At 71.2% G+C, this 51,736-nt stretch carries 79 protein-coding genes and 1 pseudogene (1 of these 80 cut by a window edge); 61 read left to right on the top strand and 19 right to left on the bottom strand.

The window, feature by feature from the left end:
* Window positions 1-2: 2 nt before the first annotated feature.
* The 7 genes from BUE41_RS28030 to BUE41_RS32315 form a co-directional block, all read right to left on the bottom strand.
* Window positions 3-632 carry an SDR family NAD(P)-dependent oxidoreductase gene (locus BUE41_RS28030; RefSeq protein ID WP_084756005.1) on the bottom strand — a complete coding sequence of 210 codons (630 nt, stop codon included), beginning with the start codon at window positions 630-632 and terminating at the stop codon, window positions 3-5.
* Window positions 629-1,327 carry an EthD domain-containing protein gene (locus tag BUE41_RS28035; protein ID WP_073460363.1) on the bottom strand — a complete coding sequence of 233 codons (699 nt, stop codon included), beginning with the start codon at window positions 1,325-1,327 and terminating at the stop codon, window positions 629-631. Before BUE41_RS28035 ends, BUE41_RS28030 begins: the two co-directional genes overlap by 4 nt.
* A gap of 52 nt (window positions 1,328-1,379) precedes the next feature.
* Window positions 1,380-2,027 (bottom strand): nitroreductase family protein, encoded by a 648-nt coding sequence (locus tag BUE41_RS28040; RefSeq protein WP_073460364.1) that lies wholly within the window; start codon window positions 2,025-2,027, stop codon window positions 1,380-1,382.
* Complete coding sequence (locus BUE41_RS28045; protein ID WP_073460365.1) at window positions 2,024-2,767, bottom strand: SDR family NAD(P)-dependent oxidoreductase; 744 nt, start codon at window positions 2,765-2,767, stop codon at window positions 2,024-2,026. Before BUE41_RS28045 ends, BUE41_RS28040 begins: the two co-directional genes overlap by 4 nt.
* Window positions 2,764-3,960 (bottom strand): amidohydrolase family protein, encoded by a 1,197-nt coding sequence (locus BUE41_RS28050; protein ID WP_200804145.1) that lies wholly within the window; start codon window positions 3,958-3,960, stop codon window positions 2,764-2,766. The genes BUE41_RS28045 and BUE41_RS28050 overlap by 4 nt, the downstream gene beginning before the upstream one ends.
* Before the next feature lie 213 nt (window positions 3,961-4,173).
* Window positions 4,174-4,578 carry a MaoC family dehydratase gene (locus BUE41_RS32310; RefSeq protein ID WP_073460366.1) on the bottom strand — a complete coding sequence of 135 codons (405 nt, stop codon included), beginning with the start codon at window positions 4,576-4,578 and terminating at the stop codon, window positions 4,174-4,176.
* Window positions 4,575-5,027 carry an FAS1-like dehydratase domain-containing protein gene (locus BUE41_RS32315; RefSeq protein ID WP_073460367.1) on the bottom strand — a complete coding sequence of 151 codons (453 nt, stop codon included), beginning with the start codon at window positions 5,025-5,027 and terminating at the stop codon, window positions 4,575-4,577. Before BUE41_RS32315 ends, BUE41_RS32310 begins: the two co-directional genes overlap by 4 nt.
* Before the next feature lie 163 nt (window positions 5,028-5,190).
* On the opposite strand from BUE41_RS32315, the gene BUE41_RS28065 reads away from it, so the two are divergent.
* From BUE41_RS28065 to BUE41_RS28100, 8 genes are all read left to right on the top strand, one after another.
* Window positions 5,191-6,378, top strand: coding sequence for a CaiB/BaiF CoA transferase family protein (locus BUE41_RS28065; protein WP_073460431.1), 1,188 nt, complete (start codon window positions 5,191-5,193; stop codon window positions 6,376-6,378).
* Complete coding sequence (locus tag BUE41_RS28070) at window positions 6,375-7,172, top strand: enoyl-CoA hydratase/isomerase family protein (RefSeq protein ID WP_234997634.1); 798 nt, start codon at window positions 6,375-6,377, stop codon at window positions 7,170-7,172. The genes BUE41_RS28065 and BUE41_RS28070 overlap by 4 nt, the downstream gene beginning before the upstream one ends.
* 224 nt (window positions 7,173-7,396) lie before the next feature.
* Window positions 7,397-8,248 (top strand): IclR family transcriptional regulator, encoded by an 852-nt coding sequence (locus BUE41_RS28075; RefSeq protein WP_159444980.1) that lies wholly within the window; start codon window positions 7,397-7,399, stop codon window positions 8,246-8,248.
* A 318-nt stretch (window positions 8,249-8,566) separates the two neighbouring features.
* Complete coding sequence (locus BUE41_RS28080) at window positions 8,567-9,742, top strand: cytochrome P450 family protein (protein ID WP_073460368.1); 1,176 nt, start codon at window positions 8,567-8,569, stop codon at window positions 9,740-9,742.
* 168 nt (window positions 9,743-9,910) lie between these two features.
* Window positions 9,911-11,107 (top strand): cytochrome P450, encoded by a 1,197-nt coding sequence (locus tag BUE41_RS28085; protein ID WP_073460369.1) that lies wholly within the window; start codon window positions 9,911-9,913, stop codon window positions 11,105-11,107.
* Window positions 11,104-11,898, top strand: coding sequence for an SDR family NAD(P)-dependent oxidoreductase (locus BUE41_RS28090; RefSeq protein WP_073460370.1), 795 nt, complete (start codon window positions 11,104-11,106; stop codon window positions 11,896-11,898). Before BUE41_RS28085 ends, BUE41_RS28090 begins: the two co-directional genes overlap by 4 nt.
* Window positions 11,899-12,187: 289 nt before the next feature.
* Window positions 12,188-12,607, top strand: a complete 420-nt coding sequence (locus BUE41_RS31555; protein ID WP_073460371.1) for a bifunctional 3,4-dihydroxy-2-butanone-4-phosphate synthase/GTP cyclohydrolase II — start codon at window positions 12,188-12,190, stop codon at window positions 12,605-12,607.
* 344 nt (window positions 12,608-12,951) lie between these two features.
* Window positions 12,952-14,361 (top strand): DUF4389 domain-containing protein, encoded by a 1,410-nt coding sequence (locus BUE41_RS28100; protein ID WP_073460372.1) that lies wholly within the window; start codon window positions 12,952-12,954, stop codon window positions 14,359-14,361.
* On the opposite strand, the gene BUE41_RS33045 is transcribed toward BUE41_RS28100, so the two are convergent.
* Window positions 14,298-14,792, bottom strand: coding sequence for a histidine kinase (locus BUE41_RS33045; RefSeq protein ID WP_073460373.1), 495 nt, complete (start codon window positions 14,790-14,792; stop codon window positions 14,298-14,300). The genes BUE41_RS28100 and BUE41_RS33045 overlap by 64 nt on opposite strands.
* A gap of 1,215 nt (window positions 14,793-16,007) precedes the next feature.
* Here BUE41_RS33045 and BUE41_RS28110 point away from each other — a divergent pair.
* Genes BUE41_RS28110 through BUE41_RS28120 form a run of 3 tightly spaced genes read left to right on the top strand, consistent with a single transcriptional unit; the run spans window position 16,008 to window position 19,046 of the window.
* Window positions 16,008-16,322, top strand: coding sequence for a hypothetical protein (locus tag BUE41_RS28110; RefSeq protein WP_143172419.1), 315 nt, complete (start codon window positions 16,008-16,010; stop codon window positions 16,320-16,322).
* A gap of 1 nt (window position 16,323) precedes the next feature.
* Complete coding sequence (locus BUE41_RS28115; protein ID WP_073460375.1) at window positions 16,324-18,477, top strand: bifunctional polysaccharide deacetylase/glycosyltransferase family 2 protein; 2,154 nt, start codon at window positions 16,324-16,326, stop codon at window positions 18,475-18,477.
* Window positions 18,474-19,046, top strand: coding sequence for a hypothetical protein (locus BUE41_RS28120; RefSeq protein WP_073460376.1), 573 nt, complete (start codon window positions 18,474-18,476; stop codon window positions 19,044-19,046). The genes BUE41_RS28115 and BUE41_RS28120 overlap by 4 nt, the downstream gene beginning before the upstream one ends.
* A 3-nt stretch (window positions 19,047-19,049) precedes the next feature.
* On the opposite strand, the pseudogene BUE41_RS28125 reads toward BUE41_RS28120, so the two are convergent.
* Both BUE41_RS28125 and BUE41_RS28130 read right to left on the bottom strand, forming a co-directional pair.
* Window positions 19,050-19,529: pseudogene (locus BUE41_RS28125) on the bottom strand (antibiotic biosynthesis monooxygenase); the annotation flags it as partial.
* A gap of 48 nt (window positions 19,530-19,577) precedes the next feature.
* The gene (locus BUE41_RS28130) at window positions 19,578-20,873 is read right to left on the bottom strand and encodes a tyrosine-type recombinase/integrase (protein WP_073460377.1); all 1,296 of its coding nucleotides are present in this window, start codon (window positions 20,871-20,873) and stop codon (window positions 19,578-19,580) included.
* A 152-nt stretch (window positions 20,874-21,025) separates the two neighbouring features.
* Between BUE41_RS28130 and BUE41_RS28135 the strand changes: the two genes are divergently transcribed.
* Window positions 21,026-21,274, top strand: coding sequence for a helix-turn-helix domain-containing protein (locus tag BUE41_RS28135; protein WP_073460378.1), 249 nt, complete (start codon window positions 21,026-21,028; stop codon window positions 21,272-21,274).
* An 8-nt stretch (window positions 21,275-21,282) separates the two neighbouring features.
* Here BUE41_RS28135 and BUE41_RS28140 read toward each other — a convergent pair whose 3' ends face one another.
* From BUE41_RS28140 to BUE41_RS28150, 3 genes are all read right to left on the bottom strand, one after another.
* Window positions 21,283-21,678, bottom strand: a complete 396-nt coding sequence (locus BUE41_RS28140) for an ImmA/IrrE family metallo-endopeptidase (RefSeq protein WP_073460379.1) — start codon at window positions 21,676-21,678, stop codon at window positions 21,283-21,285.
* A gap of 110 nt (window positions 21,679-21,788) precedes the next feature.
* Window positions 21,789-22,211 (bottom strand): helix-turn-helix domain-containing protein, encoded by a 423-nt coding sequence (locus BUE41_RS28145; RefSeq protein WP_073460380.1) that lies wholly within the window; start codon window positions 22,209-22,211, stop codon window positions 21,789-21,791.
* Window positions 22,208-22,654 carry a helix-turn-helix domain-containing protein gene (locus BUE41_RS28150; RefSeq protein ID WP_159444982.1) on the bottom strand — a complete coding sequence of 149 codons (447 nt, stop codon included), beginning with the start codon at window positions 22,652-22,654 and terminating at the stop codon, window positions 22,208-22,210. Before BUE41_RS28150 ends, BUE41_RS28145 begins: the two co-directional genes overlap by 4 nt.
* A gap of 157 nt (window positions 22,655-22,811) precedes the next feature.
* Here BUE41_RS28150 and BUE41_RS28155 point away from each other — a divergent pair, with 157 nt between their 5' ends.
* The 48 genes from BUE41_RS28155 to BUE41_RS28365 all read left to right on the top strand — a co-directional run bounded on the left by BUE41_RS28155 (window position 22,812) and on the right by BUE41_RS28365 (window position 48,403).
* On the top strand, window positions 22,812-23,234 hold the full coding sequence (locus BUE41_RS28155) for a helix-turn-helix domain-containing protein (RefSeq protein WP_073460382.1): 423 nt from the start codon (window positions 22,812-22,814) through the stop codon (window positions 23,232-23,234).
* Between the two features lie 104 nt (window positions 23,235-23,338).
* A complete protein-coding gene (locus BUE41_RS30960) occupies window positions 23,339-23,506 on the top strand; it encodes a hypothetical protein (RefSeq protein WP_159444983.1) in 168 nt (55 codons plus the stop codon).
* Window positions 23,503-23,742, top strand: a complete 240-nt coding sequence (locus tag BUE41_RS28160) for a hypothetical protein (RefSeq protein WP_073460383.1) — start codon at window positions 23,503-23,505, stop codon at window positions 23,740-23,742. Before BUE41_RS30960 ends, BUE41_RS28160 begins: the two co-directional genes overlap by 4 nt.
* Complete coding sequence (locus BUE41_RS28165; RefSeq protein ID WP_073460384.1) at window positions 23,739-23,996, top strand: zinc finger domain-containing protein; 258 nt, start codon at window positions 23,739-23,741, stop codon at window positions 23,994-23,996. Before BUE41_RS28160 ends, BUE41_RS28165 begins: the two co-directional genes overlap by 4 nt.
* Window positions 23,997-24,013: 17 nt before the next feature.
* Window positions 24,014-24,205, top strand: a complete 192-nt coding sequence (locus tag BUE41_RS28170; protein WP_073460385.1) for a hypothetical protein — start codon at window positions 24,014-24,016, stop codon at window positions 24,203-24,205.
* Entirely contained in the window at window positions 24,202-25,341 is a 1,140-nt protein-coding gene (gene dnaN, locus BUE41_RS28175; RefSeq protein ID WP_073460386.1) for a DNA polymerase III subunit beta, read from the top strand. The genes BUE41_RS28170 and dnaN overlap by 4 nt, the downstream gene beginning before the upstream one ends.
* Window positions 25,342-25,538: 197 nt before the next feature.
* A complete protein-coding gene (locus BUE41_RS28180; protein WP_073460387.1) occupies window positions 25,539-25,763 on the top strand; it encodes a hypothetical protein in 225 nt (74 codons plus the stop codon).
* A gap of 85 nt (window positions 25,764-25,848) precedes the next feature.
* Complete coding sequence (locus tag BUE41_RS28185) at window positions 25,849-26,169, top strand: hypothetical protein (protein WP_073460388.1); 321 nt, start codon at window positions 25,849-25,851, stop codon at window positions 26,167-26,169.
* Between the two features lie 37 nt (window positions 26,170-26,206).
* Window positions 26,207-26,521, top strand: a complete 315-nt coding sequence (locus tag BUE41_RS30545) for a hypothetical protein (RefSeq protein WP_143172421.1) — start codon at window positions 26,207-26,209, stop codon at window positions 26,519-26,521.
* On the top strand, window positions 26,521-26,781 hold the full coding sequence (locus BUE41_RS28190; protein ID WP_073460389.1) for a hypothetical protein: 261 nt from the start codon (window positions 26,521-26,523) through the stop codon (window positions 26,779-26,781). The genes BUE41_RS30545 and BUE41_RS28190 overlap by 1 nt, the downstream gene beginning before the upstream one ends.
* A 74-nt stretch (window positions 26,782-26,855) precedes the next feature.
* Window positions 26,856-27,164: a hypothetical protein gene (locus tag BUE41_RS28195; RefSeq protein WP_143172422.1), complete on the top strand. Its 309-nt coding sequence runs from the start codon at window positions 26,856-26,858 to the stop codon at window positions 27,162-27,164.
* Window positions 27,161-27,760, top strand: coding sequence for a hypothetical protein (locus BUE41_RS28200; RefSeq protein ID WP_073460391.1), 600 nt, complete (start codon window positions 27,161-27,163; stop codon window positions 27,758-27,760). The genes BUE41_RS28195 and BUE41_RS28200 overlap by 4 nt, the downstream gene beginning before the upstream one ends.
* On the top strand, window positions 27,757-27,891 hold the full coding sequence (locus BUE41_RS32570) for a hypothetical protein (protein ID WP_268794565.1): 135 nt from the start codon (window positions 27,757-27,759) through the stop codon (window positions 27,889-27,891). The genes BUE41_RS28200 and BUE41_RS32570 overlap by 4 nt, the downstream gene beginning before the upstream one ends.
* A gap of 57 nt (window positions 27,892-27,948) precedes the next feature.
* Window positions 27,949-28,140, top strand: coding sequence for a type I-E CRISPR-associated protein Cas6/Cse3/CasE (locus BUE41_RS28205; protein ID WP_073460392.1), 192 nt, complete (start codon window positions 27,949-27,951; stop codon window positions 28,138-28,140).
* Window positions 28,137-28,880 carry a hypothetical protein gene (locus BUE41_RS28210; protein ID WP_143172423.1) on the top strand — a complete coding sequence of 248 codons (744 nt, stop codon included), beginning with the start codon at window positions 28,137-28,139 and terminating at the stop codon, window positions 28,878-28,880. Before BUE41_RS28205 ends, BUE41_RS28210 begins: the two co-directional genes overlap by 4 nt.
* Window positions 28,861-29,208: a hypothetical protein gene (locus tag BUE41_RS28215; protein ID WP_073460394.1), complete on the top strand. Its 348-nt coding sequence runs from the start codon at window positions 28,861-28,863 to the stop codon at window positions 29,206-29,208. Before BUE41_RS28210 ends, BUE41_RS28215 begins: the two co-directional genes overlap by 20 nt.
* A complete protein-coding gene (locus BUE41_RS28220) occupies window positions 29,198-29,464 on the top strand; it encodes a hypothetical protein (RefSeq protein WP_143172424.1) in 267 nt (88 codons plus the stop codon). The genes BUE41_RS28215 and BUE41_RS28220 overlap by 11 nt, the downstream gene beginning before the upstream one ends.
* Window positions 29,461-30,108, top strand: a complete 648-nt coding sequence (locus tag BUE41_RS28225; RefSeq protein ID WP_073460396.1) for a DUF2493 domain-containing protein — start codon at window positions 29,461-29,463, stop codon at window positions 30,106-30,108. Before BUE41_RS28220 ends, BUE41_RS28225 begins: the two co-directional genes overlap by 4 nt.
* On the top strand, window positions 30,098-30,700 hold the full coding sequence (gene dcd, locus BUE41_RS28230; protein ID WP_073460397.1) for a dCTP deaminase: 603 nt from the start codon (window positions 30,098-30,100) through the stop codon (window positions 30,698-30,700). The genes BUE41_RS28225 and dcd overlap by 11 nt, the downstream gene beginning before the upstream one ends.
* Window positions 30,701-30,761: 61 nt before the next feature.
* Window positions 30,762-31,367 carry an HNH endonuclease family protein gene (locus BUE41_RS28235; protein WP_073460434.1) on the top strand — a complete coding sequence of 202 codons (606 nt, stop codon included), beginning with the start codon at window positions 30,762-30,764 and terminating at the stop codon, window positions 31,365-31,367.
* A 251-nt stretch (window positions 31,368-31,618) separates the two neighbouring features.
* Complete coding sequence (locus BUE41_RS28240; RefSeq protein WP_073460398.1) at window positions 31,619-31,996, top strand: hypothetical protein; 378 nt, start codon at window positions 31,619-31,621, stop codon at window positions 31,994-31,996.
* Window positions 31,993-32,253, top strand: a complete 261-nt coding sequence (locus tag BUE41_RS28245) for a hypothetical protein (protein WP_073460399.1) — start codon at window positions 31,993-31,995, stop codon at window positions 32,251-32,253. Before BUE41_RS28240 ends, BUE41_RS28245 begins: the two co-directional genes overlap by 4 nt.
* Window positions 32,254-32,260: 7 nt before the next feature.
* Complete coding sequence (locus tag BUE41_RS30965; protein ID WP_159444984.1) at window positions 32,261-32,428, top strand: hypothetical protein; 168 nt, start codon at window positions 32,261-32,263, stop codon at window positions 32,426-32,428.
* Window positions 32,425-32,772 (top strand): hypothetical protein, encoded by a 348-nt coding sequence (locus BUE41_RS28250; protein ID WP_073460400.1) that lies wholly within the window; start codon window positions 32,425-32,427, stop codon window positions 32,770-32,772. Before BUE41_RS30965 ends, BUE41_RS28250 begins: the two co-directional genes overlap by 4 nt.
* A complete protein-coding gene (locus BUE41_RS28255; RefSeq protein WP_073460401.1) occupies window positions 32,769-32,957 on the top strand; it encodes a hypothetical protein in 189 nt (62 codons plus the stop codon). The genes BUE41_RS28250 and BUE41_RS28255 overlap by 4 nt, the downstream gene beginning before the upstream one ends.
* Window positions 32,954-33,805, top strand: a complete 852-nt coding sequence (locus BUE41_RS28260; protein ID WP_234997636.1) for an exonuclease domain-containing protein — start codon at window positions 32,954-32,956, stop codon at window positions 33,803-33,805. The genes BUE41_RS28255 and BUE41_RS28260 overlap by 4 nt, the downstream gene beginning before the upstream one ends.
* Entirely contained in the window at window positions 33,802-34,737 is a 936-nt protein-coding gene (locus tag BUE41_RS28265) for a YqaJ viral recombinase family nuclease (RefSeq protein ID WP_073460402.1), read from the top strand. The genes BUE41_RS28260 and BUE41_RS28265 overlap by 4 nt, the downstream gene beginning before the upstream one ends.
* Window positions 34,734-35,630: a recombinase RecT gene (locus BUE41_RS28270; protein WP_073460403.1), complete on the top strand. Its 897-nt coding sequence runs from the start codon at window positions 34,734-34,736 to the stop codon at window positions 35,628-35,630. The genes BUE41_RS28265 and BUE41_RS28270 overlap by 4 nt, the downstream gene beginning before the upstream one ends.
* Entirely contained in the window at window positions 35,627-36,022 is a 396-nt protein-coding gene (locus BUE41_RS28275) for a helix-turn-helix domain-containing protein (protein WP_073460404.1), read from the top strand. The genes BUE41_RS28270 and BUE41_RS28275 overlap by 4 nt, the downstream gene beginning before the upstream one ends.
* Window positions 36,019-36,270, top strand: a complete 252-nt coding sequence (locus BUE41_RS28280; protein WP_073460405.1) for a hypothetical protein — start codon at window positions 36,019-36,021, stop codon at window positions 36,268-36,270. Before BUE41_RS28275 ends, BUE41_RS28280 begins: the two co-directional genes overlap by 4 nt.
* Window positions 36,271-36,403: 133 nt before the next feature.
* The gene (locus BUE41_RS28285; protein ID WP_073460406.1) at window positions 36,404-37,222 is read left to right on the top strand and encodes a helix-turn-helix domain-containing protein; all 819 of its coding nucleotides are present in this window, start codon (window positions 36,404-36,406) and stop codon (window positions 37,220-37,222) included.
* Window positions 37,222-37,443 (top strand): hypothetical protein, encoded by a 222-nt coding sequence (locus tag BUE41_RS28290; RefSeq protein WP_073460407.1) that lies wholly within the window; start codon window positions 37,222-37,224, stop codon window positions 37,441-37,443. The genes BUE41_RS28285 and BUE41_RS28290 overlap by 1 nt, the downstream gene beginning before the upstream one ends.
* Window positions 37,440-37,649, top strand: coding sequence for a hypothetical protein (locus BUE41_RS30550; RefSeq protein ID WP_143172426.1), 210 nt, complete (start codon window positions 37,440-37,442; stop codon window positions 37,647-37,649). Before BUE41_RS28290 ends, BUE41_RS30550 begins: the two co-directional genes overlap by 4 nt.
* Complete coding sequence (locus tag BUE41_RS28295; protein WP_073460408.1) at window positions 37,646-37,864, top strand: helix-turn-helix domain-containing protein; 219 nt, start codon at window positions 37,646-37,648, stop codon at window positions 37,862-37,864. The genes BUE41_RS30550 and BUE41_RS28295 overlap by 4 nt, the downstream gene beginning before the upstream one ends.
* A complete protein-coding gene (locus BUE41_RS28300) occupies window positions 37,864-38,325 on the top strand; it encodes a single-stranded DNA-binding protein (protein ID WP_073460436.1) in 462 nt (153 codons plus the stop codon). The genes BUE41_RS28295 and BUE41_RS28300 overlap by 1 nt, the downstream gene beginning before the upstream one ends.
* Window positions 38,326-39,430: 1,105 nt before the next feature.
* Window positions 39,431-39,838, top strand: coding sequence for a hypothetical protein (locus BUE41_RS30555; protein ID WP_143172427.1), 408 nt, complete (start codon window positions 39,431-39,433; stop codon window positions 39,836-39,838).
* A gap of 214 nt (window positions 39,839-40,052) precedes the next feature.
* Window positions 40,053-41,450, top strand: a complete 1,398-nt coding sequence (locus BUE41_RS28310; protein ID WP_073460410.1) for a replicative DNA helicase — start codon at window positions 40,053-40,055, stop codon at window positions 41,448-41,450.
* 317 nt (window positions 41,451-41,767) lie between these two features.
* Window positions 41,768-43,015 (top strand): DNA methyltransferase, encoded by a 1,248-nt coding sequence (locus BUE41_RS28315; protein WP_073460411.1) that lies wholly within the window; start codon window positions 41,768-41,770, stop codon window positions 43,013-43,015.
* Entirely contained in the window at window positions 43,012-43,503 is a 492-nt protein-coding gene (locus BUE41_RS28320) for a hypothetical protein (RefSeq protein WP_073460412.1), read from the top strand. Before BUE41_RS28315 ends, BUE41_RS28320 begins: the two co-directional genes overlap by 4 nt.
* Window positions 43,504-43,506: 3 nt before the next feature.
* The gene (locus BUE41_RS28325) at window positions 43,507-45,213 is read left to right on the top strand and encodes a terminase large subunit domain-containing protein (protein ID WP_073460413.1); all 1,707 of its coding nucleotides are present in this window, start codon (window positions 43,507-43,509) and stop codon (window positions 45,211-45,213) included.
* A complete protein-coding gene (locus BUE41_RS30970) occupies window positions 45,210-45,800 on the top strand; it encodes a hypothetical protein (protein WP_073460414.1) in 591 nt (196 codons plus the stop codon). Before BUE41_RS28325 ends, BUE41_RS30970 begins: the two co-directional genes overlap by 4 nt.
* Window positions 45,797-46,741 (top strand): ParB N-terminal domain-containing protein, encoded by a 945-nt coding sequence (locus tag BUE41_RS28335; RefSeq protein WP_073460415.1) that lies wholly within the window; start codon window positions 45,797-45,799, stop codon window positions 46,739-46,741. Before BUE41_RS30970 ends, BUE41_RS28335 begins: the two co-directional genes overlap by 4 nt.
* Complete coding sequence (locus BUE41_RS28340; protein WP_073460416.1) at window positions 46,738-46,926, top strand: hypothetical protein; 189 nt, start codon at window positions 46,738-46,740, stop codon at window positions 46,924-46,926. The genes BUE41_RS28335 and BUE41_RS28340 overlap by 4 nt, the downstream gene beginning before the upstream one ends.
* A complete protein-coding gene (locus BUE41_RS28345; protein ID WP_073460417.1) occupies window positions 46,926-47,252 on the top strand; it encodes a hypothetical protein in 327 nt (108 codons plus the stop codon). The genes BUE41_RS28340 and BUE41_RS28345 overlap by 1 nt, the downstream gene beginning before the upstream one ends.
* 77 nt (window positions 47,253-47,329) lie before the next feature.
* On the top strand, window positions 47,330-47,680 hold the full coding sequence (locus tag BUE41_RS28350) for an HIT family protein (RefSeq protein WP_073460418.1): 351 nt from the start codon (window positions 47,330-47,332) through the stop codon (window positions 47,678-47,680).
* A complete protein-coding gene (locus BUE41_RS28355) occupies window positions 47,677-47,862 on the top strand; it encodes a hypothetical protein (RefSeq protein ID WP_073460419.1) in 186 nt (61 codons plus the stop codon). Before BUE41_RS28350 ends, BUE41_RS28355 begins: the two co-directional genes overlap by 4 nt.
* Window positions 47,859-48,125 (top strand): hypothetical protein, encoded by a 267-nt coding sequence (locus tag BUE41_RS28360; protein ID WP_073460420.1) that lies wholly within the window; start codon window positions 47,859-47,861, stop codon window positions 48,123-48,125. Before BUE41_RS28355 ends, BUE41_RS28360 begins: the two co-directional genes overlap by 4 nt.
* The gene (locus BUE41_RS28365; RefSeq protein ID WP_073460421.1) at window positions 48,122-48,403 is read left to right on the top strand and encodes a DUF1360 domain-containing protein; all 282 of its coding nucleotides are present in this window, start codon (window positions 48,122-48,124) and stop codon (window positions 48,401-48,403) included. The genes BUE41_RS28360 and BUE41_RS28365 overlap by 4 nt, the downstream gene beginning before the upstream one ends.
* A 156-nt stretch (window positions 48,404-48,559) precedes the next feature.
* On the opposite strand, the gene BUE41_RS28370 is transcribed toward BUE41_RS28365, so the two are convergent.
* From BUE41_RS28370 to BUE41_RS28390, 6 genes are all read right to left on the bottom strand, one after another.
* Window positions 48,560-48,931, bottom strand: coding sequence for a hypothetical protein (locus BUE41_RS28370; RefSeq protein WP_073460422.1), 372 nt, complete (start codon window positions 48,929-48,931; stop codon window positions 48,560-48,562).
* 180 nt (window positions 48,932-49,111) lie between these two features.
* Entirely contained in the window at window positions 49,112-49,732 is a 621-nt protein-coding gene (locus BUE41_RS28375) for a hypothetical protein (RefSeq protein ID WP_073460423.1), read from the bottom strand.
* A gap of 47 nt (window positions 49,733-49,779) precedes the next feature.
* Window positions 49,780-49,980 carry a hypothetical protein gene (locus BUE41_RS28380; protein WP_143172428.1) on the bottom strand — a complete coding sequence of 67 codons (201 nt, stop codon included), beginning with the start codon at window positions 49,978-49,980 and terminating at the stop codon, window positions 49,780-49,782.
* A gap of 87 nt (window positions 49,981-50,067) precedes the next feature.
* Window positions 50,068-50,202 (bottom strand): hypothetical protein, encoded by a 135-nt coding sequence (locus tag BUE41_RS32575; protein WP_268794567.1) that lies wholly within the window; start codon window positions 50,200-50,202, stop codon window positions 50,068-50,070.
* 85 nt (window positions 50,203-50,287) lie between these two features.
* Window positions 50,288-50,473 carry a hypothetical protein gene (locus BUE41_RS28385; protein ID WP_073460425.1) on the bottom strand — a complete coding sequence of 62 codons (186 nt, stop codon included), beginning with the start codon at window positions 50,471-50,473 and terminating at the stop codon, window positions 50,288-50,290.
* Window positions 50,474-50,525: 52 nt separating this feature from the next.
* Window positions 50,526-50,789 carry a hypothetical protein gene (locus tag BUE41_RS28390; RefSeq protein ID WP_073460426.1) on the bottom strand — a complete coding sequence of 88 codons (264 nt, stop codon included), beginning with the start codon at window positions 50,787-50,789 and terminating at the stop codon, window positions 50,526-50,528.
* Between the two features lie 156 nt (window positions 50,790-50,945).
* Here BUE41_RS28390 and BUE41_RS28395 point away from each other — a divergent pair, with 156 nt between their 5' ends.
* Window positions 50,946-51,736: the 5' end (the start) of a hypothetical protein gene (locus BUE41_RS28395; RefSeq protein WP_143172429.1), read on the top strand. 2,050 nt of this gene lie beyond the right edge of the window; the window shows 791 of its 2,841 coding nt (coding positions 1-791); it begins with the start codon at window positions 50,946-50,948; its stop codon lies off the right edge, out of view.

Here is a 51,736-nt window from a genome sequence, read left to right on the forward strand (position 1 = left end):
CCTCAGACACACCCACCTCGCCCGGAGGCCCTCCCCTCGTTCAAGCCGACACGCCGTCGAGCACTGACAACAACGTCCTGAGTCACTACACCTAGGACGTTCGCCATGAGGACGGTCAGGTGGTTCAGCCCGGACTTCGACAGGTGGTAGGGGATCGCCGTGTTGTTCTCGGTGGCGCGGATCCCCGCGGCGCTCGTGATGTTGACGACGGCCCCGCCGCCGTGGGCGCGCAGGTGCGGTTCCGCTGCGCGGATGAGGCGCCACGGACCGATCAGGTTGACCCCGAGCACGAGTTCCCACAGGTCGTCGGTGAGCTCGCTCAGGTGCGGATGGGGCAGGCGCGGGCTGATTCCGGCGTTGTTCACCACGACGTCGAGGCGTCCCCAGCGGTCGAGCGCGGCCGACACGAGTGCGTCCGCGGCACCGGCGTCGGCGAGATCGGCCTGGACGTACACGGCGTCCGACAGCTCGCCCGCGACCCGCTCGCCGGCGCGCGCCGAACGGGCCGAGTTCACGACGACACCGGCGCCCTCGGCCGCGAACCTGCGGGCGATGGCCTCGCCCATCCCGCTGGAGGAGCCGGTGACGATCGCGACCTTGCCCGTGAGCCGGCCGGTACCCACCGCGCTCATCCGTCGAGCCTCCGCAGCAGGCCGATCGCGGAACTGCGGTGGTCGATGAAGGTCCGCTCGTCCGCCAGGGCGGTCTCGGCCACCGCCGGGTGGCTGAAGATCTTCCGCATGCGCTCGGCGTCCACGTGGTCGGACGACACGAGCCCGTCGTAGGCGACGCGGCAGAGCCCGGCGGTCTGCGCGATCGTGCGGCTCGCGTCCAGGTCGGCGTGCAGCTGGCGGTAGCCCGTGCGCGTCTTCCGCCGGGGTGCCTCCTTGGCCATCCGTCCGTGCGTGTTCAGCCAGTAGTCGCTGAACTGCTCGTGGCTCATCGTCGGCCTCCGGCGCAGCGCGAAGCTGATCTGCAGCGGGCCGTCGCCGTCGATGACGGTGTGCTCAACGCCGTGCACGGCCGCGCAGCGGCCCGGATCGATCTGATCGCCGAGTCGTGCCGCGACGTCGGCGACCACGCCGGCCAGCTCGGCGAGCGGGGGTGGGTCGGGCAGGTGCAGCGAGAGCAGCGCGTCGACCCGGGCCGGTACCGCCGCGCCGTGGGCGGTCCCGACGAAGGGGTCGGGCTCGACGGCGATCGCGGCGGTCGCGGTCCAGCCCGCCGCTCGCAGGGTCTCCGTCTCCGCTCGCAGCGCCGTCTCCAGCGCGGTCGCCGTGGTCTCCGGCTTCCTCGCCAGCACGATCGACAGCATGGGATCGCTCATCGGCGCTGTGCCTCCTGGGGTCTGGGGGTGGGATCCGGCCCGATGGGGCGATTCACCAGGCATTCCAGTGGACGACGTCCTCGAGCGGCCGGCGCCGGGCGGACGTGAAGTCGGTCCCGAGGGTGTGGGCGACCGGCAGCAGCGCGACCTGGGTGCAGCGCTCGTACGGGATGCCCAGGAGGCCGGCGACGCGTTCCTCCTCGGTCAAGTGCATGGTCGTGATGCACGATCCGAGCCCGCGACTGCGCAGTGCCAGCATGAAGCTCCACACGGCGGGGAGGATCGACGCCCACCACCCGGCCTGCCGGAACACGGTCGAGTCGTCGATCCGGGTCCACTGGCACGGGATGACCAGGACTGGAACCCGGGCCAGGTTGGTGGCGAGGTAGCGGGCAGAGCCGTGGATCCGCCGCTGCTCCGCGTCCATCGACGTGACCACCTCCGGTGGGTACACCGCGTCGAACGCCTCTTGGTAGACCTCGGCGAGGGCGTTCTTCTTCCCCTGGTCGGTGACGACCACCCAGTGCCAGCGCTGGTTGTTCATCCCGGACGGCGCCTGCAGCGCGAGGCGCAGGCACTCCTCGACCACCGTCCGCTCGACCGGGCGGTCCAGGTCCAGCCGGCGCCGTACGGCCCGAGTGGTGGTGAGCAGCTCGTCCGTCGCGCGTTCGGGACGCACCCGGCCGCCCGGCGCGGTCATCGCAGGCCCCGCACGGACATCCCTCCGTCCACGGTGATCGTCGTGCCGGTCACGTAGCTCGCGTCGTCGTCGAGCAGGAAGCTGATCGCGCCCGCGATCTCCTCGGGCCGACCGACCCGGCGCATCGGGAGATGGGTCTGCACGAGCGCCCGCAGATCGGGGTCGTCGGTGTAGCGGACGGTGCGGTTCGTCCGGATGATGCCGGGCGCGACCGCGTTGACCCGCAGCGATGGCGCGTACTGCGCGGCGAGCTCGCGGGTCAGGCCGAGCACGCCGGCCTTGCCCGCCGAGTACCAGTCCGAGCCGGAGGCGGCGAAGGCGGCCAGCGACGCGACGTTCACGATCGCTCCGGTCCGCTCGGCGAGCACCGGGGCGACGACACGGCACAGGGCGCCGGTGAGGACGAGGGTGCCGTGGATGCCCTCGGCGAAGGACTCCCGGCCGTCGGTGGGGCCGAGGCTCGCGTTGTTGACCCAGTAGCGGATGTCGGATCGCCCCTCCAGGAGCGCGTGAGCCGCCGCCGTGGCGGCATCGAGATCGCCGAGATCGACGACGCGGGTCTCGACCGGGTGGCCGTCGGCCCGCAGCGAGCCGGCGGCGCGCTCGACCACGTCCGCGTCCCGGTCGACCAGAACGACTGCCAGCCCTTCGGCGGCGAGCCGCCGTGCGGCTGCGAGACCGATGCCGCGTGCCGCGCCCGTGACGACGGCACCGCCGGACTTACCGCCCTCCGGCTTCACCGGGTGGTGGCCAGGCCGAGGAGCCCGGCGAGGTTGTCCCGCAGGATCAACCGGACGTCGGACTCGGGCAGGCCCTCGAGGAGGTCGAGGAAGTCCCGAGGTTCGGTGACGCCCTCGGGGTGCGGGTAGTCCGAGCCGAGTAGGACGTGGTCAGCGCCCATGATCTCGACGATCCGCTTGACGTCGTCCTCCGGGTACGGGGTGAGGTAGACGTGCTCGCGGAAGACCTCGCTCGGCTCGGCGTCCAGGCGCCCGAACGGCCAGACCCCGTTGCGGCCCATCATCGCCGACTTGTCCATGAGCTTGAGCAGTGGCGGCACCCAGGACGTGCCGTGTTCCACGCTGAGGACCTTGATCCCCGGGAACCGGCCGAACAAGTTGTGCAGCACGAGCGCGGCGAGGGTGTCGCTGATCGGCCGCTCGCCGTTGCAGAGCAGATGCTGCAGCGGCGAGAACCGGCTGTGGCTGCGGTCCGGGTCCTCGCCCCAGTGCGCCGCGTAGAGCTTCGCGAACACGTTGTCGCCGATGTGGAAGACCGGGTGGATGCCGATCTCCTGGACGCGGGCCCACAACGGGTCGAACGTCGGGTCGGCGGGGGAGAGGTCCCCGACCGGTCCGGTCTTGACGTAGAAGAACTTCGCGCCGAGGGATGCGACGCGCTCCAGCTCCTCGATCGCCCAGTCGAGGTCGAGCAGGGTCAGCAGCGGCACGCCGAAGATCCGGCCGTCCGCTCCGTACCCCCATTCCTCCTCGAGCCAGCGGTTGAAGGCTCGGTAGTTGGCGGTGACGACCCGCGGGGTCTCGGCGAAGTCGCCCTCGATCAGCACCGCCATGCTCGGGATGAAGAGGGCGGCCTCCATGTTCTGGCGATCCATCAGGGCCAGCCGTTCCGTGCGGTGCATGAAGGCGGGCTCGTTGAACGCCGAGATGGGCTCCACCCCGTTGCCGGAGTAGTCCGCCTTACCGGCGAACAACCCCGCGATGGCGCCCGGCGGGAGGATCCGATCGGCGGGGTTGTGCTCGATGAACCCGAGGTAGCGGCCGTTGAGGCCCCACCGGCGGACTCCCGTGCCGGGCACCTCCTCGAGCCGGAGCGCGAGATCGCGGTCCTGGGGATCGATGTGCCGGGTGAAGCAGTCGTCCTGCTCGTAGTAGTGGTTGTCCGCGTCGATCATGGGATAGTCGATCTTCACCGATCCTCCTCGGACGTCGCCGTCCCCCGGTCGCCGCGGAGCCGACCGGCGGTGCGGAGACGGGCGCGCAGGTCTGCTGCGCGGACGGGGTGCGGGGCAGCGGGGACGAGCGATCGGCGCTCGGCGCCGCACAGGTCGATGTTCCGATATTCGGAACATGTGTTCAGAATGTGGTCGATGGTAATCGGCCGTGGAGGGCTGTCAAGCGGCCCGTCAGATGCGGGCGGTCGCCGTTCCCGACAGGACCGTGGCGCCGTCCTGGTTCCTCGCCTCGACCGCGAGGTGGGCGACGCCGTCGGTGACGGACTCCACCGTCACCGTGGCGGTGAGGGTGTCGCCGGGCCACACCTGCGCGGTGAACCGCGCGCCGTAGGTGAGCAGCCGATCCTCGCCGACCCAGTCCGTCACCGCCCGTCCGACGAGGCCCATGGTCAACATGCCGTGGGCGAAGACGGTCGGGTACCCGGCCGCCTCGCGGGCGTAGACCTCGTCGGTGTGCAGGGGGTTGAAGTCACCCGACGCCCCGGCGTACTGGACGATCTGCGTCCGGGCCAGGTTCTCCACCACGACCGTCGTCCGGCTCTGGCCGATCTCGATCGGTGTCGACGTGGTCGTCATGCTCCGTGCTCCTTCGGCTCTCGGTGGACCGCGACCCCGCGCACCGTCACCACCAGCTCGCCGTGCTGGTCGCGGAACTCCGTGATGTGCTCGCTGAACGTCAAGGTCCCTGAGCGGCCCTGCTTCACCCATGTGTCGCCGTCCCGCTCGGTGGCGGACAGGACGTCTCCGACGCGCACCGGCCGGTGGTAGGTGAAGTGCTGCTCGGCGTGCAGCCCGCCGCTGCCGGCCGGTGGGGTGCCGGGTTCCTTCGCCGAGCCCCACCACGGGGTCCGCCTGTTCAGGCGCAGCTTCCAGTCGGGGTCGAAGTGGGCCGCCGCCTGGACGAAGGTCGGCGGGGCGTACTCGATCTCGGCGAGATCGAGACCGTCCTCGGGGTCGGGGTAGCCGACGGCGCGCCGGAACATCAGCACGTGGCCGGCCTCGATCGGGAACTTCTCGACGGGCATGAGCTCCTCCTGCCGCGCGTCTCCTCGGGGGGGGTCCGGTTCCGGCCCGGCTTGACGCCCACCGCAGCGCGGCGACATCATCGACGGAACATCTGTTCCGTAAGATTGAACGCAGTGCCGAGGTGCGTCAAGCTCGGCGGTGCGCGGGGAGGTGTACGTGCCGATGCCGGGAACCGGTGGGGGACCGCTCACAGGTGTCACGGTCGTCTCGCTCGAACAGGCCATCGCGGCGCCGCTGTGCACCCGCCACCTCGCCGACCTGGGGGCTCGGGTGATCAAGATCGAGAGCCCGGCTGGCGGCGACGCGACCCGCCACTACGACGACGTCGTGCACGGCATGGCCGCGCACTTCGTGTGGCTCAACCACGGCAAGGAGTCGGCGGCGCTGGACCTGACCGCCGAGGCAGACCGCGAGGTCTTCGGTCGGCTCATCGCCAATGCGGACGTCGTCGTGAGCAACCTGGCGCCCGGGGCGCTCGGCAGGCTCGGGTTCGCCCCCGACGACCTGGTGGCCCGGCATCCGCGGCTGATCGTCGTCGACATCTCCGGGTACGGCCGCGGCGGCCCGTACGACCACAAACGGGCCTACGACCTGCTCATCCAGGCGGAGAGCGGCTCCTGCTCGATCACCGGCACCCCGGACGCCCCGGCGAAGCCGGGGATCCCGATCGCGGACGTCGGGACTGCGCTCTACGCCTACTCATCGGTCCTCGCCGCGCTGTACGACCGGGAACGCACCGGCCGCGGCGCGGTGATCCCGATCGCCATGCTCGACGTCATGGGCGAGCTGATGGGCTTCGCGCTGAACACCGTGATCCACAGTGGTCGGGAACCGGTACCGGTCGGGCTCGGGTCGCCGATGGTAGCCCCCTACGGGGCCTACCCCACCCGGGACGGCCAGACCGTGGTCCTCGGCACCACGAGCGACCGGGAGTGGCGGCGGCTGGCCACCGACCTCATCGGGCGCCCGGACCTGGCCGCCGACGAGCGGTACGCACGCAACATCGACCGCTGCGCCCGGCGGGCCGAGCTGGACGCCGTCCTCGCTGATTGGTGCAAGCGCCACGACCTCGACGACATCCGCGCGCGGGCCGACGCGGCGGGGATCGGCAACGCCCGGCTCAACGGGGTGCGGGCGCTCGCGGAGCACCCGCAGCTGGCCGCTCGCGGCCGCTGGCGCGAGGTGGGCACCCCGGCGGGCCCGGTGCCCGCGCTGGTGCCGCCCGCCCTCGCCAGGGGGTGGCCGGTGGTCTCCGGTCGGGTCCCCGCGCTCGGTGCCGACACCGACGCGATCCGTGCGGAGGTCGGCTGCGCACCGGCCGCCACGGCCACGCCGGGACAGCCGGCGTGACGGGCGAAGCGATCCGGCAGGAGGCCCCGGCGATCCGGCGGGAGCACCACGGCGCGGTGCGCGTGCTGCTGCTCGACCGACCCGATCGGCGCAACGCCCTCGACATGCAGATGCGGCACGAGCTGGTCGATCGGCTGGCGGAGGCCGAGGCCGATCCCGAGGTGCGCGTCGTGGTGCTCGCCGGTGCTGGCGGCACGTTCTGCGCGGGCGGCGATCTGTCGACGATGCGTCGGCAGCCGGTCGCGGAGAGCCGCCCGCGGCTGGAGGCCGCCCAGCGGGTCGCGCGGGCCCTGTTCGATCTGCGTCTGCCCGTCGTCGCGGCCGTGGAGGGGCACGCGATCGGAGCGGGGCTGGGCATCGCGGCCGCGTGCGACCAGGTCGTCGCCGCTGCCGACGCCCGCTTCGCGGCGTCGTTCCTGGGTGTCGGCCTCGCCGCCGACCTGGGCATCAGCTGGACGCTGCCGCGCCGGATCGGGCTCGCCCGGGCCCGGACCATGCTGATGACCGGGCGGTCGCTGACGGGCGAGCAGGCGGCCGAATGGGGGCTCGCCGACCACCTGGTCGGCCCCGGGCGGGCGCTGGAGGAGGCGATCGCGCTCGCGGCGCGGCTGGCAGCGGGCCCGCCGCTCGCGATCGCCGCGGTGAAGCGGCTGCTCAACCACCCTGCCGACACAGCGGACACCGCGCTCGCCGCGGAGTTGGCGGAGCAGGGAGCGTTGTTCGACACCGCGGACTTCGCGGAGGGCCTCGCGGCTGTGCGGGAGAAGCGGAGGCCTTGCTTCACCGGGCGGTGACGCAGCGTCGCGGACACGCGCGGAGGGTGGTGACGTCGGGCCCGGACGGCCCGCGGTTAAGCTCAGGGCAGTTGACAACCACGCGATCTCCCCGGAACCGTGCAGCGGCTGTGCGGACGACGGGCCGGCGGCGTCCCGGCGCACGCGACGAGGTCACCGGTGGTGTGGTCAGCGGGATGGTTCTCGCCACGGGCTGCAAGTGGCGACGTCGGAAGGGCGCAAGGATGGCCGAGTCAACGAGGGGGAGCTCCGCGCCGCGCCGAACGACCAGGGCAGCGGGCGGCTCCGGCGAGGAAGCGCTCGACGGCGGCGGGGGCCCGATCGAGAAGGCGTTCCAGCTGCTCGATGTGCTCGTCGACGCCCCGAGCGGCGGCACCGGCGTCCGGGAGATCTCGCGCCGGCTGTCCCTGCCGGTGTCCTCGGTGCACCGGCTGCTCGGCACCCTGCTGAACGCGGATCTGGTGAGCCGTGACGAGGAGACCCGCCGCTACTCCGTCGGTCCCGAGGCCTACCGGCTCGCGGCCCGCATCACGCGGGGGATGCGCCTGTCGGAGTTCGCGCTGCCCGCGCTGCGCCGGCTCACGGCCGAGTTCAATGAGACCGCTCTGCTCGGCGTCTACCTTCCGCAGCAGGGCAAGATGATGTTCACCGACCGGGTGGACGGCACGCACTTCCTGCAGTACCGCATCGCGCTGCTCGAGCCGCTCTCCCTCGTCTGGGGTGCGTCCGGGAAGGCGATCCTGGCGTTCCTGCCGCCCGAGGTCGTCGACGAGATCCTCAAGAACGAGGGCCCCTCTCCGGCCACCGGCGCCCGGCCCCCGCGGCGCAGCGAACTGCTCGCCGAGCTGGATCAGATCCGCAGTCAGGGATACGTGATCTCGCACGGAGAGAAGATCCCCAACGCCCGCGGCGTCGCCGCGCCGGTGTTCGGTGCGTCGGGTGTCGTGGGCTGCCTGTGCGTGACCTCTCCGGTGGACCGGCTCCCCGACGACACGGTCCAGAAGCTCTCCGCGCGGGTCGCCGAGGAGGCGACCCAGGTGAGCGAGCTCTATGGCGGGCTGACCAGCCGATCCTGAGGGTGGCGGGCGCCTGCCCGGCCCGGATCCCCGTCTCGCGCCCGTGCTTGTCTGCGGCTCCTCGACTGCAGGTCGTCGCGGGTGCGATCCCGTTGTGCGCCCTGGTCTGCGGCCATTCGCGGCTATTCCGAACGACGCATCGACTCTTGACGAGACAGGGTGACTCTTCTACGTTCGCTGGCACCTGCGCTGCGCTGACCGTCCGATCCCGCGTCGATCGGCGTGGCGCCGGCCGCGGCCCCCGGCGGCCGCGGGTGCCGCCGGCCGTGCTCGCTCCGTCGGCGGTTCTCTCCGAACTCGGTTCGAGGTAGGTGGACGATGACGTCGACCCGGATCGCATCCCCCGTTCCCGACGCGTGCCTGGTCGACCGGCCTGCGGTCGAACCGGCGCGCAGCCTGGCCGGCTCGTGGACGCGCCTGCGGACCTGGTGCCCCGGCCGGCACGGCCTCGGCGAGGAGGACTTCCACGTCGTCACCGATCCCGCCGACGTCGAACGGGTCGTCCGCGACTGGGAGACGTTCCCGTCCGTGCCGCCGCTGCCGGTGGCGTCGGTGTGTCCAGTGCTGCCCGTGGTGAACGAGGTGGACCAGTGGTGCCGGGTGTTCGCCGGTCTCGTCGAGGATCAGCCGGTCGTGGACGTCGACGCGTGGGTGAGCCGAGCCCGGAGCGTGGCGAACCAGCTGATCGACGGACTCGTCGCCCGGCGCGAGTGCGACGTCAGCCGCGACTTCGTCCGGCCCTACCTCGGTGCCACCCTGTTCGGGCTGCTGCTCGACGCCGCGGACGACGAGGTCGAACCGCTCGCTACCGCGGCGTCCGCCGTGGCCGCGGGGTACCCGGATCGGGTGGCTGCCTGGGCCGAGCTGACGTCGTGGTTGCGCGCCGTCGTCGACGCACCGCCCGTCCGGTCGGTCCGCGGTGACGGTCTGCGGCTACGGGCCGCTCGGTTCGGCGGGCCGGGAGCGTGGGGCGGTATCGTCGACGCCCTGCAGCTGCTCGTGCTGGCGTGGATGGAGACGCTCGGCGACGCGCTGAGCCACATGCTCTACCAGCTGAGCCGGTGTGCGGACGTGCTGACGGAGCTGCGGCGGCGACCCGAGCTCGTCCCCGTCGTGGTCGACCGGCTGTTGGAGATCGACACGGCGACGGTGTCGGTGGCGCGCTTCGTCGCCCGGGAGGTGGAGCTCGGCGGACGGCGGCTCGCGCCGGGTGACCGCGTTCTGGCGCATCTGCGGGTCGCTGATCAGGATGTCGAACCGTTCCGCTTGGCGGATGCCGGTGCGTCCCGGGGTTCGGCCACCGCCGCTCTGGCCGTGCACCGGTGCATCCGGCCGGTCGTGGCCCGGCTGAATCTGCACATCGCTCTCAGCGTCGTTGTGAGCCGTGTTTCCGAGCTGCGTGTCGAGGTCGCCGATCCCGCGTTCTTCTACTCCTGCAGGCGTGCGGCCTTTCCGATGCCGGCCGTCGTCTCCGGAATTCCGGTCGACGCCTGACGGGCATTGACACGGCTCTTTCCGGGGTTAGGATCTCCGTATTCATTCGGAACGTGTGTTCTGCTAAACGGAACACATGGGTGTCCTTCCTGTTACCTGGACGGGCTGACGAGGTCAGTGGACGCTGCCCGCGCCGGGAGTCCTGATCAACGGAAAGCGAGTGGCCACATGGGTGTCGTCACCTCCGATGTCGACCTGAGTGCGGCGCGGTTCGCGCAAGGCATACCGTTCGAGACGTTCGCAGAACTGCGCCGGTCCGCTCCGGTGTACTGGTACGAACCGGATCGGTACTGGGTGGTGACCTCCTACGAGCTCGTCCGGTCGATCAACCGCGACGCGACGGTGTTCTCGAACACGCAGGGAACGACCGGTGCGGCACTGCGGCAGGAGGAGGGCGACGAGCCGCTCGGTGTCCGGACGATCCTGACGATGGACCCGCCCCAGCACACCGTGTACCGCAAGATGGCGGCGCGCTCGTTCAGCCGCTCCGCGGTGCGGTCGTGGGAACCGCTGATCAGGAGGACGGCGAAGGAGCTGCTCTCCGGGTTCGCCGAGCGCGGTGGTGGCGACTGGGGCACCGAGGTCGCCGCGCCGTTCCCGTTCCGGGTCATGGCCGAGCTGATGGGCATCCCGCGCGAGCACGAGGAGGAGGTGCTCAAGCGGGTCGAGACCCAGGTGATCGGCGATCCGGTGAAGGGCTGGTCCGCTGAGAAGGCGCAGCAAGCCGTCGCCGAGGCCGACGAGTACGCCGGCTGGCTCCTCGAGGAGCACCGCAAGCACCCGCGGGGCGGCGATCTCATCGACCATCTGATGGAGGCGCGGATCGACGGGAAGCCGCTGACCGAAGCCGAGCTGCGGGCCTGGGTGAACCTGTACATCGGGGCCGGCGGCGAGACGACGAAGTACCTCATCGCGCACGGGCTGCTCTGCCTGCTGGAGAACCCCGAGGCCCGGCGCGCCGTTCAGGAGGGGTGCAACCTCGATCCGGTCGTCGAGGAGATGCTCCGCTACACCACGCCGGTGATGCACCACTCGCGGTGGGCGATGGAGACGGTGGAGGTCAACGGGCAGGTCATCGAGGCGGGCCAGCGGGTCACCCTCTGGATGATCTCGGCCAACCGGGACGAGTCCGTCTTCGCGGACCCGGACAGGTTCGACATCACCCGAGCGCCGAACCACCACGACACCTTCGGCCCGACCGGCCCGCACTACTGCCTCGGTGCCGGCCTCGCGAGGCTGGAGGGCAAGGTGTTCTTCGAGGAGGCCAGGCCGTACCTCGACCGGATGGAGATCGCGGGGGACATCGTCCGCGGCACGAGCAACATCTTCAACGTGCTCGTGGCCAGCCCGGTCGCGGTGCGATGAGCGGCAGCACGGGCACCCTGCCGCGGCCGGGGGTGACGCTCGAGGGCAAGGTCGCGATCGTCACCGGTGGCGCGCGCGGGATGGGTGAGGCGCACGTGCGCACGTTCCTGCACCTCGGGGCGCGCGTGGCCATCGCGGACGTCTTGCAGGACGAAGGGAAGTCGCTCGCCGACGAGCTGGGGCCGGCCGCGGCGTTCTTCGAGCTCGACGTGTCGGATCCGGCGCAGTGGGCGGAGGTCACCCGGGCGGTGGCCGAGCGCTGGGGCCCGGCGACCGTCCTGGTCAACAACGCCGGCGTGCCGGGGCCGAAGTGCAGCATCGCCGAGCTGGCCCCGGAGGACTACCTCCGAGTCGTCGCCGTCGATCAGCACGGCACGTTCTTCGGCATGCGCGCGGTCATCCCCGGCATGGTCGAGGCGGGCGGCGGCTCGATCGTCAACATCTCGTCGGTGGCCGGCTTCGCGCACGTTCGCCACGTGCCGAACGCGGCCTACACCGCGGCGAAGGCGGCCGTGCGCGGGCTGACCCGCGCGGCTGCCATCGAGTACGGGCCCGCCGGGATCCGGGTCAACTGCGTGCTCCCGGGCCCGGTCGCCACACCGATGATGCTGCGCGGGACCCCCGAGGAGGCGCAGGAACGCGTCAGGCGGATCGGCGACTCGGTCCCGCTGCTGCGCTGCGCCGAGCCGTCGGAGGTCGCGCAGCTCGTCGCGTTCCTCGCCTCCGACGCCTCCGCTTACATCACCGGCGCCGACCACTTCATCGACGGGGGCCAGGCCGCCGGCTGGTGAACTCCTGCCGGCTCGTTCTGCTGGACGCCGGTCAATGAACATCGATCATTGACCGGCGTCCATCTGCGTCCTCGGCCCGGAATTCCCGGGAAGTGGCTCGCCGCCGATTCCGTCCCGGTGCTCTTGTTGCCCCGCCACAGTCCCTCCGCCGACCGTCGGGACTCGCCCACACGACGCGGAGGCCGCGGTGGGCCGACGCTGTTCCGGGAGATCCGGAAGGAGCGCGCGATGAGGCGAGTGGTGGCCGGAACCCGGGCTGGCCACGCGGGAGGCAGCCGGCCGCATCCCGGTGGAGCACGGCGAGTTCACCGCGGTCTCGTTCCGCTCCGCCACGGACGGGATCGAGCACGTCGCGCTCGTGCTCGACGACGTGGACCAGCGCGGTGGGGACGACGAGCCGGTCCTCGTCCGCGTGCACTCGGAGTGCCTGACCGGCGACGTCGTCAGCTCGCGGCGCTGCGACTGCGGGGAGCAGCTCGACGCCGCGATGGCCCGGATCGGGGCCGCCGACCGCGGAGTGCTCGTCCACCTGCGCGGGCACGAGGGCCGCGGCGTCGGCCTCTCGCGCGAGCTGCGCGCCTACACACTGCAGGACACCGGCCTGGACATCGTCGAGCCGAACGTCGCCCAGGGCCTGCCGGTCGACCGGCGCGACCACGGCATCGGCGCGCAGATCCTCACCGAGCTCGGGTGCGCACCATCAGGCTGATGACGAACAACCCGGCCAAGTACCGCGGCTTGGCCGGGCACGGGGTGCGCATCGCCGGGCGGGAGCCGATCGTCGTGCCGCCGAACCCGGACAACTGCACTACCTCCTGTCCACGTGCACGCGGACGGACCAGCGGCGGGGAGAGAGCGAGCTCGGCACCGTTGTGTCGTGATCTCCGCTGGTCCGAACGCCGCACCGCCGACAGGCCTTGGTCCCGCCCCGGCCGGTGCGCACGGCCCTGGGCCGTCATCGCCGCCTCCCCGAGGCTGCTCGGACGGTCGAGGAGGGGTCATGGACGCACATGTGGTGACGGGGTCCGGGCACGGGTTACCGGAGGCGGGGTCGTGACCGCGGCGACCGCCGGCAGTGTCCGGGTCAGCGCCCGGCTCGACACGGAGCTGTCCCGGTGGCTGTGGTTGGTGAAGTGGCTGCTGGTGATCCCGCACGCGGTGGTGCTGGCGTTCCTGTGGGCGGGGTTCGTGGTGCTCAGCGTGGTCGCGCTGGTGGCCATCCTGATCACCGGGCACTATCCGCGCACGATCTTCGCCTACACGCTGGGCGTGCTGCGCTGGTCGTGGCGGGTCGCGTTCTACACGACGGGCGGGTTCGGCACCGATCGGTACCCGCCGTTCTCGATGGGGGAGCGGCCCGACTACCCGGCCACGCTGGACATCGCCTACCCGGCGCAGCTCTCCCGCGGGCTGGTGCTGGTGAAGTGGTGGCTGCTGGCGCTGCCGCACTACATCGTGCTCGGGTTCCTGCTCGGTGGCGGCTACCTCGCCACCCGGGCGCCGCAGGTGTGGGTCGGGGGCGGGCTGATCGCGCTGCTGGCCCTGTTCGCGGTGGTCGCGCTGCTGTTCACCGGCCGCTACCCGCGCGGGCTGTTCGACCTGGTGCTCGGCTTCGATCGCTGGGTGCTTCGGGTTGCGGCGTACGTGGCGCTGATGACCGACGAGTACCCGCCGTTCCGACTCGACCTGGGTGGCGAGGAGCCGGAGACGCTCGACATCGGCACCCCGCACCCGGCCGACGCCGAGGTGGTGGGGAACCCGTGGACGGGCGGCCGCACCGCGACCGTGGTGCTCGGCAGCGTGCTGATCCTGGGCGGCATCGGAGCGCTCGGCGGTGGAGCGGCGCTGACCTCTGCGGACTTCGGCCGCGACGTGGCCGGCTACGTCACCACGCCCACGTTCCGCGTGACCGGCACCGGGCACGCGCTGGTCGCCGAGCCGCTGCGGCTCGGCCCCCAGTCGAGCCGGCCGTCAGCGATCCTGGGCGACGTGCGGGTGCGGGCCGCTGCGGCGAGCCCGTCCGGGGTGTTCGTCGGGATCGCCCCGGCAGTCGCGGTGGCCGGCGCGCTCAACGGCGTCGCGCACGACGAGCTGATCGTGCCCGGCGGTTCGGACCGGCCGGCACCGCGCCCGGTCTTGGGCGGCGCCCCCGCCGCCTCGCCGGCTGAGCTCGTGCCGTGGACCGCGCAGGTGACCGGCCCCGGGACGCAGGAGCTGCAGTGGACCCCGGTCCCGGGGGACTGGGCCGTCGTCGTGATGAACGCGGACGGATCGCGGCCGGTCGTGGCCGATCTGTCGGTGGGCCTCACCGCCCCGGGCCTGGCGATGATCCAGACCGCGCTGTTCGTGGCCGGCTGCATCGCGCTGGTCGTCGGGATCGCGCTGGTCGCTGCGGCCCTCTACGTGGCCGGACGCCAGCCCCGGCCGCTCTCGTCGAGCACGAGCGGACGGGAGCAGCCGTAGGTGGCGTGCGCCACCTCCCAGGCACGCGCGAGGTTCTCGTGCGCGTCGACGACCTGAGCCCCGCAGCGCGGGCACTCACCGATCCACTTCATCTCGACCAATCCGCTCCGGTGGCGGTGCGGGCTGGCTCTCATCGGAGCACCTCCGTGGGCTCGAACGGACGCCGATCCTCCTCCGGGAACCGGGTCCGCGACAGGGCCTTGTGGCCCCAGCGGGAGCCGAACGGGGGCAGGGTCCGGGCGGGTGCGGAGCGCGAAGATCGCGGTGTGGATCTCGTTGGCGGCGTCGTCGAGGGCGGCGATCGCGCGCCGCAGCTGGCGCGCGACGGCCGGGTCCTCCGTGCGGTGGGCCAGCCCGTGTAGGAACAGACCCGCGGCGAAGAGCCCCTCCATGACGTGTTCGTGCAGGTCACGGGCGATCACGGGGACCATCGCCCGGTCTCGCGCTTGCTCGCGATCCACCCCTGTCCGCCCTCTCCGGCGCCGAGGCCGTGCCGGACGGCCCTCCCATCGGTCCGACACGGCCTCGGCAATCCACTTCCGCCCGGCGGAGTGGCCTCAAGGTGGTGGGTGCGGCCTGCGTGGCTGCCGTGCGGCCGGGGGTGGTGCGGGGCCTCGGTTGCCGGTGCACATGAGCGTCGATCTCCCGTCCGAGCCGGCGCGAGCCGGCGTCGACTGAGCGAGTGCTGGCCGCCCGGGACTGGAGCGGGCCGCCATCTTCACCACGGGCTCGGGTACGGGGCAAGGACCGATCGTGTAGCGGCGGTGGGTTGCGCACGGGTTCGGCCGTTCGCTGCAGCCGCTGTCGGTCGTACGCCGGAACGGGCTGGTGGACTCGGCCTCCTCGATCCACGGCACGGGCGCCGTGGCGGCGACCCCTCGACACCCGGTCGGCGACGTCCGCGTGGTTGACCTGACGAGCGGCCGACAGGCCTGCGTGAACAACCGGCGGTCGACGCCGCCGGGATGATGCTCGCGAACCCGCGCAGTGAGCGCGCGCCCTATCCCGCTGCGGCTGCGAGCAGACGATCGTCTTGCTGAACCTGCTCCGCACCGCGCCCGGCCCTGCCGCCGTCCGCGTGCCGGACAGTCCTAGCCGCCGTCGCCACCGTCGCCGTGCTGGCCGCTGCACCGACCAGCGGCTCACCGCCGTCGCGCAACCGTTGCCGACCAGATCAACACCGACCAGATCAACACCGATCCGATCAACCGGCTCGATCATGCGCGGCGCCACGCAGCCGCGGCGCGGCGGGCAGAACGACCGCCGGGCCGGCACCAGCGGGCTGATGCACCCGGGGGTGTCCCCGTCACTCCGGATGCCGCGGTGGAGGATGCCGGAAGTCCCGGGTCCTCCGGGACGGTCGGCCGTGTGCGTGAGGCACCTGTCCGGACGACGGTTGACCGGTGCCGTCGTTCATCGGCGGCGTGGGGGATACCGCGGGGCGGGAGCCGGCTGGGGGCACACGGCCGGGGCCCCGGCTCCGACGTCTGGGACCACGGCGTCGGGGACCGCGGAAATCGCCGGGTGCGCTCCAGCCGCCGAACCGGCTCGCTCGCTGTGCCGTCGGCCGACATGGTCTTCCTCGGCGTTGGTGTCCACCGCGCCCTCCGACGCGCACGAGCCGCCGCGCGAGCTGAGGAGGACCTGTGCGCAACCGTGGACCCGGCCCCACGCGGCCACCCGACCACCCCGTCCCCGCGCGGGGACGGGTGTTCGTCGACGACACCGGGAGACGCCGGCGGCGCGTCCACGGCGCCGGGATCGCGATCGGCGTCGCGTGCATCGGGTACGTCGCCGGTGTCGTGTTCTGCATGACCCAGACCAGCGCCGGCGTGCTCCCGGCCGTCCCGGCCGCTGGGAACAGGGTCGTCGCCGGCCTGCCGCTGCCGGTTGAGCCACCCGGGATCCTCGAGCGGACTGCCGTCCCGGAGCCGTCGACGAGCCCGGCCCGGGGCGGCTGAGATGGCGCAGCAGCGGGTCGAGCAGCGCCGCCGCGCCCTGTTCCGGCCCCGCTGGCTGCTGCTGACCGCGATCACCGCGATGTTCGTGGCGGCGCTGATCACCAACGGGCTGGCGACCTCCCAGGTCGGGATCGACGCCGCCGGCGCGGCGCCGGAGCGGGGGAGTACCGCCGTGCCGGACGAGATCCGCGACGGCGGCCCGGTCATCGACCTGACCGAGGGCCGGGTGTCGTCGCTCTCGCCCGCGCCGCGATCGGTGGCGCTGACCTTCGACGACGGGCCGGACCCGGAATGGACGCCTCAGGTGCTGGCGGTGCTGGCGAAGCACCGCGTGCCCGGCACGTTCTTCGTGCTCGGGTCGCGGGTGGCCCGGTACCCTGACCTGGCCCGCGCGATCGCCGCGTCCGGTTCGGAGATCGGGCTGCACACCTTCACCCACCCCGATCTGTCCCTGATCCGCCCGCGCCGGGTGGACCAGGAGATCGCCACCACGCAGCTCGCGGTCGCCGGGGCGACCGGGCGGATCAGCTACCTCGTCCGGCCCCCGTACTCCTCGACGGCGGACGCCGTCGACGACTCGAGTTTCGCCGTCCTGCGGCGGCTCGGCGCCGCCGGCTACGTCACGGCGCTGGTCGACAGCGACACCGAGGACTGGACCCGGCCCGGGGTCGACGCGATCGCCGACGCCGTCCGGTCCGCCGCCGAGCGCGGCGGGATCGTCTTGCTGCACGACGCCGGTGGCGACCGATCGCAGACCGTCGCCGCGCTGGACCGCGTCATCCCCGAGCTCCAGGCCGCCGGCGTCACCTTCACGACGGTGACCGGCGCGGTGGGCCTGCCGCCCGCCGACTCGGCCGCGGGCCCGGCCCCGCGCGCAGTGGGCACGGTGATGATGGGGGCGGTCGCCACCGCCCGCGCCGTGGCGGACGTGCTGGAGGTCTGCCTGCTCGTCACCGGCGTGCTCGTGCTCGCCCGGCTGCTCGTCATGAGCGGGGTCGCGATCGGCCACGCGCGGAGGCGGCGGCGCACCGGACCGCTGCCGCCGTGGCCCGATCCGGTGTCGGTCGTCGTCCCCGCTCACAACGAGAGCCGCACGATCGCGGCGACGGTGCGCTCGCTCGTCGCCGGAACGCATCCCGTGGAGGTGATCGTCGTGGACGACGGGTCCACCGACGGAACGGCCGACGTCGTCCGCGCGCTCGGTCTGCCCGGCGTCCGCGTCGTGCGGCAGCCCAACGCCGGCAAGCCCGCTGCGCTCAACACCGGCATCGCTGCCGCGAGCCACGAGATCGTGATCATGGTGGATGGGGACACCGTCTTCGAGCGCACCTCGGTCGCCTGGCTGGCCGCGCGGTTCGCCGATCCCGAGGTGGGCGCGGTCGCGGGCAACGCCAGGGTCGCCGACCGGCGCAGCCTCATCGCACGCTGGCAGCACATCGAGTACGTCATCGGGTTCAACATCGACCGCCGGGTCCAGGACCGCTGGCAGGCGATCACCACCGTCCCCGGGGCCATCGGGGCGTACCGGCGCAGCGTGCTCGGTCGGGTCGGCGGCGTCAGTGAGGACACGCTCGCCGAGGACACCGACCTGACGATCGCGATCGGCCGGGCCGGGTGGCGGATCGTGTACGAGCCGGACGCGCGGGCCTGGACCGACGCGCCGTCGCGGTTCCCGCAGCTGTGGCGGCAGCGCTACCGGTGGAGCTACGGGGTCATGCAGTCGCTGTGGAAGCACCGGCACGCGGTCGTGGAGCCGGGCCGGTCGGGGAGGATCGGCCGGCGCGGCCTCGTCGTCACCGGCCTGTTCCAGATCGTGCTGCCGCTGGCCGCCCCCATGATCGACGTCTACCTCGTCTACGGCCTGGTGTTCCTCGATCCGCTGCGCACGGCGGCGTGGTGGGGTGCAGCGCTGCTGGTGCAGTGGACGGCCGGGGTCATCGCGTTCCGCCTCGACCGGGAACCACTGCGCGACCTGTGGCTGCTGCCGCTGCAGCAGCTGGTCTACCGGCAGCTGATGTACGCGGTGCTGGTGCAGTCCGTCCTGACCGCGCTGGCCGGCACTCGGATGAGCTGGCAGAAGGTGCCCCGCGCGGGGCGGTTCAGCGCCGCACCGGACTCCACCGCCCTCACCGGCTCCCCGGGAGGGGGATCATGACCCGCAGATGGGCGCTCGCATCCGCGGTCGTCGTCGTGGCGTGCGCGGCCCCGCCCACCGACGCCCCCGGCTCCGCCGTCCCGCCGCCGGCCCCGTCCCAGATCACGACGCCCCAGATCGCGACGCCCCAGATCACGACGCCGTCCCCGGCGTCGGGCACCGCGATGGTCGTCCTGACCTTCTACGGCGGCCCGGACAACGATCCACCCGGCCCGGCCATCGCGCACCCGAACGCCCGGCACGGGCAAGCAGGCGGCACCGGCACCTACGAGGACCCGATCACCACAGCGAGCGATCCCCGCGCCGTCCCGGTCGGCACCCTGCTGTACCTGCCATCGCTGCGGAAGTACCTCGTGATGGAGGACGACTGCGCCGCCTGCATCGAGGAGTGGACGGCCACCCGCACCGGGCACATCGACGTGTGGACCGGGCTGAGCGGGAGCGAGCTGCTCGCCTGCGAGGAAGCGCTCACCCCGCCCGGCCCGGTCCTCGTCGAAGTGGGCCCACCACCGGACAGACCGGTGGAGCCGCAGCCGCTGTACAGCGAGGAGACCGGCTGCCTGGCGTGAGCGCTACCCGGCCGCGACCGGTTCGGGCTGCGCCGCGGTTGCGCCGGACGGGGCCGCAGCGCCGTCGACCGACTCCGGCGGCACGTCCTTGAACACCGCGAAGCTGGACGGCTGCTCGCCGAGCACCGGGAAGTGGAAGCCGCACTTCGGGCACTGCTCGTGCAGGACGGCCTGCTCCTGGGTGAGCTCGTAGGGCTTGTCCTGCAGCTGGCCGCAGGTGGGGCAGATGCGCAGCAGGCGGGTCCCGACCAGCTCGAAGTTCGTGATGATGTCCTCCATGATCGCGCCGTTGGCCGCCCACGCCTTGGCGTGCTTGTGGTAGGTGTCCATGTGCCAGTCGTAGAGGGCCTGCTTGCTGGTCCAGAAGCTGCACTCGTTGAACCACGTGGGGTCGTCCGGGTGCTGCCACCACGTCAGGTGCAGGAAGCCGGGCAGCTTCATGAGGTGGTGGCGGGTGTCGGCGAAGACGACCTTGAACTTCTCGTACGCATCCGGGCTGCCGGACCTACCGCATCGATGATCTCAGAACGCCTATCCTGACCTGCGGAAATGCGCGACGTTGTGATCATTGCCCGAGTGGTTGTGATCGCTGTGGGGCAGATGTGGGGCAGACTGGTCCTCAAGCGCCGCTACAACACCGGCCCAATGCGTGTCTGCGAGATGCGCGTAACGGTGGGTAGTCGCAATCGACTTGTGCCCCAGCAGCTCCGACACCTGCTCGATAGACACCCGCCCGGACTGCAGCAGCCACGACGCGTACGTGTGCCGCAGATCGTGGACCGTCACGTCTTCCACGCCGGAAAGGCCCGGCTGCCACCGCCTTTCGATCTTGGCGTCGGGGCCGAGGTACTGGCGGGCCAGACCTCTCGTGCGGAACACCGGGCCCTCTTCTTCGCCGGCTGCGCACCAGACCCAGCGCCCCACGCTGCGCCCCCAGATCTTCCAGCGGAAATGGTCATAATCGAGCACGCCACGGTTCCGCGCCGGGAACACCAACCCCGATCGGCACTGGTCGCGCTGGCGGTGCCGCTCGGTGCACGAAGTCGCCGGCGGCAGCGTGCGGATGTGGTCGTCCAGTCGGGCCACGAGCCAATCCGGCAGCGGGACTGACCGTTTCGTGCGGCCCTTCGGGTACGGCTTGACCTCCCTCGTCGTCTGGTCCCACACCTCGTGCACGTCGATCCGGCCGGCGTCGAGGTGCAGGCGGTGTCGGTGCAACCCGACAGCCTCGCCCCATCGCAGCCCGGTGCCGACCATCGTCCAGACGAGCGTCGCGTAGTGCTCGGGCATGAAGTGCGTGATCGCCTTGACCTCGTCCCAGGTCAGGTACCGCTCGTCGGCCGGTGGTTGCCGGGGCAGGGTGATGTGTTGGCACGGGCTGACGGCGATGCGCTTCGCTCGTACCGCTGCGGTCATCGAGCTGGAGAAGACGGTGTAGATGCGTGCGACGGTGCTCGGCGAGAGCCCGGACGCGGCCAGCCCGTCGACCCAGTCCTGCACGTCCTCGGTGGTGATCGTGTCGATGCGGACATTCCCCCAGCGGGGTTCGATGTGGCATTCACGTCGAGACCTGTCCCGCAGTAGCGTGCTGGGCTCGACGGGGCGCTTGTCCCACCAGATGTCTGCCCACTGTCCCCACGTCAGCTTTCCGGTCCTGACCTGGTGGGCGGGGAGTCGTCGGGCGGTGTCCTCGGCCGCGGCTGCGGCGCGTAGCGCTTCGGATCGGCGCGTGAACGGGCCGTCTGGGGCGGTGCGTTTACGTCCGGCGGCGTCGCGGTACAGCCCGCGCCACCTGCCGCTGCTGGGGATCTTCTCGGCCCATGCCATGGCTCACCTCGCGGCCGTGACCTTACTGTCGGGGCAGGGCGTCACCGCTGCCCGACAACTTCGGTCCGAAAATGTCGGCAGTCATAGACAGAAACGGACAACTCCGGGTAACTTAGGGGTCCCACGCCACCTCAGCACGATGGAGGATCGCAGTGGCCAACTGGCTCACCACGGCGGACGTCGCAGCCCGCGCCCACCGCGACCCCTGCACCATCCGCCGAGCCGCCGTCGCCGGAGAGCTGCACGGCCACCAGCCGATGCGCAACGGCAAACCCCTCGCCGGCGGTCGCTGGACTTTCGCCGAGGCCGCCGTCGACGCCTGGATCCAGGGGCTCGACCTTGCCGTGCAGCGTGAGCGCTGCGGATGCGTACAGCTGCGGCTAGTCCGCCGGGCCAGCTGACCGATGAGCTACCCGGCGGCCTCGCCGACCACGTTGACCGCTTCCCGCCCCGCGGCTCGCAGCCGAGCGCGCACCAGTTGTGCGTCGACACCGAGCCGCCGAGCAACCTCCTCGTAGGTGCCGTGCCGCTGCGCGGCCAGCGCCGCAGGCAGCGGCACCAGGATCTCCGAGACCGTGGCCTCGACCTTCTCCTCTGACCAGGACGGCTGTAGCAGGTGCATCAGCTCGTGCGCGAGCGTTGCCCGCATCTCGCCCAGCGTGTTGTGTCGGTCCAGGAAGACCACACCGTCTGTCTTGTTGGTCAGCCCGCACCGGCCGTCGAGATCATCAGCGAGCACGAGCGTGACCATCGTGCGCCGTTCGAGCGCGCCGATCAGGATGGGGAGCAGAGGGTCGGAGGCCACCGACGGATCATGACCCGCGGCAGTAGTTGCTCGTCAAGGCACGAACGGTCAACGGCAGTCAGGTGCGGACAGGTGCACCCGTCGAGCCGATCGGCCGCTACGGCCCGTGCTCAGGTTGGGCCGTCCGTGTCCCGTCGTCGTCTGCCGACCAACTGCACCGGCTCCGGCGAACGCTCGTCCTCGCCCTCGCTCGGGTCGGGAGTGTTCAGCAGCGCGCTGATCATCGACAGCACCACCTGCCGCTGCCGCAGGGTGAGTCTGTTCGCTTCCGGTGGCAGCACGAAAGGCTCCGGCTCGCCCGCTGGTTCCCCGGCCAGCAGCCGCATCTGCGGCAAGCTGCCTCCGATCGCCTTGGCGATCTTCTCCAATGTGCGCTCGCTGGGGGTGCGCTTGGACCCGATGAGGATCTGCCGCACCGTCTCAGGCGACACGCCGGCACGCTTGGCCAGCGCGTGGGCAGACGGGATGCCAGCGGCGATGCGACGTTCCTCGATGTACTCGGCGAGCGACGTGTACCGCTGTACCGAGCTCACTCCGTCGGACCTCCGTCGGCGCCTACTTCGTCTTTGTGTCGGTCGTCAGCGCCGTTGGTGGCGGGCTCTCGATCGCGGGCTGCCCACTGCTCGCCGAGGTCGACGGTCTGTAGGCCGTGCTTTCGCAGGCGCTCGTTCTCTTCGCGCAGCCTGCGCACCTCGGCCTCCAGCTGCGCGATGCGGGCGGCACGCTCGGCGAGGCGGGTGGCGATCTCGCCCGTTAGGCGTGCGTCGAGGGATTCGGACACGGCGGGCTCCCGCGTGTCCTCTGTCAACTTCACGCCCAACTCGTCTTCGAGCCGGCCCAGCGCGGACTTCGGCTCGTGCTTGTCGGACTCCCAGTTCTTGATCGACGTGATGCCGACCCCTAGGCGAGCGGCTAGCTCTTCCTGAGTCCAGCCGCGCCGCTGGCGGGCGGCACGAATCTTCTTCCCGAGGCTCACGCCCCACAGCATGGCAGACAGACATGGACAAACGGCAGACGGAAGTGGACACATGTCGTTAGATCAACAGAGTTCGTTACGTCATGTGAGCCATCAAACATTTGAGTTGGCGAAAGCTGCCCTAGATACCTGTCCGAATCTGTCCTAACATGACGGCATGCCGTCCCTGCCCCCACACGGGCGAGCCCGCGGCGACATCGTCCGCGCCGTCAGAGTCGTCAGGCGACGCGGACAGCGGGACCTCGCCACCGCATCACGCATCGACGCCTCCTACCTCAGCCGCGTCGAGGCGGGCTCTCGGCGACTCAGCCCCGCCTACACCGATCTGGTCGCTCGAGCGCTCGACGTCGACCCCGCCGTGCTGTGCGGACAGGTGCCGGTCATCCGTACCCTCCGCACCGCGCTCAACCTCTCCGCTGACAAGCTGGCCCACGACATCGGCGTGTCGCGCGACCGGCTCGACCAGCTCGAACGTGGCCTTGCCGAACCCACCGCCCTGGAAACCCGGCGGCTTGCCCGCCGCCTCGGCGTCGAGGCCTCGGTGTTCCACATGACACAGCTCGCCGAGCAGGCGTCCTAATCCCACTCCGTCGCCAGGCGCTGCTCGGCACCTCTTCACATCCACCATTGCTCGTCACTCGCGAGCGACGAGCAGTCGTCACCGCAACCCCAGAGGGAACAGCCATGTCCATCAACGCCACCGTCACTGCGCAGCTGCCCATCGTGCGCGCCCTCGTCACCACCGGACGGCACCACCTCGACCGCCCCGGCGCCCGCCCGGTCACCCAGTACTGCTCGGTGCGCCGCACCAACGGCATCGGCGGCGCGCACGCGAAGGACGGCCGCCGGTGACCGCCGAGCAGCCAACTGTCGCCCCGGCCGAGCCACAGTCCAAGGCCGGGCAGCTCGGCCTCAACGCCGCTGGTGTGCCCGGCGGCATCTCCGCCGTGCCGGTCGGCACGATCGTCGCCGGCGGGCTGGTGTGGGACCCGTCCGACGCCGAGCCGCACTCGGCCAGCATCGGCTACGCCCTCGCCGCGGAAACCGCTGCTGCCGCGGCGGTCGAGGTCGAGGCGGGTGCGTCGTGACCGTCCCACCTGAGCCCGCCGAGCAGCACTCGCTCGACTGCGCCATCTGGACCGCGCCGGACCCGCTGGGCGCCTGCACCTGCGGCGCCGACGTCGAGGAGCGCGACCGCGCGACCGCGCTCGCCGTCACCTGCCCCGCCTGCGGTGCCCGTACTGGGCAGCCGTGCCGCAGCGTGACCGGCGCCGCTGCGCAGCCTGCCCGCTCACCCGCGCCGCCTGCAGGCGGCCGGGGGTCCGCCCGTTCGATCGCCTGACCTGAGGAGTCCTTGAGATGTCCGATCTTGCGTTCACGTCCGCGGTTGCGGCCCTGTCCGGCGTGGTCGAGGTGCAGTTCCACCGCCGCGGCCCGGTGCTGGTGCTCGACGAGCACGGCCGCGTCACCGAGCGCGCCACCATGCCCCGCTCGGCGGCCGCCGCCGACCAGCTGGCGCTCGACCTCGACGGCACGCGGGAGGCGGCATGACCCAGTTCACCGTCACCGCCGCTGCCCTGCGGGATGCCGCCCAATGGGCGTCGACCGCCACGCCGTCGCGCCCGATCGCACCCGTGCTGGCTGGCCTGCTGCTGGACGTCCGCGACGGCCGCGTCGCGGTCACCGGCTACGACTACAACACGCGAGCCACCGCCACCATCGGTGCCGACGTCACCGGACCCGGCCGCCTGCTCGTCTCCGGGAAGCTGCTGGTCGCGATGGCGAAGACCATCCCGCCCCGCGCCGAGGTCACCTTCACTGACACCGGTGGCACCGTCGAGGCTGTCGCGGGCCGGGCGCGCTGGTCGTTGCCGCTGCTGCCCGTCGACGACTACCCGGGGTTGCCCGACCTCGGCGCCCCGGTCGGGCACGTCAAGGCTGGCGACCTACGTGCCGCACTCGCCAGGGTGCTGCCTGCCGCGTCCCGTGACGTCACGTTGCCCAGCCTCGCTGGTGTCAAGGTCGAGTGCGAGGGCGACCGCATGACCCTCGCCGCGACCGACCGCTACCGCATCCCGGCCGCGGAGATCTCGTGGACGCCCGCCGACGGCGGCGAGCCGTGGGAGGCGGTGGTGCCCACGTCGCTGATGACGGCGGCGTCCCGGGCGGGTGGCAGCGACGACGAGCTATTGGCGGTGTCCTGCTCGGGTAGCGGTTTCGGGTTGGCCGGTGGTGCGGCGCTGCTCGCTGGTCGTCTGATCGACGCGGTGTTCCCGGCGTGGCGGCGCATCATGCCGGAGCCGGGTGACCGGTTCGTCGTGCTGGAGCGGGAGCCGCTGCTGCAGGCCGTCGAGCAGGCGCTGGTGGCCGCGGAGAATGACGGGGTGCTGCTCGCGATCGACGTCGACGGCATCCGTGTGGCCGCCGCGGGGGAGGGGCGGCAGGCGGTGTCGTGGGCGCCGGCTCGGCTGGTGGGTGAGCCGCTGGCGGTGAAGCTGAACGCGGGCTACCTGCGGGACGCGCTGACCTCGCACGACACCAGCGAGGTGACGGTGCACCTGTATGCGCAGCATCGGCCGCTGCTGGTCGTGTCGGACACGCCGGGGTATCGGCATCTGGTGATGCCGGCGCGGATGTCGGATGCGGAGCGGGCCGCTATCGAGCGGCCCGAGGAGGTGGCGGCGTGACCGGTGAGCCGGAGCGGTTGGGGCAGGTGTTGCCGCGGGTTGTGGCCGAGTTGGTGCGGCTTGCTGTGTCGCGGTCGTCGGAGCCTGAGCCGGTGCGGCCGGTGGGGGAGCGAGAGCGGAGCGACAGCCAGCTGGATCGTCTGTAGTTGTTCGTACCTAGCTTGTGAAGTTGTCTGAAACTGTCCTATGCTGTCCGCATGAGCGACGCGACGGACACCGCCCCCCGCCCCCTGATCGTGAACTGGGAGGTCGCCTACGCCTACCGGCTCGACGGCGACACCGCCGACCGCCACGCGATCGTCACCATCGCCGCCGACACCGCCGAGGAGGCCAAGACCAGGGCCGCCGAGGACCTGGCCCTCATCCCCGGCCTGCGGATCCTCGCCGCCCGCGAGGGCGAGTGCCCGCTCTGGGCGCTGTGACCACCCGGCCCCGGCAGTACTGCCAGCTGCCGGGGTCCACCCCGGCCACCACCCCGCCCGCATGATCAGGAAGGAGCCACCCTCGATGGCCGCCACCGCCACCGCCACGATCTCCCGCGGCGCACTCGCTGCCGTGCTCGACGCCGCCGGACTGTGCGACTACGAGCTGTGCGACACCTACAGCGGCCGCGGCATGCACGGCGCGACCTGCTTCGGCGTGATCGTCGACCGCGAAGACCTTCCCCGCCTGTTCTCCGCGTTCGGCTACGCCACCGGCACCGCGCAGGCCGACGACGACCTGGCCACCGCAGCGAAGTGGGCCGAGCTGGCCGACGCCGCCGTCACGGACGAGATGGGCCGCTACCGGGTGATCGCGTACTTCCCTGGCTGGCAGGTCGAAGGATGAGCGAAGGACCGGGCTAGCCGCGCGGGTCGCGCACCTGTTGACCGCGATCCACCGCGCGCAGCGCACCTGCCGCAGCGGTGTCGCAGTCGACGTCGGCGACACCGGCACGACCGACGACCTGATCACCACCTCATCCAGAGACACCGATGACCACCACCGACAAGACCAGCAAGCTGCTGCACGGCCTCGACGGTTCGCAGCGGGGCGAGACGTGACCGCGCTGCTCATCACTGCCGCCGTGCTGGTCGCGTGGCCGCTGCTGGGGCTGCTCATCGCACTCGCGATTGCCCGACGCCTCGCCGCTGCATCCGCCACCCTGCCCGAGCCCCACACGGCTGTGGAGACACCCTGATGACCACCACCACCGACACCACCGTTGACGCCGGGCCTGAGCGGTCCCTGCAGGACAGCCACCACCGCTACAACGTGCTCGGCGACCTGATCGGTGTGCTGCTCGACCAGGCCGGTATCGCTGTCACCGTGCACACCGGCCCCAGCCGGGTCGGGTTGCCCACCTACGGCCTCGCGCGACTCGCCGAAGTGCTCGACCTTGCTGGTCTGATCGACGACACCCGCGCGGTCGAGCTGGTCGAGCGGCTGGAGCAGTCGTGACCACCGACGACGCGGCACCTGTGGCCGTGGCTGCGCTCCCCGAAGATCCCTCCGCTCCCCGAGGAGACCCTGAGATGAGTCGACCTGTCGTGCTCAGCTGCAAGACCGACCCCGAGCACCGCGTGCAGGCCATGTACTACGACGGCGGCAGCACGTGCAGGGCTGCGATGGTGCAGTGGGCTCGCGCGCTCGGGTTCGCAGCCGAGCGCGAGCGGGGCAAGGTCGTGATCGTGGTGGATCGGCAGCGCCGCGAGGACGTGGTGATCCACCCCGGCTACTGGCTGGTGATCGACCGCACCAAGCCGCGTCGGCGGCAGCAGGCGCAGTCGTGGGACGCGTACGAGCTGTCCCACCATTTCGCCCGCGAGGGGGTGGCTGCGTGAAGGTCGCCGGCCTTGACCTCAGCCTCACCTCGACCGGTATCGCGGTCATCCGGGACCGTCCGCGCAGCACGAGCGGGCTGGACCAGATGATCGTCACCACTCACCGGGTCATCAGTGTGGCCCCGAAGCTGCCGCGCGGCGCCAAGCCCACGATCCGGCAGCGGCGCGACCGCATCGCCAGAGTGGTGAGCGAGATCGCCGAGTGCGTGTTGCCCGGGCTCGACCTCGCCGTGATCGAGGGCCCGTCCTACGGGTCTTTCGGTGGTCAGGCGTGGGATCGGGCGTGGCTGTGGGGCGCGGTCGTGGAGCGCATGATCGGTAACGGCGTGTCGGTGGCGATCGTGCAGCCTGCGACGCGCGCGCTGTGGGCGACCGGCTCGGGTTCGTCGTCGAAGTCACCGATCGCGGTGCACATGTCGCGGATGTGGCCGCAGGTCGACCCGGGTGTTTCCGACGACGAATGGGACGGGCTGGCGCTCGCGTCGATGGGTGCGCAGCACCTCGGGATGATCCCGTGCGAGCTGGCCCGGCATCGGCAGCAGCTGGACAAGGTGTCGTGGCCGGACTTCCCCGCTGGTGTGGAGCTGGCGTCGTGAGCCGGCTGTTCGAGCACTTCGGTGACCCCGACGCGAACCGCGGCGCCGGGGCCGCCGAGATGGGCTGGGAGCGCCGCGCTCGCCGCGCCGACGCCCGCCGCCAAGCCCATGCCCCGGACGGTGAGACGTGATGCCCCACGACCTACGCGTCACCGTCGCCCGCCCCTCACCGAGAGGAGAGCTCCACCATGAGTGACCCCGGAATCACCCCCGAGCGCCACGAGCACCGGGTCGTGCACCTACGCGTCGCCTACACCCTGTGGGGAGCCGTCACCGACCCCACCGCACTGGCCGAGCTGATCACCCGCGGGATCGGACCCGCGAAGCGCTACGGGTGCGGACTGCTGGTCGTCGCCAGCACGGACAGGAGCCTGCGATGACCGCATCAACTAGTCTCATCCACCACCTCGCCGGCGAGCCTGATCCGGTCGCGTCCATGGCGAAGCTCCTCACCGACACCCCCGGCGTGTGCACGATCTGCGCACGCCGCGTACCCCGCACCGCTGACGCCGGGAAAGCGCTCGGCACGAACTTCGCCGACCGCTCCATGTACCGCGCCACCACCAGCCTGGTGTGCCCTGCATGTCTGTGGTGCTGCTCGGGGAAACCGCCGGCCACGCTGCGCATGTGGACCGTGGTCGCGGTCCCCGGCCAGACCCTGCCGGCATCGAACCCGAAGGCGTGGCTGCAGGACACCCCCGGCCTGTACCTCGGGGCGCGCGGCGACACCACCGGCGCGCTCGTCGATTCCATCCTGACCGCCCCACCCGCGGGACCGTGGCATGTGTCGGTCGCCGTGTCCGGGCAGAAGCACGTCGTCCCGTACTCCGACATCAACTGCGGCGGTGGCCGGTGGGCGGTGCGTGTGGAGACCGTGACCGTGACCGGTACCCCCGACGAGTGGGTCCACGTCCGTGGTCACGCGCTGGCACTGAGACGTCTCGGTGTCCCCGCCGCCGACGTCCTCACCGGCACCCCCCGCTACCTCAAGACCCCCGCCGACCTGGCGGCGTGGCGATCCCACTCGCACCAGCTGGTCCCGTGGCTGGGGTCACCGATGCTCAGCCTCGCTCTGTGGACCATCACGAAAGGAGCCCTCGATGACCACCCCGACTGCTGAGCTCGACCGGGCCACCGTCGACCTGATCTTCGCGCTGCGTGACTCGCTCACCGACGACGGACCATCCCGGATGGATTTCTGGTCCGGTGGTCGTGCCGCGGCGGCGATCGCCACGGCCGCGGCCGGCGCCGAGTCGGCCGCCCAGGCGATCACCACCGCCGCGCGGAAGCTGCAGATCCCGCAGATCGCCACCCGTCACGCCGCCACCGTCCGCCGCGTCGCCGACGTCATCGACAGCGACTACCAGGCGTGGGGAGGAAGTCAACTTGGAGGACCCTGTCATGGGCGAATTCATCGAGCCTGTGGACGCGCCCCTGATGCACGCTGAACCGCTGGACGAGGCCACCCAGCGTCGTGCCGCGTTGAACCTGGCGTGGCGGCTGCAGCGCCGCCCTGGCGACACCAGCCTCGAGGACGTGTTGACCGTGCTGCAGGCGCTCGGGCTCGCCCCGTACGAGAAGGTCGAGACGGTATTCAACCCGTCCACCGGGTCGACCGCGTCCGAGCTGCTGCGCCGCGAGCGTGCCGCCCGGCAGCGGGAGCAGCGGCGCCTGCTCCGCGAGCAGCAGGCGCAGGTGTCGTGACCATCCCGCGGATCCTGGTCACCGGTAGCCGCTATTGGCCATGGCACCAGGCCCACATCATCCTGTCGGTGCTGCAGAAGGCCGTGACGGACCTGCAGCGCGACCCCGACCAGCCGGTCACCCTCGTGCACGGCGCCGCCCGCGGCGTCGACACCATCGCCGCCCGCTGGTGGGCGCGACAGGGGTGGCCGGTCGATCCGCACCCCGCCGACTGGCGCCGCTACGGCCCGTCGGCGGGGCACCGCCGCAACGCGTCGATGGTCGCTCTCGGTGCCGACCTGTGTCTGGCTTTCCCACGCGGTCGCAGCCCCGGCACTCGCGGCTGCATCGAGCTGGCCCGCCGCGCCGGCATCCCCGTGATCCGTCACCGAAGGACAGCTGTGATCACCGAGCACATGTACATCTGGGGAGCGGGTATCACGTTCGTGGTGCTCGCTCCCGCGTTCACCGCCGCCCTGATGAGGTGGCTCGGCGCGCGCGGTCCCGCCGAGGCCGCCACGTTGACGTTCATCGGCGTGGGCTTCGCCGCCGCCGCGGCCACGTTTTGGCCGGTCACTGTGCCGTGCCTCGCGGTGTGGCTGGCCGCGTTCGCCGGGTGGTGGCTCTGGCAGCGCCGCGTCCGGGGGAGGACCGATGCTCGCTGACTGGCACATCCTCGACGCCCTACGTAGCCGCCGGGTCGTCGTCGACCCGGTGGAGCCCGACCAGGTCCAGCCCGCCAGCATCGATCTGCGCCTGGACGACCGGTTCGCGCAGCTACGCGGCGGCGCGGACGCGATTGACCCTGCCTGCGACAACGTGGGCGTGTTCCGCACCTTCCAGGTGCAGGCTGGGTCGTGCCACGTGATGCAGCCCGGGGAATGCCTGTTGGCGTCCACTCTGGAGCGGGTCGAGCTGGCGGATGACGTGGTGGGCCGTGTGGAGGGCAAGTCCAGCCTTGGCCGCCTGTTCCTGCTGGTGCACGCGACCGCCGGTTTCATCGACCCGGGGTTCAGCGGCCACATCACCCTGGAGTTGGTCAATGTGTCGCCGCGGCCGTGGCGGCTGTGGCCCGGGATGCGGATCGCTCAGTTGTCGCTGCAGCAGATGTCGGCGCCCGCAGCAGCGCCGTATGGGTCGGCCGAGGTGGGGTCGCATTACCAGCACCAGCCGCGCGGGCCGGTGCTGTCGCGGGTGCACCAGCGGTTCACTGCGGTGCCGCCGGCGCTCATCGCGGAGATGAGGGAGGCCGGGTGATGCGCCGCGTGGTGCTGCTCGCCGCCGCCGTGGTGGCGCTCGCGGGGTGCGGTGCGGCTCCGTGGCGCTGGAGGCGCCGGTCGCTGCGTCCACGTCGACCGGCACGACCGCTGCTGCCGCGCTGGCAGCGCTGCCGGTCAAGGGCCGCGCCCCGAAGACCGGGTACAGCCGAGCCCAGTTCGGGGCCCGCTGGGCCGACGTCGACCGCAACGGCTGCGACCAGCGCAACGATGTCCTGCGCCGTGACTTGGACCGGACGGTGCTGCGCGGCCGCTGCACCGTGGTGGCTGGTCTGCTGCGGTCGCTGTACACCGGCCGGATCGTGGAGTTCCGCCGCGGCCCTGACACCAGCGACGATGTGCAGATCGACCACGTGGTGGCGCTGTCCAACGCGTGGCAGACCGGGGCGCAGCAGCTGTCGCCGGCGGAGCGAGAGCAGCTGGCCAACGACCCGCTCAACCTGGTCGCCGTCGAGGGTGAGGTCAACCGGTCCAAGGGTGACGGCGACGCCGCGACGTGGCTGCCGCCGCTGCAGGCTGCGCGCTGCGGTTATGTGGCGCGGCAGGTCGCGGTGAAGACCCGCTACCGGTTGTGGGTGACACCGCCGGAGCGGGACGCGATCGCTCGTGTGCTCGGCACTTGCCCGGATCAGGAGCTGCCGATGTGAGCTGTCGGTTCCTGGCTGTTGCGCTGTCGGCCCCGCTGCCCGCGAGCAGGGTAGCGGGGCCGTGGTGTGTGTGTGTGTGTGGGTGTCGAGGCGTGGTGGGCGGGGTGGCCGGTGGTAGAACAGGGGCCAGCGGCGGACAGGCGCGCTAGACAGAAACGGACAACTTCGGATACCCTGGGGGCAGGTTGGCCGGGGGTGAGCCACCACCCCCGGCCACTCGACCGCCACCCCTGAGACACCTAGGACGGCCGATGACAACAGCGTACGACACCACCACGACGGCACCCGGGTTTCCAGTCGCCCGCGAGACACGAGCAACCGTCGTCGACCTCACCGGCGTCGACCTGGACGTCTTCGACGCCCTCCGCGACCTGCCCTACACCGTCGCCACCCACATCGTCACCACCGACGACGACCCCGCCCCTTGCGAGGGCGACACCTGCACCCCCGACGAACCGCTCGACGCCGAATACCTCATCCACTGGCGCACCCACGAAAGCCGCCGCACCTACCAGCTCCCCGTGTGCCGCGGATGCCTGCTCATCGAGGTGCGCAAGCTGCACACCCGCCCCGACACCGACACCGCCACCCTCTGCGTCGACCTGCCCCTGCCGGCGGTGACCGCATGAACACCACCCCCGCGGCCGGCACCGTCATCCGGCACCGCCTCCAGACCACCTACTACCTCGACGGCGGCGCCGCCGTGCTCGTGCGCCGCGCCTACCTCGGCGGCGGTGCCGACGTGATCTGGTCCAGCCCCACCGGCGGCCAGACCCTGCTGCACCACTGCACCACCCGCGACGAGGCCGAACTGCTCGGCGCCGCCTACGCCGCCACGTGCCCCGACCTGACCAGCGAGTTCACCGGTTCAACCACGGAGGTCTGACCACCCCATGTACGAGCCCGAGCCCGATGAGGTCACCGCTTTCTTCGACGCGCCGCCGGTCACCAACCCGCCGATCGACCTCGCCGAGTGGCGCGCCCGCGCCGACCGTGAGTTCCCGCAGTGGCGCATCTGGGCCGCCGAGGACTCCCGCCGCCCGGGTGGTGAGGCCGCATGACCACGCCCACGCTGCCGCGCCGCGACCAGGCCCGCCGTGCTCGGCGCGTACTCGCCGGGCTGCACCCGTCCATCCCCGTGCGCGAGGTCGACGGGCTGCAGCTCGGCACCTGCCGTGGCGACCTGCACGCCCACCACGACGCACCACCGGCCGCCGTCGCGGCCATCCGCTGCGACCTCAACGGCCGCCGAATCGCGTCCTGCGCTCACTGCCTGGTCACCACCGCCCACCGCTGCGCTCGCGCCACCGCCGGAGCGATCCACGTCGAGCTACCGCCGCTGCCGCACCGACGAGCAGCAGGAGAGCAGGACATCCCCGCGAGCGATCAGCTGGTGGGCGAGTGACCGCCGACTACCGCGTCGCTGAAGACCTCGGCGCGATCTACCGCGCCACACCCGACCAGCTCGGCCACATCGTCTACGTCGCCGGTGCCGGCTACACCGCCGACGACCTGCCGCCACTCATCGCCTTCCTGCAAGAGGCGCTGCGCGCCCACAAGGAAGCCGCCGCACGAGGAGACACCCAGTGACCGCCACCGACGAGCAGCCGCGGCTCGACCACGACGCCCGCTGCGCCAGCTGGGACAGCGACGACCCGGCCGTGTGCGACTGCCGCGACGACGACGGCCACACCCGCTGGTACGAGGGCCCGTGGGTGGCCTACGACACCGAGACCACCGGCGTGGAGGTCGCCACCGACCGCATCGTCACCGCCACCCTGATCCGCTACACCCCCGGCCAGCAGCTCGCCGTGACCGAATGGCTTGCCGACCCCGGCGTGGAGATCCCCGAAGAGGCCACCGCGGTGCACCACATCACCACCGAGCACGCCCGCACCCACGGCCGCCCCGCCCGCGAGGTGATCGCCGAGATCGCCGACGCGCTCGAGCGAGCGTGGACTCGCACCGTGCCACTGATCGCCTACAACGGCACTTTCGACCTGGACATCACCGACAACGAGATGCGCCGCCACCTGCGCCGCCCCTTGCAGGTGCTCGGCCCCGTGATCGACCCGCTGATCCTGGACAAACACGTCGACCGCTACCGCCGCGGCTCCCGCAAGCTCGTCGACGTCGCCCGCCACTACCGCGTCCAGCTCGGCGGCGACGCCCACGACGCTGCCGCTGACGCGCTCGGCGCGGCCCGCGTGATGTGGCGCATCGCCCGCACCTACCCGGAGATCGGGCAGATGACGCTGCAGCAGCTGCACAACGCGCAGGCGCGGTGGTACGCCGAGCAGCAGCGCTCGTTCGCCCAGTTCCTGCGCGACAAGATCGTCCCCGGTATCGACGACGACACCGAACGGCAGCAGGTCCTCGACCGCGCCGACACCATCGACGCCCACGCCGACGGCTGGCCGCTGCGAGGTGTCGCATGACCCGCGACGTCGAGCTGCGGCCCGGTGACCGTGTCGGTGACGCCGTCTACGTCGGCACCTGGCCCGCCAGCACACCCGAGTGGCACGAGGCCCGCCGCACCACGATCAACGGCAGCGAGGTCGCGCCGATCCTCGGGATCAGCCCCTACGAGTCGCCCTTCTCGCTGTGGCACCGCAAGGTCGGGCTGGTCGGCGACATCGAGCAGACCCCGGAGATGTACTGGGGCAGCCTGCACGAGGCCACCATCCGGGAGGAGTTCAACCGCCGCCACAACCGCCAGTTCCGGCCACTCGGGCTGTTCCGCCACCACCAGCGCACCTGGCAGGGCGGCGGCCCGGACGGCATCGACGGCGACGAGATCCTGGAGATCAAGTTCGCCGTGCGCGGTGACGCGTGGGGCCCGGACGGCACCGACGAGATCCCCGTGCACTACCGGGCGCAGGTGCTGTGGTACCTGGACGTCTTCGGGTTCCAGCGCTGCCACGTCGTCGCCCTGATCGCCGGCTACGACTACCGCGAATACCTGATCGAGGCCAGCCCCGACGAGGTCGCGTTCATGCGGGCCAAGGCCCGCGAATTCCTGGACAGCGTCGAGGCGGGGATCCGGCCCCCGATCGACGGCCACGAGGCCACCTACCAGACCGTGCGGGAGCTACACCCGGACATCGACCCCGTGCAGGTCGAGCTGCCCGACCACATCGCCGAGCCGTACCTGCAGGCGCTCGCCGCGCACCGCGACGCAGAAGCCGAGCGGCGCCGCTGCACCGCCTTGGTGCTCGACGCCATGGGCCGCGCCCGCGACGCCTTCTACGCCGGGCAGTTGATCGCTCGCCGCCAAGCCAAGTCACACGACGGCGCCGTGCCGTACCTCGTCGCCGCGCGCGGCGTCGTCGACCGATTCAGCGCCACCCCGAAAGGAACTGCAGCATGACCGCACAGAGCGTGACCGACGCGCACAGCAAGGCCGTCGCCCAACGCGACAGCGGCGGGCCACGCGCCCTGGTCGCTCAGTACCGGTCCGATTTCGCCGCCGTCCTGCCGTCCCACATCAACACCGACTCCTGGGTGCGGGTCACCCAGGGCGCGCTGAAGAAGGGCCGCATGTACGGCCGCACCGGCAAGACCGAGCTGGAAGTGGCCGCGCAGAACAACCCCGCCCAGTTCCTCGCCACCCTGCTCGACGCCGCCCGGCTCGGGCTGGAACCGGGCACCGAGCAGTACTACCTCACCCCGCGCAAGGGCCGCGGCGGCCAGCTGGAGATCCTGGGCATCGTCGGCTACCAGGGAATCATCGAGCTGATGTACCGGGCCGGCGCGATCGCGTCCGTGGTCGCCGAGGTCGTGTACAGCGGCGACAACTTCCAGTACCGGCCCGGCGTCGACGAGCGCCCCATCCACGAGATCGACTGGGACGCCGAGCACCGCGGCGACCTGCGCCTGGTCTACGCGTACGCGATCATGAAGGACGGTGCGACCAGCAAGGTGGTCGTGCTCAACCGCAACCACATCGCCCGGATCAAGAAGACCGCGCAGGGCGCCGACAGCGAGTACTCGCCGTGGAACACCCACCCGGAGGCGATGTGGCTGAAGTCCGCGGTGCGGCAGCTGGCGAAATGGGTGCCCACCTCCGCGGAGTACCGCAACGTGGTCGCCCGCGCCGAGCGCGAGGCCGGCCAGCACGAGCCTGAACTCAGCGGCAACGGTGTGCCCGCCGAGTTCGCCCCGCCCATCGACGTGTCCGACCTGCCCGTGGTCGGTGAGGACTTTGTGGACGGCGAAGTCGTCGACGAGCCCGACTGGCCCGGGGAGGAGGGCGACGAATGACCACACCGCCACAGCTCACCCTGCGCGAGCGGCAGGTGCTCACCATTGCCGCCCGCGGCCTCACCACCCGCGAGATCGCCGACCGGCTCCATCTTGGCTTCGACACCACCAAGGACCTGCTGCGCTCCGCCTACCGCAAGCTCGGGGTGCGCCGCCGCCTGCCCGCGATCAACACCGCCCGCCACCTCGGGCTGCTGCTCACCAGCGAGCGTGACCTGGACGCGCAGCCGCCCCGCTGGCCCGCCGGTGCCGCCAACGCTCGCATCGACCCGATCGACCTGCACCTGATCGTGAAGCGCTGGCACGGCCGCGCCCCCGCTGCGCTCATCGGCGAGCTGCGGCACCTGATCGACCGCGCCACCGCGCACCCGCAGCGGAGGGCCGCGTCATGACCGCCGTGCCCGTGCACGCGCCCGCGCAGAGACAGATGTACTGCAACATCTACGGCAAGGTCGCCTACCCGAGCAGGGAGCTGGCCGAGGCCAAGCTGCGCTACTTCCAGGAGCTGGCCCGCGAGCGCCGCTTCCGCAAGTACCCGCGGCAGGTGTACCGCTGCCCCGCGTGCTGGCTGTGGCACCTCAGCAGCCAGTCCCGCCGCCAATGGCTCACCTGGCACCGGCGCCGCAACCGCCCCCACTGATCAACCGCCACCCCCTATCCACCACCCCGGAGATCCCTACCGCCATGCCCCGCCTCGACCCCGCCCGATTCGCCGCCACCTCCACGGCGCTGATGGCCGCGCACGACACCGCGATCGCCGCCGGAGGCCCGCGATGAGCACCCGCCACGCCCACCCGCACACCGGTGACCTGTGGGCCGACGAGCACGGCAACGCGATCACCATCAGCCAGGTCAGCTACCGCCGCCGCTGGGCCAACATCCACATCACCGGTTGGGTCAAGCGGGTCCAGCTGCCTTTCCCCGCCACCTGGACCCTCACCCGCCCCAAGCAGCCACCCCAGGTCACCGACCGCTCCGGCTGCCCCGCCGAGCGTCACGGCGACAGCACCGCCTACCGGCACGCCGGATGCCGCTGCCGGGACGCTCTCTACGACCACTGGCTCGCGTCCCACAAATGCCCCTTCCGGCCAGAGCAGCGTCGCAACTTCGTGCCCGCGATCGGCACGCAGCGGCGGCTGCGCGCGCTCGCCCGTATCGGCTGGACCACCTCCGCCATCGCCGACCGGGCCGGGATGCCACCGGCAAGGGTCGGGGCGTGGCAGTCGGGCCGCCACCGACAGATCAGCCGCGCGAGCGCTGCCCGCATCGCCGAGGTGTACGAGAAGCTGTCCGGCACCCCCGGCCCGTCCCGGCGCGTCCGCGAGTACGCCGCCCGGCACGGCTGGGTCGCGCCGCTGATGTGGGAAGACCTCGACATCGACAACCCCGAGGTGCAGCCGCACCGCGACGCCCCCGACCCACACCCCCACGCCAAGATCATCGAGGAGGATCTGCGGCACCTGCTCGGCTACGGCATGACCGTCGAGCGGGTCGCCCAGCACCTCGGCGTGCAGGCCCCGTCGCTGCGCACCTACCTGTACCGCAACCGCCACCAGCTGCAGATCCCGGACCGACTGCTGGAGGTGGCCTGATGGACCCGGTCGAGCGCGCCCAGACTTATGCCGCGATCTTCATCAAGGCTGGTGCGCGGTGGCCCGCCTACGTGCCCGTCGACGCCACCGTGCACCGGGACGTCGTCGAGATCGGCGGCGTGATCATGCAGCCCACCGTCGACGGCGGATGGCGGCTGACCACCCGTGACGGCCTCAGCTGGACCGTGCGCCCCCGCGATCAGCAGGGGGTCGCGTCATGAGCGACACGCAACCCCGCACCCCGGCCGGCCGGATCTGTCGCCACTGCTGGTGGCGGCGCGCAACCCCGGGGTTCGACCGGTGCGCCCCCTGTTTCTTCCTGCCCGAGCACAACCGCCCCAACTGGAAGTGGCGGCACCTCATCGACATCGACGAGGTCAACGCCGCCGACACCAGCAACAACGACCACCGTAGGAGAGCTGCATGACCCTCACCCGCCACCCGCATCCGAGGCGCCGCCTCGACGACGCCGACGTGCGCGCCATCCGTGAGATGCGCGCCGCTGGTAAGGCGCTCGCTGACATCGCCGCTCGCTACAACATCTCCCTCGGTTACGTCAGCGACCTGGTGAACGGGCGTGCCCGGCAGCGAGCCGGTGGCCCCATCGTCACCGAGCGGATCTACGCGCGGAGGGCCGCGTGATGGCTGGGGAGCCTCAGGTCACCATCGTCGGCAACCTGACGGCCGACCCGGAGCTGCGGTTCACCACCACTGGTGCTGCTGTCGCGAGTTTCACCGTCGCGTCCACCCCGCGCACTCTCGACCGCGAGACGGGGGAGTGGCGGGACGGCGACCCGTTGTTCATGCGCTGCAACATTTGGCGGCAGCCTGCCGAGCATGTCGCTGAGAGCCTGACCAAGGGCATGCGTGTGATCGTGACCGGGCGGCTGCGGCAGCGGTCCTTCGAGACCCGCGAGGGGGAGAAGCGCACCGTCGTGGAGCTGGAGGTTGACGAGGTGGGCCCCAGCTTGCGGTACGCCACCGCCACGGTTGCCAAGGCCGCCGGTAGCAGCGGCGGTGCGGGTCGGTCCGGCGGCAGCGCTGATGGCCCGTGGGGCGCGTCGTCGGCGGCGCCTGCCGGCTATGACGATCCGCCGTTCTGATCTGCCCTGACCGTCGGTGCGGGCCCGCGTGAGCTGTGGGCCCGCACATCCATATGTCCCCGCATCTCACAACTTAAGGCCATCGAGAAGGAGGCCGAGCAGTGACACACGCTCCCCGCCTTGTCACCAGCTCGACCGGGAAGGTCGGTGCGCGATGAGGATCCGTACGTTCAAGCCTGAGTTCTGGCACGACGAGAAGATCGGGGCGTTGCACCCGTTCGCGCGGTTGTTGTTCTTGGCCACGTGGAGCGCGGCCGACGACGAGGGGTTGGTGCGGTGGTCGCCGGAGCATTTGAAGTCGATCGCGTTCGCCTACGACGACGACATCAGCGTTGAGGATGTGTCCGGGTTGATGGACCAGCTGCAGCAGCTGGGGTTGGTGTTCGTGTACCGGGCTGGGGTGGCGCGGCAGTTGATCGGCTACATCGTGCGGTTTCGGCGGCATCAGCGGATCAATCGGCCGACGCCGGGTCGGTTGACGCCGCCGCCGTTGGGTGATCCGGCGGTGGTGCGGATGTATGCCGAGCGGGACGGTTGGCTGTGTCACTTGTGTGGGGAGGAGATTCCGCGGGAGCCGTTGGAGGGTGTGGTGGATGGGGTGCCGTTGGAGCACCTGAACTTGGTTGTGGATCGGATCGTGCCGCGGTCGAGCAAGGGGAGTGATTACCCGACGAACGTCGCTGTTGCTCACGCTGCGTGTTCGTTGGCGCGTCGTGGGCGGGCGGTGGAGGAGTTCCGGCAGCCGGCGTCGGTGGCCACTGCTGTCGCCCGTTTGGCGTACGGCGTGAGTGAGTCAGTGAGTGACTCACTGAGTGGTTCCGTGAGCGACTCAGTGAGTGAGTCAGTGAGTGACTCACGGAGCGACTCACTGAGCGAAGTTCAGCAGAGCGTGACAACCCCTCCAAATCGCTTTACGGAGCGTGACAATTCCTCAGTGAGCGACTCAGTGAGCGACTCACGGAGCGACTCACTGCGGGAAAGGAAAGGAAGGGAAGGGAAGGGAGTATGTGTGTCAGTTCCGAAGGAAGCTTCAGTCGCGCGCGGGGCAAGTTCGGACAACACATACATACCGAGCGACTGGCTCCCCACGGACCGTCACCGTCAGTTGGCAACCCAGCGGGGCCTCGACGCCGACCGCGAAGCACGTCGCTTCCGCGCCTACGCCAAGGCCAAGGGCCGCGTGATCGCCGACCCCGACGCGGCTTTCGAGCTGTGGCTGCTCGACACCCAGCCCCGCCGCCCGCTGCGCGCCGTGCCTGATCCGGCGCCCTCGTCGCTGCCGGAGGTGGGGCCGGACACCCCGGACGAGCAGGTGCAGCTGACCCGCGAGCAGATCGACGACCTGCTGGGGCTGGAAGAGCCTCCGCCGCCGCCTGCCGAGGTGGCCGCCGGTGGGTTGGACGCGATCCGGGAGTGGTGGGCGGAGGAGTCCGGCCGCTGGCACGCCGACCGGCACGCTCGGGCGGTGGCGGTGCTGCGGAAGCGCGCTGCGGCGCGCGTCGTGGCCACCTGACCCCCCCGGGGGTCGGCCCCTTTCGGGTGGGGCGGCCCCGCCGCCGCGTTGCCCGTCGCTCGCGAGCGGCGAGAGGCGCCCCACCCAAGCACCCCCCAAAAACCAGCCTAGCTTCGCCGTAGACGCGCCCAACCCGTCACCCGCGGGTGGAATGGCGCTACCCCCACCGAAGCGGCCGTCACAGAGCGAATCAGAGCCGAAACGGAGCCACCCGGTGACCGCCACCCCACACCCCAACCAACTCCAACCACCCCACGACCTCACCGCCGAAGAAGCCCTCCTCGGCGCCTGCCTCGCCAGCCCCACCGCCCTCGACACCGCCGCCGAACACCTCAACCCCGACGACTTCTACCGACCCGCCCACGCCGAGCTCTACGCCGCCATGCTCCGCATGCGCGACAACGGCACCGAAGTCGACCCCGTCACCGTCGCCCGCCACCTCGGCGACCGCCTCCCCAAACTCGGCCACAACGGCCTCACCGGCGCCGCATGGCTCGCCGACCTCCTCCACAACACCCCCGTCGCCGCCAACGCCGGCTACTACGCCGAAATCGTCGCCGACAAAGCCATCCGCCGCCGCCTCCTCGCCGCCGGCCAACGCACCCAACAACTCGCCTACACCGACCCCGACAGCGACCCCGCCGACATCGTCGAACGCGCCCGCCAAACCCTCGACGAAGTCGCCCAACACGCCCGCACCGGCAACACCGCCCTCGACGCCATCCAACTCGCCGACCTCGCCCTACAGCGCTACGCCAGCGACGAAGAACCCGCCCTACCCACCGGCTGGCCCGAACTCGACCGCATGATGACCGGCGGCCTCCGCCCCGGCACCGTCACCATCGTCGGCGCCCGCCCCGCCACCGGCAAAAGCGTCGTCGCCTGCAACCTCCTACTCGCCGCCGCCCTCGCCGGCCACCACGCACTCATGGTCAGCCTCGAAATGACCCAAGCCGAACTCACCGACCGCATCCTCGCCAACCTCGCCGGCGTCGAACTCACCCGACTCCTCCGCCGCCGCCTCAACCACCACGACTGGGACGCCGTCCACCGCGCCGCCAGCCACCTCCGCGAACTCCCCCTCGCCGTATGCGACGACCCCTACCTCAGCGTCGCCCAAATCCGCGCCCACGCCCGCGACCACGCCCGCAACCCCCTCGGCCTCGGCCTACTCGTGATCGACTACCTCGGACTGATCAAACCCGCCGAAACCCGCAACACCACCCGCCAAGAACAAGTCGCCGCCATCAGCCGCGGCCTCAAACTCCTCGCCAAAGAACTCCACGTACCCGTCGTCGCCCTCCACCAACTCAACCGCAACCCCGAACAACGCACCGACCGCCGCCCCAGCCTCGCCGACCTGCGCGAATCCGGCGCCATCGAACAAGACGCCGACAACGTGTGGCTGCTCCACCGCACACCCGACGACGAAAACCGCCGCTACGAAATCGAGATCATCATCGCCAAACAGCGGCAAGGCCAAACCGGATCCGTCTACCTACCCTGGCTGCCCCACTACGCCCGCATCGGCGACCAACCACACCCCCACGCCGGGGCCACCCCCACACCAACAGGGAGCGGCCGATACCACCCGCACGCCAAGATTCGCTAGTCTCTCGCGAGAAACAAGCAACCCGCGCGGCCGCTCCCCACCACGCCGCCACACCCCTCGGAGGAACCACACCCCGGAATGCCCACCACCACCACGCCGACCACGTCTGCGAGGTGCCCCTACGACCCCGTGACCCACCACCGCCGCTGCCCCGCCGAACGGTTCCCCACCCTCGACGCCGCGAAAACCGCCGCCGTCACCCGCCGCGCCCGCGCCGTCCTCTCCGGCAGCCCCCGCCACCCCGTCGAGGCCTACCCCTGCCCCCACTGCGGCGGCGCACACCTACGCCGCACCCACCGAACCAAGGCGGTGGCCGCATGACCAACCCCAACAACCTGCAGGTCACCTACTACCCAACCGCCGACCTGCGCCTCTACCACCGCAACCCACGCGTCGGCAACACCAGCCGCATCGCCGAATCCCTCACCGTCAACGGCCAATACAAACCCGTCGTCGTCAACCGCGGCACCCACACCGGCCGACCCAACGAAGTCCTCGCCGGCAACCACACCCTCAAAGCCGCGCGAGACCTCGGCTGGGAAACCCTGGCCGCCGTCACCGTCGACGTCGACGACGACCAAGCCGCCCGCATCGTCGCCGCCGACAACCGCACCAGCGACCTCGGCAGCTACGACAACCGGCTCCTCCTCGAACTCCTCACCGACCTCCCCAACCTCGACGGCACCGGCTACGACCCCGGCGACCTCGACGCGCTCGAAGCGCTCCTCGACGCCGACGTCGAAGCCCAGGACGAGGTCCCCCTCAACGACCCCGATGACTCCCCCGACACGCCTGCCGAGCCGTACTGCAAGACCGGCGACCTGTGGGTGCTGGGATCACACCGGCTGGCCGTCGGCGACTCCACCGACCCCGGCGTGTGGGACCTCCTGCTCAACGGCGACAAGGCCGACATGGTGTGGACCGACCCGCCCTACGGGGTGAGCTACGTCGGGAAGACCGCGGACGCGTTGACCATCGAGAACGACTCCCTCGACGCCGACAGCCTCCGTGACTTCCTCCGCGCCGCCCTCGGTCTGGCATCAACGCACACCCGACCCGGCGGCTGCTGGTACGTGGCGAGCCCACCCGGCGAGCTGTCCCTGGTGTTCGGCGGTGTTCTCGTCGAGCTGGAGGTGCTCCGGCAGACGCTGATCTGGGTGAAGGACCAGTTCGTGATGGGGCGATCCGACTACCACTACCGCCACGAACTCGTGTTCTACGGCTGGGTCCCCGGGGCCGCTCACCATGCCGTCCTCGACCGCACCCAGGACACCGTGCATGAATACCCACGGCCGAAGCGGTCGAAGGAACACCCCACGATGAAGCCGGTCGCGCTGATCGCCCGCCACATCACGAACTCCACGGACCGCAACCAGCTCGTCGTCGACCCGTTCGGCGGGTCCGGGTCAACCCTGATCGCCGCGCACGACGCTGGCCGGCGAGCAGCCGTCATCGAGATCGACCCGAAGTATGCCGACGTCATCTGCCGCCGCTACCAGGAACACACCGGCCAGCTGCCCACGCGGGACGGCCAGCCCCACGACTTCACCGAGGCCGCCGAGTGACCGCGGCCGACGGTGCGCCGAAGCCGCGGCGTAAAGCGAATAGGGGCGCCACCGATCAGACCAGCCCCGCCGCGATCGAACGCTGGGAGCGCGACCTCAAGTGCGTGGAGCTCCGCAAGGCCGGAGCCACCTGGCAGGCCATCGCCGACCAGCTGGGCTACGCAAACCGCGGCAACGCCTACCGCGCCTTCCAGGCTGTCATGAAGGAGTACCCGCGCGAGGACGTCGAAACGTGGCGGAACATCATCTCCGACCGCTACGACGCCATGATCCGGGCGCTGTGGCCGGATGTGCTGCGCGGGAAGTTGCTCGCTGTCGACCGGGTGTCGCGCATCCTGGAGGCACAGGCGAAGCTGCACGGCGCGAACCGGCCGGAGAAGATCGAGATCACGCCGGGGGAGACGGATCTCGACACCGCGTTGCGGGAGCTGGAAGAGCAGATCCGTCGGCGCGCTGCCCGCGACGGCTCGCCGGTGCCGCAGGAGTAGCGGGTGCCGCCGAGGATCGACACGCTCGCCCGTAAGTACGCCGCCAGCCTGCCGCCGGAGCAGGTGGCCGAGCTGGTGACGCGGATCCGGGCGCAGGCGGCGCGGTTGCGGATCGTGAACGACTATCCGACGCCGCTCGACTTGGCGTGCCATTTCGACCACCGCATGGTGCGCACCGACGCGCTGGAGTTGGTGTCGCGGCGGGTCGTGGAGACCGCCACCACGCGGGACGGGCGGCTGGTGCTGTCCATCCCGCCTCAGGAGGGGAAGTCCACCCTGCTGCGCTGGGCGGTGATGTGGCTGCTCGCGGACAACCCGGACCGGCGGATCGCGTGGGCTTCCTACGCGGCCAGTCTGGCGCGCACCTCGGGCCGTGTTGTGCGGTCGCTGGTCGAAACGTATGGGCCGCAGATCGGGCTCACGGTCGACCAGTCCCACGCCGATGCGTCGGACTGGCAGCTGGCTGGCCACCTCGGCGGAATGCGCGCGGTCGGCGTGGGATCTGGCCTGACTGGTATGCCAGCCGACGCACTTTTCGTGGACGACCCGATCAAAGACCAGCAGGCCGCTGACAGCGACACCATCCGCACCGCGCTGCACGAGTGGTGGTCCGCGGTGGCGTTGACCCGTCTCGCCCCGGGCGCCCCGGTCATCGTCATCCAAACGAGGTGGCACCCCGACGACCTCGCCGGCCGTCTCGAGGCCGAGGGCTGGCCCACGGTCAACGTCCCCGCCCTGGCGGACGGCCACACCCCCGACGCGCTCGGCCGCCGGCCCGGCACCTGGCTGGTGTCCGCGCGGGGCCGCACGGTCGCCGACTGGGAAGCCAAGCGCGCCGCGGTGGGGGAACGCACTTTCGCCGCGCTGTACCAGGGGCGGCCCGCGCCGCTGGAAGGTGGCGTTTTCAAGTCGGCCTGGTTCGATCTGTGGCGCGTCGACGAACCGCCGCCCGGCTGCCTACCCCCGGTCGTGGTGGTCGACCCCGCCGACAACCCCGGCAGCGGTGACGAGGCCGGCATCGTGGTCGGCTGCCGCCACCCCGGAACCGGCAAGGGGTACCTGATCGACGATCTGTCCGGCGCCATGACGGTCGGCCGGTGGGCGCGGCTCGCCCTGCTGACGTGCGTGCGGTACGGGGCGCCGACGCTGGCGTACGAGAAGTCCCTGTCGCAGCTGCACACCCGGCTGCGGGAAGCGTGGGCCACCCTGCACCAGCAGGCGGTCGCGCTGCACCGCGCCGGCGGTGACCCCGACGCCGCGCTAGCGCGGCTGTCCCGCCCGGACGATCCGCCCGAGGTCGCCGACCGTTTACGCGGCGAACTTTCCGAGGTCGAGCCGCACGTCGACGACGTTCTGGGGTTCGGCGAGACCGGGCCCCGGCTGAAAGAGCTGATCGCGCGCGGCAGCAAGCAGGCCCGCATGCTGCTGGTCGCGCCGGCGTGGGAGACCGGCCGGATGGTGATGGTCGGCCGGCACAAGGTGCTGGAGCACCAGGCGTCCACGTGGCAAGAGGGGCAGGACTCCCCGGACCGCGTCGACGCCATGGTCCACCTCGCCGCCCTGCTCACCGGCACCGCCGGCGTGGCCACTCTCGGCCGCGCCGACGAGCGCATCCCCACCACTTCCACCGGCCGCGGCACGGCCAGTGGTGGTCGCGCCCGTGCGCGCGCAGCAGCAGTGCCACGAATCGGGAGGTCGACACGTCGATGACCCGTCCGCGGAGCGTCGGTGACCTGCAAGGCCCGGCGCAGGTGCCGCACCAGGTGCGGCAGATCACGATCACCGTGGAGCAGTTGCCCGGCGGGCGGTGGAAGTTCACCATGCCCCAAGCACCCGGATGGGCCGCTGCGGCGTCCACGCCGGGCGAGGTGACCGCCACGATTCGGCGCGCCTTCACCGAAGCGCAGGTCGCGGCCTACTGCAGCTGGCGCGGCCACATCTACGACGACCCGTCGGCGGTGCAGCACCGCCGGCACCGGCCGGCGGCACGGTCGCGGCGCCGCTGCGACGTGTATGACGCCACCGAGTGGCTGATGACCACCGACGGGAAATGGATCTCCCCGAAGGGGCTGCGATACCCGGAGCGCACGCAGGTGGTGCAGCGGGTGATGGCGCAGCGGGTCGCGATGGGGCTGCCGCCACGCCCCGACCCCGTATCCAGCAAGTTCGTACGGCCCCGTACCCGCGTGGTGTCCCGCGCCGACTGGTCCGGTGCGCTCGGCCGGGTCGAACCAGGCCACCCCGTGCGGCTCGCGCCCACGTCGGGAACGGAAGTGAAGGAGCGGCGCACCGCATGAGCCACACCGTCCCCGTGCGCATGATGACCCCGATCTCGGAGATCAAGATCGGGGAGCGGGACCGCGCCGACCTGGGTGACCTGCGCGAGCTGGCGGAGTCGATCCGCAAGGTCGGCATGCTGCACCCGATCGTGATCACCGGTGACTGGCGGCTGGTCGCCGGCGGTCGACGTTTGGCGGCGGCGAGGGATGTGCTCGGCTGGACTGAGGTGCCGGTCACGATCGTGGACATCCACACCGCCCGGGACGTGCTGCAGGCGGAGTGGGACGAGAACACGTGCCGCAAGCCGCTCACGCCGGTCGAGGCGGAGCGGGCGCAGGTGCGGCGCGCGAATCTGCTGGTCGAGGACGCCATCCGGCGCCGGAACGAGGCGTTGTCGCGTGGCCGAGCCACGCAGGCCGCTCGAGCTGCGGCTGGCTCAGGTGGCGCCAAGTTGGCGGATCAGCAGCCACAGCCGCAGCTGCCGGAACAGGCGCCGCGGGTGCCGTCGCGGTCGTCGATGGAAACCCGCAAGATCGCCGCCGCCGGCACCGGCTACTCCGCCACCACCCTCGCGAAGATCACCAGCATCCGCACTGCTGCCGAGGGGGTCATCCGGGTCGGCGACCAACGGCTCCCCGCCCCTGAGCCCGTCCGTGCCGCCGCTCGGCGAGCGCTCGCCGACGTCGAGACCGGCACCCCGGTCGACCGCGCCTACCGGCAGGTGGCGCAGGTGATCGACCAGCACATCGAGCCGGACGAAGGGCAGCTGCGGGCGCGCCGGTTGAAGGCGTGGCGGGACGCGCTCGGTGGTGCCCGCATGTTGCGGGAGTTCGACATGCGCGTGCTGCCTGAGCTGCTGTCGGAGCAGGACTGGGCTGCCGCGTCGGTGCTGATGGATCAGCTCGCCGAGCAGGTGGACCGGTTCCGGCAGCTACGACCGGCGGTGAACCCGACGTGACCCCGGACGAGTACCGCACGGTGGCGATCGCGTCCTGGCTGGTCGCGGCGATCTTCGTCGGCCTGTTCGTCGGCCACCCGGACCTACCAGGGGCGATCGCGGCGGTGGTGGCGTGCGCGGGCTGCGGCGCCGCCACATACGAGTGGCTGCGGGCGGAGCAGGAGAACCGAGGACGGTGGTGGTAGTGACGCCGGTCGTGGGGCGCTGGTACCCGGCGCAGGTGGTGCTGGACGGGCAGGTGTGGCGCAAGCGGTATGTGCTGCTCGCCAAGGGTGGGCCCGAGGATGGGCTGTGGGTGTATCAGCGGCCGGACGACGTGCAGCTGCACGCCGCGGTCAACTGGGGCGCCACCCGCCCACCCCGGAGCGAGCGAGCGGCGCGGGCCGGGTTCGAGGTGCACCTGGCCGACGGCCGGCTGGTGGTGGTCACCGCCGGCGGCTCGTGCCGGTGCGGGTCGCTGGGGCGCTGGGCGGGGCCGTCGTGGGCGCGGTCGGTGGCGGTGGTGTCTTGACGGGCTCGTGCGGGCTGCACACGCCGCCGTGGCGCCGCTGGCGCAGCCGAGAGCGGACCGCAGGAGGTGGGGCACCCATGGCCGGGTGCGCGTTCTGCGAGATCGTCGCAGGTCGGGCGCCGGCCACGATCAAGAGGGAGACCCCGGCGAGCGTGGTGATCGTGCCGCTTGCGCCGGTCACTGACGGGCACGTGCTGGTGATCCCGCGGCAGCACGTGGCCGACGCCGCCACGGATCCACGGGTGTCGGCGGACACCATGCTGGACGCCGCCCAATACGCGCGGGACCACTACTCGCAGTTCAACATCATCACCAGCGCCGGCGAGGCTGCTAGCCAGAGCGTGTTCCACCTGCATCTGCACGTCGTGCCGCGCGCCGTGAACGACATGCTGATGGAGCGTCGACTGCAGGAGGTGCTGCACCAGTGAGCAACCATGACCAGAGCGGGCGGCCCAACCTCACCCCGCTGGCCGAGGTCGCCGCGCAGATGCACGAGCTGTGCACGGCGTGGCAGGCGGCCGGGTTCACCCAGCAGGAAGCGCTGTACCTGCTGGGTGTGGTGCTGCAGTCCGGCCAGCAGTCGGGCGCGACCGGGGTGGCGGCGTCGTGATCCTGGACGTGGTGCCCGTGCGGCCGCGGGTTGAGATGACCGCGGTGCTGGTGACGTCCACCAACCAACAGCAGGTGGCCGAATGGGTCGGCACCGGCGCGTTCGTGCAGCAGATCGAGTGTGGCCGGGTGGCGGTGCTGCGCGAGGACGGCGTCAGCTACGACTTCGCTGATCCCGGTGACTGGGTGGTGCGCGGCCCCGCTGGTGCGGTGGTGGTCGCAGCCGACGAGTTCTACCGCGATTTCGAGGTGCTGCGGCCGTGACCGCCACCGAGACCCTGGTGGATGCGCTCGCCGTGGCCCGGTTGACGCGGCTGCTGCAGCACGACGAGGTGTGGCCGGTGCGGGAGCTGCGGGAGCGGTTCGAGCGGTGGGCGGGGGACACCCGCTGGGCTGATCTGGCGTCGTGCGAGTGGTGTTTGTCGATCTGGGTGGCGGCCGGGGTGGCGGTCGCTCGTCGACGCATGCCGCGGTTGTGGCCGATCGTGGCTCGGGTGCTGGTGGGGTCGGCGGTGACCGGCTACGTCGAGCGGCTCGTTTGATCGGTCGGCACGACTAGAACGGGTGGTGGTTCACCGCTTTCGGGTTGTGGACCGACTTGGTTGGGTATTACTGCCGGTCTCTTGCATACCCAGGGGACCGGCCACGAACGGCCCCGTGGCCCGGTTCTCGGGCTGTGGGGCCGTCGCGGTTTCAGCTCAGACCAGCATGGGCGAGCTGAAGCGCTGGGTCGGGATGGGCACCGGCTGCTGCCGCGGAGACGGTGGCGCATCGTCGCTGATCGCGGTGAGGATCGCTGCTGGTGTGGCCGGTCTGAGGGTGAGAACACGCTGCGCGGCCGTGGTGAGTGCACGGCCGCGCAGCGTTGGGGAGATCAGCGTCAGCAGGTCTTTGATGGTGGCTTCGCGTTGCTGGTCGAGGCTGGCGCCGCGGCGGACGAACAGCGTGGCGGTGGCGTGGTCGACGAGCACGTTCTTTGGTGTGCCGTCTTCGTGTTCTCCGAGGTCGTCGCTCATCACGAGGGTGATTGAGCGGTGTCTGGACAGGGCGGCCATGAGCAGCGTGACCACGGGATCGAGACGTGTGGCTTGCGGCACAGGGTGATTCAACCGGGTCTATCTGTGCTGGTCATGGCTCGGATCGACGGATGGTGATCGTCTGCTCGTCGGCTCGCTGGCTACTCCGAGTGGCGAGGTGATTGCTCTGTGGAGCACCTTGTGTTGCAACGCACCGTCCACTATGGACAGTGGTCACGGGGTGACGTCGCCACCATCCGACCACACGAACCGCGCCGACCGAGCCTCCACGAACGCCTCATCCACCACCGGCGACTCCGCCGGCGGCGAGTACGACCCCGGGCATTCCACCGCGAGATGAGTCCGACTCGCCATGCTGAACCCGAAATCCTCCTGGCACCAGTGGCGGTTGTCCCCCAACGCGCACCACTGCCTCAAGGCCGGCTGGTCGACGTTGACGAACGAACACTGCACCGGCCAGTTGTCGCTGTTGTCGACCATCAGGTTGTACGCGAGCAGCCGTCCGCCCCGCGGGAACTGGTCGGCGTAACTGCGCGGCATCTGACGAGCCACGATCAACGGCAACCCGGTCGCTCTCGCGAACGCAACATGCCGGGCACCGTGCGGCGAGCCGGGCTGTTCGACGGTGAAGAACTGGTGGTAGCTGGAACTGTTCTTCACCTGATCGATCTTGACTTTGAACGTCGGCACGTACGGCCCCTCGTCGGTGTCGTACGCGTCCGGCTCGTACTCCCACTCGATCTCCAGGTGGTCGAGGAAAATGGCCCAGCGGGCCACGGTGCGAGACGGAAACCGGATACCGGCGTACACGACCGGCAACGGCTGCAATGGCACGATGAGAGTCCTCCTGCGGGTGTCGTCGAAGGGGTGGCGTCGATAGGTCAATTGGCCGGTGGCTCGGCCTGGTCGGTGGCGAACGGGTCCCGCCCGGCCGCGACGTCGCAGTACGCGCAGTAGCTGCGGCCGGGACGGGTGAGCATCAGTACCTGACCGCACCCCGAGCACCGCTCGCCCTCACGCTGCGGCTTGGACCCGTCAGCTGTCCAGTCGATCGGCACGGGCTCGGTGGCGGTGTCGCTCATGGCGATCAGTGTCCCGTAGCGGTTGGCGGCGGTAAACGTGTAGGGGTCCACCCTGGACGGAAGCCGCTGGTCAACGCCGCCCGTCGATCACCAGCCGACCTCCACCTCGTCCAGCAGCGGCGAGCACCGGGTGCGCACATGGCGTGCCGTAAGCTCGGCCCCCTTTCCGGGGTTGCCGTCGTGCTGCTCGTGCAGCCGCTGCCGCCGACTCGAATAGGTCATGACGTCAGTACTCCTGGTGTCGGTGGTGAGGGGCGTGGTCGATAGAGAGGGCCGGCCCCGATATCACCGGGCCCGGCCGGGCCGGTCAGATGCGGCGAACGGTGGCGGTCCAGCGGGACGGGGTGTGGCAGCTGACGTGCACGACGACACCGCCACCGGCCATGTCGCCGTAGTGCAGCTCGCGCTCCACGGAGACGATGTGCTCGCCGGTGATCTCGTCGAACACGTCGGTGGTGACGGGCCGGGCGGCAACAGTGGTGGTGGTGTTCATCTGGCGGTTGCTGTCCTTTCTGGTCGGTTGGGGTGGCCGGGGTTGGGGCGGGTCAGAACGGCTCGTCGTCCGGGATGGCGGCGAGCATCGCCGGGGTGAACCCGTTGACGCTGCGGGCGAGGAACGCCTGGGCGGCGGCGGCGATGCCGCGCCGGTGCTCGTGGCCGTGACCTGCGCCCTTGCAGGCGCAGTCGCACAGGGAGGGGTGCGACTCGGCGGTGGCGCAGGAGGGCTTGTCGCAGCGGAAGGTGTTGGTGTCCCACGCGGCGGGGGCGAGGTCCTGCGGGGCGGCGGGGGTGAGGGTGGCGGCGTTCACGAGGGACAGTTTAGGACAGTATCGGACAGCACTCAAGTACAGGTGCAGCCACCACCCGCACCGCAGCAGACACGCGACTGCCCGCCCCCACCACCCCCACCCGCACACGCTGCCGAACGCACCACCATCAACCGCGGGGAAGGGCAGGACCGTCGCGTGCCACCTTTCGGCTGGCGAGCGCCCAAGCCTGACGAGCTGGCCGCCTACGTGCCCAAACCACCGCAACTACGCGTGCTCCGCGCCGCCGGCCAGCGCATCGACCTGTCCGCCCGCGACACCGCCGCCCGCCTCGCCGCCACCAAGCAGAGCTGGCAGCAGACCGCCTTCGACTACCGCACCCTGATCGGCGAGATCCGCGAAGCGCACCGGCTACGCGCCCAAGCCGTCGCCAAGTGCCGCTTCTACGTCGCTGAGAAGCGCCCCTGGCCCGAGCCGCCGATCCCGCTCGACACCGGCGACCACCACCTGGACAAGCAGCTCGCCGCCGACGCGATCGTCAACTTCAACCGCATCCCGTTCGACCCCTCACCGGACGGTTTCACCGCCCGCCTCGACGAGAACCTCAACTGCGTCGGCGAAGCGTGGATCCACATCGACGCCGACGACGTCTTCCACGTCCGCTCCATCAGCGAGGTCCAGATCGGCTCCGACGGCCGCATCGCGATCTCCACGCTGCCCGGCATGAAATCCGTGGTGCCGATCGACCCCGACCGGGAAGCGCTGCTGCGCTGCTGGGTGCAAGACCTGGAATGGTCCGAACTGGCCGACGCCCCGATGCGGTCCATGCTCGGCGTCGCCGAAGACGTCGTGCTCACCGGCCGGGAGATGCGCGCCGGCTCCCGCTCCCGCGTCGCCGCCAACGGCATCCTGCTGGTGCCCACCGAACTGTCACTGGTGCGGTCCCGCGACGACGAAGACGACGGCGACGGTGACGGCATCGAACGCGA

The sequence above is a fragment of the Pseudonocardia thermophila genome (assembly GCF_900142365.1).
Classification (GTDB): domain Bacteria; phylum Actinomycetota; class Actinomycetes; order Mycobacteriales; family Pseudonocardiaceae; genus Pseudonocardia; species Pseudonocardia thermophila.

What these genes read in the sequence shown, in the direction of transcription:
- BUE41_RS28030 (WP_084756005.1), bottom strand. Translation starts at nt 632, where the DNA reads ATGAGCGCGGTGGGTACCGGCCGGCTCACGGGCAAGGTCGCGATCGTC.
- BUE41_RS28035 (WP_073460363.1), bottom strand. Translation starts at nt 1,327, where the DNA reads ATGAGCGATCCCATGCTGTCGATCGTGCTGGCGAGGAAGCCGGAGACC.
- BUE41_RS28040 (WP_073460364.1), bottom strand. Translation starts at nt 2,027, where the DNA reads ATGACCGCGCCGGGCGGCCGGGTGCGTCCCGAACGCGCGACGGACGAG.
- BUE41_RS32310 (WP_073460366.1), bottom strand. Translation starts at nt 4,578, where the DNA reads ATGACGACCACGTCGACACCGATCGAGATCGGCCAGAGCCGGACGACG.
- BUE41_RS32315 (WP_073460367.1), bottom strand. Translation starts at nt 5,027, where the DNA reads ATGCCCGTCGAGAAGTTCCCGATCGAGGCCGGCCACGTGCTGATGTTC.
- BUE41_RS28065 (WP_073460431.1), top strand. Translation starts at nt 5,191, where the DNA reads ATGCCGGGAACCGGTGGGGGACCGCTCACAGGTGTCACGGTCGTCTCG.
- BUE41_RS28075 (WP_159444980.1), top strand. Translation starts at nt 7,397, where the DNA reads ATGGCCGAGTCAACGAGGGGGAGCTCCGCGCCGCGCCGAACGACCAGG.
- BUE41_RS28080 (WP_073460368.1), top strand. Translation starts at nt 8,567, where the DNA reads ATGACGTCGACCCGGATCGCATCCCCCGTTCCCGACGCGTGCCTGGTC.
- BUE41_RS28085 (WP_073460369.1), top strand. Translation starts at nt 9,911, where the DNA reads ATGGGTGTCGTCACCTCCGATGTCGACCTGAGTGCGGCGCGGTTCGCG.
- BUE41_RS28090 (WP_073460370.1), top strand. Translation starts at nt 11,104, where the DNA reads ATGAGCGGCAGCACGGGCACCCTGCCGCGGCCGGGGGTGACGCTCGAG.
- BUE41_RS33045 (WP_073460373.1), bottom strand. Translation starts at nt 14,792, where the DNA reads ATGGTCCCCGTGATCGCCCGTGACCTGCACGAACACGTCATGGAGGGG.
- BUE41_RS28115 (WP_073460375.1), top strand. Translation starts at nt 16,324, where the DNA reads ATGGCGCAGCAGCGGGTCGAGCAGCGCCGCCGCGCCCTGTTCCGGCCC.
- BUE41_RS28120 (WP_073460376.1), top strand. Translation starts at nt 18,474, where the DNA reads ATGACCCGCAGATGGGCGCTCGCATCCGCGGTCGTCGTCGTGGCGTGC.
- BUE41_RS28130 (WP_073460377.1), bottom strand. Translation starts at nt 20,873, where the DNA reads ATGGCATGGGCCGAGAAGATCCCCAGCAGCGGCAGGTGGCGCGGGCTG.
- BUE41_RS28155 (WP_073460382.1), top strand. Translation starts at nt 22,812, where the DNA reads ATGCCGTCCCTGCCCCCACACGGGCGAGCCCGCGGCGACATCGTCCGC.
- BUE41_RS30960 (WP_159444983.1), top strand. Translation starts at nt 23,339, where the DNA reads ATGTCCATCAACGCCACCGTCACTGCGCAGCTGCCCATCGTGCGCGCC.
- BUE41_RS28170 (WP_073460385.1), top strand. Translation starts at nt 24,014, where the DNA reads ATGTCCGATCTTGCGTTCACGTCCGCGGTTGCGGCCCTGTCCGGCGTG.
- dnaN (WP_073460386.1), top strand. Translation starts at nt 24,202, where the DNA reads ATGACCCAGTTCACCGTCACCGCCGCTGCCCTGCGGGATGCCGCCCAA.
- BUE41_RS28180 (WP_073460387.1), top strand. Translation starts at nt 25,539, where the DNA reads ATGAGCGACGCGACGGACACCGCCCCCCGCCCCCTGATCGTGAACTGG.
- BUE41_RS28185 (WP_073460388.1), top strand. Translation starts at nt 25,849, where the DNA reads ATGGCCGCCACCGCCACCGCCACGATCTCCCGCGGCGCACTCGCTGCC.
- BUE41_RS28190 (WP_073460389.1), top strand. Translation starts at nt 26,521, where the DNA reads ATGACCACCACCACCGACACCACCGTTGACGCCGGGCCTGAGCGGTCC.
- BUE41_RS28195 (WP_143172422.1), top strand. Translation starts at nt 26,856, where the DNA reads ATGAGTCGACCTGTCGTGCTCAGCTGCAAGACCGACCCCGAGCACCGC.
- BUE41_RS28205 (WP_073460392.1), top strand. Translation starts at nt 27,949, where the DNA reads ATGAGTGACCCCGGAATCACCCCCGAGCGCCACGAGCACCGGGTCGTG.
- BUE41_RS28210 (WP_143172423.1), top strand. Translation starts at nt 28,137, where the DNA reads ATGACCGCATCAACTAGTCTCATCCACCACCTCGCCGGCGAGCCTGAT.
- BUE41_RS28215 (WP_073460394.1), top strand. Translation starts at nt 28,861, where the DNA reads ATGACCACCCCGACTGCTGAGCTCGACCGGGCCACCGTCGACCTGATC.
- BUE41_RS28220 (WP_143172424.1), top strand. Translation starts at nt 29,198, where the DNA reads ATGCACGCTGAACCGCTGGACGAGGCCACCCAGCGTCGTGCCGCGTTG.
- dcd (WP_073460397.1), top strand. Translation starts at nt 30,098, where the DNA reads ATGCTCGCTGACTGGCACATCCTCGACGCCCTACGTAGCCGCCGGGTC.
- BUE41_RS28240 (WP_073460398.1), top strand. Translation starts at nt 31,619, where the DNA reads ATGACAACAGCGTACGACACCACCACGACGGCACCCGGGTTTCCAGTC.
- BUE41_RS28245 (WP_073460399.1), top strand. Translation starts at nt 31,993, where the DNA reads ATGAACACCACCCCCGCGGCCGGCACCGTCATCCGGCACCGCCTCCAG.
- BUE41_RS30965 (WP_159444984.1), top strand. Translation starts at nt 32,261, where the DNA reads ATGTACGAGCCCGAGCCCGATGAGGTCACCGCTTTCTTCGACGCGCCG.
- BUE41_RS28250 (WP_073460400.1), top strand. Translation starts at nt 32,425, where the DNA reads ATGACCACGCCCACGCTGCCGCGCCGCGACCAGGCCCGCCGTGCTCGG.
- BUE41_RS28265 (WP_073460402.1), top strand. Translation starts at nt 33,802, where the DNA reads ATGACCCGCGACGTCGAGCTGCGGCCCGGTGACCGTGTCGGTGACGCC.
- BUE41_RS28270 (WP_073460403.1), top strand. Translation starts at nt 34,734, where the DNA reads ATGACCGCACAGAGCGTGACCGACGCGCACAGCAAGGCCGTCGCCCAA.
- BUE41_RS28275 (WP_073460404.1), top strand. Translation starts at nt 35,627, where the DNA reads ATGACCACACCGCCACAGCTCACCCTGCGCGAGCGGCAGGTGCTCACC.
- BUE41_RS28280 (WP_073460405.1), top strand. Translation starts at nt 36,019, where the DNA reads ATGACCGCCGTGCCCGTGCACGCGCCCGCGCAGAGACAGATGTACTGC.
- BUE41_RS28285 (WP_073460406.1), top strand. Translation starts at nt 36,404, where the DNA reads ATGAGCACCCGCCACGCCCACCCGCACACCGGTGACCTGTGGGCCGAC.
- BUE41_RS28290 (WP_073460407.1), top strand. Translation starts at nt 37,222, where the DNA reads ATGGACCCGGTCGAGCGCGCCCAGACTTATGCCGCGATCTTCATCAAG.
- BUE41_RS30550 (WP_143172426.1), top strand. Translation starts at nt 37,440, where the DNA reads ATGAGCGACACGCAACCCCGCACCCCGGCCGGCCGGATCTGTCGCCAC.
- BUE41_RS28295 (WP_073460408.1), top strand. Translation starts at nt 37,646, where the DNA reads ATGACCCTCACCCGCCACCCGCATCCGAGGCGCCGCCTCGACGACGCC.
- BUE41_RS28300 (WP_073460436.1), top strand. Translation starts at nt 37,864, where the DNA reads ATGGCTGGGGAGCCTCAGGTCACCATCGTCGGCAACCTGACGGCCGAC.
- BUE41_RS28315 (WP_073460411.1), top strand. Translation starts at nt 41,768, where the DNA reads ATGACCAACCCCAACAACCTGCAGGTCACCTACTACCCAACCGCCGAC.
- BUE41_RS30970 (WP_073460414.1), top strand. Translation starts at nt 45,210, where the DNA reads ATGACCCGTCCGCGGAGCGTCGGTGACCTGCAAGGCCCGGCGCAGGTG.
- BUE41_RS28335 (WP_073460415.1), top strand. Translation starts at nt 45,797, where the DNA reads ATGAGCCACACCGTCCCCGTGCGCATGATGACCCCGATCTCGGAGATC.
- BUE41_RS28350 (WP_073460418.1), top strand. Translation starts at nt 47,330, where the DNA reads ATGGCCGGGTGCGCGTTCTGCGAGATCGTCGCAGGTCGGGCGCCGGCC.
- BUE41_RS28380 (WP_143172428.1), bottom strand. Translation starts at nt 49,980, where the DNA reads ATGAGCGACACCGCCACCGAGCCCGTGCCGATCGACTGGACAGCTGAC.
- BUE41_RS32575 (WP_268794567.1), bottom strand. Translation starts at nt 50,202, where the DNA reads ATGACCTATTCGAGTCGGCGGCAGCGGCTGCACGAGCAGCACGACGGC.
- BUE41_RS28385 (WP_073460425.1), bottom strand. Translation starts at nt 50,473, where the DNA reads ATGAACACCACCACCACTGTTGCCGCCCGGCCCGTCACCACCGACGTG.